The sequence below is a fragment of the Bradyrhizobium semiaridum genome (genome assembly GCF_020329505.1).
Lineage (GTDB): Bacteria > Pseudomonadota > Alphaproteobacteria > Rhizobiales > Xanthobacteraceae > Bradyrhizobium > Bradyrhizobium semiaridum.
The window spans coordinates 57,672-112,899 of the sequence record NZ_JAGKJJ010000010.1 but is presented as its reverse complement, the minus strand read 5'-3'; the positions used below and the strand labels follow the sequence as shown (position 1 = coordinate 112,899).

The following is a 55,228-nucleotide window of genomic DNA, read 5'->3' as shown; positions in this document are numbered from 1 at the left end:
CAGGCGTCGAGATTATTGATGAAGCCTTCGACATCGGTGTTGGTCGAGCGCAGCTCGCCGTCGGCGAACCACAGCGTGTTGGCGGCGCCGACGGCGCGGGCGCGCTCGTCCGGCGTCGACAGCGCCAGCGCCTGCTCCTTGTGCGGGATGGTGACGTTGGCGCCGACAAAGCCGCGCAGCGACAGGCGGAAGATGAAATCCTTGAAATCATCCGGCGGCACCGCCTCGATCACATAGCCGCCCTCGATGCCGAGCATGCGCAGCCAGTAATGATGGATCAGCGGCGAGCGGGAATGCGCCGCCGGCCAGCCGATCAGGCACGCGGCGCGGGTTTTGGTCGTGGATGTCATGGCGGTCACATTGGGCATGGCGCGCGCAGTGTCAATCCGCCCGCTTCGCGGTCGCGGCAACCAGCGCACTGAGGGCGAACGCCGTGGCCGCGGCAAACCAGATCGCGGCCAGATTGATCCAGCGATAGGCGGCGGCCCCGGCGACCGCGCCGGTCACCAGCGCCGCCCACAGCAACAGGTTCGGCAGCCAGGCCCAGGGCGCGCCGCCGGTCAGCGCCGCGGCGATCAGCTGCCCCACCTTGACCAGCGCTCCCGTGACATAGGTCAGACCGAGGCCGCCGCCGCCCTCGATCTGGAATACCGCGTTCTCGAGCCCCATCGCCAGCACGATCGCCGCCACTGCGGTCGCCGGCAGGCCGTAGGCATAGGCCATCGCCGCGCCCGAGAGCAGCAGAGCCTCCGCCAGCAGGATCAGCGGCTGGCGGTAGACGATGCGGCTGAGCACGATCAGGCTGCCGGCCGCGGCGCCGGCGACGAACAGCGCGATCAGGCCGAACGTCTCGACCGCATGCGCCCAATGCGCCTCGGCGAGCGTCACGCCGAGCCGCGTCGAGTTGCCGCTCATGAAGGAGACGAACAGCCCGCCGAGATGCAGATAGCCGACACCGTCGACATAGCCGGCCAGCGCGCTGAGCGCACAGGCCAGCGCAAGGTTACGGCGGGATTCGAGCATGATGTTCAGGACCACTGCGCGTTGAAAGCAGCAGTGTTCATGAATGTAATCGCGTTGGAAAGGGATCGAGCCGAAAACACGACCGTCATTCCGGGACGGCCAAGGGCCGAACCCGGAATGACAGAAGAGGTCACGCCGCGTCGCGGTGCGCCGCGATGATCTGGTCGGCGGCGCGGCCGGTGACTTCGGCCATGCGGTCGAACTGGCGGGTGAAGGTGCCGGCGCCGGCGGTGGCTGAGCGCAGCTCCACGATCAGGTCGCCGATCTCGGCTTCCGGCATCGTGGCGCGGACGCAATCCCATCCGCTCCAGCCCTCGCGGGTGTCGAAGCCAAGGATTTGGCCGCGGCGCGCCGACAGGATCGCGTTGATCTTGGCGGTCGCGTCGGTCGGACAGACGATCTCGACCAGATGGATCGGCTCCAGCAGCACCGGCTGGCATTGCGGCAATGCCTCGCTGATGCCGATCCGCGCAGCGGTGCGGAATGCGAGATCGGAGGAGTCGACGCTGTGATAGGAGCCGTCGGTCAGCGTGACGTCGACGTCGATCACCGGGAAGCCAAGCGGTCCGCGCGCCAGAGCATCGACGACGCCTTCCTCCACCGCCGGAATGTAGTTGCGCGGCACCGCGCCGCCGACCACCTTCTCGTGGAATTCGAAGCCGCTGCCGCGCGGCTTCGGCTTGATGTCGAGCACGACGTCGCCGAACTGGCCGTGGCCGCCGGACTGCTTCTTATGCCGGCCGCGCTGGGTGATCGGCTTGCGAATGGTCTCCTGGTATCCGATCGCCGGCGGATGCGCCTTGACGTTGACGCCGTAGCGGTCTTTCAGCCGCTCCTGCGCGACGCGCAGATGCATCTCGCCCTGGCCCCACAGCACGGTGTCGTGGGTGCGCGGGTTCTGGATCATCGTCAGCGATGGATCCTCCTCGTTCAGCCGCAGCAGCGCCTGGCCGAGCTTGACGTCATCCTTGCGGTCGGTCGCGGCGATCGAGATCGACAGCACCGGCGGGGCCGGCACGACCGCGACCAGCGAAGCCGGCGTGGACTTGCCGCTCGAGACCGTGTCGCCGGTCTTGATGGCGTCGAGCTTGCCGAGCGCGACGGCGTCGCCCGCCTCCGCCGAGGGGCGCTTGCCGTCATGTGCGCCCGAGACCCCGAGGATGCCGGAGATGCGCCCGCTCTCGCCGGACGATGACTGCAGCGTCGCGCCGTCGTCGAGCCGGCCGGCGAGCACGCGCGCGAGCGACAGCTTGCCGCCGTGTTGCAGATGCAACGTCTTGAACACATAGGCCAGCGCGTCCTTCTGGTCCTTGACGCCGAGGCGCTGGGCGGTCTCGGCGACGCCAGGCGCCTCATGGCGCAGCGCCTTCATCAGGCGGAGCACGCCGTTCTCGCGGATCGCCGCACCGAGCAGCACCGGGCAGATCAGCCCTTCGCGCAATTCGCGGGCGAGGTCGTCGAACACCGCATCGCGCGGCGGCTGGATGTCCTCGAGCAGTTGCTCCATCAGCGCATCGTCATGGTCGGCGAGCTTCTCCAGCATGGAGAAGCGGGCCTCCTTCTCGCGGTCGAGATTGCCGCCCTCGAGCGCCATCACCTCCGACGGCTTGTGCTCGCGATAGACGAAGGCGCGCTCCAGCGCGAGATCGACGAAGCCTTCGATCAGATCGCCGTTCCAGATCGGGATCTGGCGCAGCACCAGCGGCACGCGCGAGGCCGGCTGCAGCGTCGCGAGCGTCTCGCGGATGCGCTTGCTGGCGCGATCGATCTTGTTCAGGAACAGGAAACGGGGAATGCCGAGCTCCTCGAGCTCGCGCAGGATGATCTGCAGCTGCGGCAGCTTCTTCTCGTCAGCCTCGCAGACGACGACCGCGGCATCGACGGCCGGCAGCGCGGCACGCATGTCGTGCGCGAATTCGACCGAGCCGGGACAATCGATGAAGGTGTAGCTGTCGCCCATGAAGGAGGTGGTGGCGGCGGTCAGGCCGACGCTCATCTTGTGATGGCGGGCCTCGGGGCTGGCGTCGCCGACGGAGGTCCCGGCATCGACGCTGCCGGCAGTCTTGATGGCGCCCGTGCGCGCCAGGATCGCTTCCAGAAGTGTGGTTTTACCGCTTTGGAAAGGGCCCACCAATGCGATGCACCGTGGACCTCGGGGACTTCTGACGTCTTGTCCCATTGCCGCCTCCTCGTTTTGGAGCTCGGCCCATGATTGGGTCGGCGACCCTTTATGGTCTGCCTGCGTTTGACATTTGGCAAGCGGGAAAACGTCGCTGCGGTGCGGTGTCGCGAAAGTTTGCGATGGCCGGAGCCAAAACCGGACGACTGCGCTGCGTCAGTTCCTTGGTGCAAGTCCCGGAGCCATCTCGCGCCAGCGTGTTGCAAGGTCGAGCAGACGCTGCACGGCGGGCGAGACATCTTCATCGCGCCACGCAATCGTGAGCGGGGCCGTCACCGCCGGGGCGGCCAGCGGGACATAGGCCACGCCGCGACCGGTCTGCGCGCGTGCCGCAGCCTCCGGGATGAGCGATACACCGACGCCGGCAGCGATCAGGCCGATCGCGGTTTGCAGATGCAGCACCTCTTGCGCGAGGCGCGGCGTGAATCCGCTCGCCTCGCACGCAGCGACGATCAGGCCGGTGACCGACGGCTCCGGCCGCGCCGGATAGAGCACGAAGGCATCGTCTGACAATTCGGCGAGTGCAATGCCGTCCCTCTCCGCAAGCGGATGCGCGCGCGGCAACGCCGCGACATAGGGCTCCTCCAGAATCAGGCGCTGGGCAAGACCCGGCTCCGGCAATAGCGCCGGGCGTGCGAAGCCGACATCGATCCGGCGTCGCCGCAACGCGTCGACAATCTCCGCCGCCAGCATCTCGTCGAGCACGAGCTCGACGTCGGGACAGGCGTCGCGGTAGCTGCTGACGATATCGGGAAGGCCGGCAAACATGGCGGAGCCGACGAATCCAATCGCGAGCTTGCCGGCCTGGCCGCGCCCGATGCGCCGCGTGTCGGCGACCGCGGCTTCGACATTCGCGAGCAGAGAGCGGGCGCGCGCAAGCAGCAGTTCGCCCGCCTCGGTGAGCCGAACCGGACGACTATTCCGCTGCAGCAACGTCACGCCGAGTTCGTCCTCGAGCTGGCGAATCTGCTGGCTCAGCGGGGGTTGCGCGATGTGCAACCGCTCGGCTGCGCGGGTGAAGTTCAACCCCTCGCCGAGCGCCACGAAATATCTCAGATGTCGCAATTCCATGCCGCCGGTATAGCACGGCGGCGGGTGTCGTCAGTCATACGCAATAGCTCTGCAACCGTATCGAACGAGTATTGGACCGGATGCGCGAACGCCTACAGCCTGCGGCAAACCACAGGGAGTCCCCATGACGGCGCTGGAAAAAGCCTTCGCGGAAGCAGCCGCGGCAGGCATCACGCAACAGAAGATCGACATCGGCGACCTGCGCGTCAATGTCGCGCGCTTCGGCAAGGGGCCGCCGCTGCTCCTGCTTCACGGCTGGCCGGAATTCTGGCTGGTGTGGCGCCCGCTGATGCTGCGCCTCGGCGACAATTTTGAACTGATCGCGCCCGACTTGCGCGGCTGTGGCGACACCGGCAAGCCGACACCGGCGCCCGATGCGTCCGCAACCGCGGAGCGCCACGCGCTGGATATGTTTGCCGTCATGGACGCGCTCGGTCATGACTGCTTCGGCGCGATCGGCGGCGATCTCGGCGCCTATGTCATGCAGGCGATGTCGCATCGACATCCGCATCGGTTGACCGGCACGCTCTATCTCTGCACGCCCTATCCGGGTCTCGGCCACCGCTACGGCCAGCCCGATCACCTGATCGAGGTCTGGTATCAATACTTCCAGCAGCTGCCATGGGCCGCGCAACTGGTCGGAAGCTCGCGTGAGTCATGCCGCCTCTACTTCCGACATTTCCTCGACCACTGGTCGGGTGATAATCCCGCCGTGTTCGGCGAGTTGCTGGAAGCCTATGTCGACAATTTCATGAAGCCGGGCAACATCCAGGGCGGCTTCGACTGGTATCTTTCGTCCGCGCCCAATCGCCGGCGCTGGCTGGAAGGCAAGCTGCCGGCGCAGCCGCGCATCGACGTCCCTTCGCGCTTTCTATGGGGCCGCCGCGATCCATTGATCGCACCCGAATGGTCGGACAGGCTGGGAGACTATTGGAGCGAACCCTCGATCAGGTTCGTCGAGACCGGGCACTATGTTCACGCTGAGGCGCCCGGGATCGTTGCCGAAGAAGCAAGCGGCTTTTTCGGCAAGCTGATCAACCGCAAGGGCGCGCGTTAGCGGCCCGGGCGCAGCTCCAGGCTCTCCAGCCCGGCGGCGATGTTGACGCCGACCTGGCCTTGCACGCTGAGCGGCTGCAACGCGATCGTGTTGTCGGAGCCGCCGACCAGCACGTTGCCGCCGACGCCGACGCCCAGCGTCGCGCTGCCCTGCGCGCCGGCATAGTTGCCGGACAGCGCGCCCGGCCCGAGCCGCGACACCGGCGCATAGACGCCCCAGGCCAGCGCCGACTCCTGGGTGATGCCGAGGTCGATGCCGACCTTGCGGATGGTCGCGATGTAGCGGTCCTCGGGCAGGCCCTCGGCGCGCAGCACGCAGCCGAGATTGGTAACGGAACCGACGACGAAGCCGATGCTCGCGCCGCCGCGGCACTCCAGCACGCCGACCTGCACGCGCTGCATCGGCTGTTGGGCGCTGGCACCCGTGATCGAAGCGGCCAGCGTGGCGATGGCAGCACCGGCGAGGAGGATGAAACGACGCATGAGAGTCTCCGGCTGAAGGCATGGTTGCGGGCAGAGCACAGCGCGCGCCGAGTCTCCGGGCAGGCGCCGTGCTCCTCTCCTGCTATGCCATAACATCCAACCGTCAGCCAGAATTTGACCGGCGCGACTTCGGATTGCCGCCGGATGTGGCGGCGCTGCAATCATGCAGAAGCTGATCGAGCAACGAACAGCAAAAAAAGAGGCCCGCTTGTACGGGCCTCTCTGATCACGACTGCGATCCGCTTAGTGGTGGCGATGATGCCGGCGGTGATGATGATGCCGGCGCGGGCCCTGATAACGGACCGGCTCGAGGTCGATGCCGGCGATGCCGGCCGCGACGTTGAGGCCGGTCTGGCCCTGCACGCTCACCGGCTGCAGCGCGTAGGAATTGTTCGGGCCGCCGAACAGGAAGTTGCCGCCGGCGCCGAGGCCGACCGATGCGTTGACGCCGACGCCGCCGTAGCTGCCGGCGAGTGCGCCGCGCGGAAGCGTGGCGGTCGGCGCGCTCACCGCCCAGGCGAGCTGGGTCGTCGCGGTGACGCCGAGGTCAACGCCGATCCGCTTCACGGTTGCAAGATACGGCTCGGGCCGGCGGCCGCCGCTCTGGAACACGCACTGCAACTGGGTGACCGAGCCGACGACGAAGCCGACATTCTCGCCGCCCTGGCATTGCAGGACGCCAGCCTGAACCTGCTGCGGCATCGCGTTGGCGGTGGCGATCGGCGCCAGCAGCGCGAGCGTGGCGAGGGTGATTGTCGAAAGTCGCATTATGTCTGTCTCCGCAAGTGAACTGAATTGCGCGCGGACAGAATGCAAGCGTCGTGTCCAAAACAAGGCAGTTCGCAATCGCGCCGCAAAAACTTCCGGCGTGTGGCATCGATGTTCGCGCGCAGAAACGCAGATGTGAGCAGCCGTGATTTGACTCGCCGATTATACCGGCGCGCGCGATCTCGATACACAAACAGAAACGTTCCCGCACGGGGTGCGGGAACGTGATCTGATTCAGAAGTGCTTAACGCAGATTGCCGCAGAAGCGCTGGATGCGCTTGCAAGCATCCTCGAGGTCGGAAGTCTTGGTGGCGTAGGAGATGCGGAACGCGGGTCCGAGGCCGAACGCCGATCCCTGCACCACGGCAACGCCTTCGCTCTCGAGTAGCTCGGTGACGAACGCCTCGTCATTGTCGATCACCTTGCCCGACGGCGCCGTCTTGCCGATCGTACCGGCGCAGGACGGATAGACGTAGAACGCGCCTTCCGGACGCGGGCACTCGATGCCGCTCGCCTGGTTGAGCATCGCAACCACGAGGTCGCGGCGCTCCTTGAACACCTTGTTGTTGGCGGCGATGAAGTCCTGCGGACCGTTGAGCGCCTCGACGGAGGCCCACTGCGCGATCGACGACGGGTTCGAGGTCGACTGCGACTGGATCGTCGCCATCGCCTTGATCAGCTGCGCAGGACCGCCGGCATAGCCGATGCGCCAGCCGGTCATGCAATAGGCCTTCGACACGCCGTTCACGGTGAGCGTGCGGTCATAGAGGCTCGGCTCGATCTGCGCCGCGGTGGTGAAGACGAAGTCGTCATAGACGAGGTGCTCGTACATGTCGTCGGTCATCACCCAGACATGCGGATGCTTGACCAGCACGTCGGTGATCGCCTTCAGCTCGTTCCTGGTGTAGGCCGAGCCGGTCGGGTTCGACGGCGAGCACAGGATCACCCACTTGGTCTTCGGCGTGATCGCCTTCTCGAGATCCTCGGGACGCAGCTTGAAGCCGCTCGACGCCGGGCAGATGACCGGCACCGACTCGCCGCCGGCCAGCGCCACCATCTCTGGATAGCTGACCCAGTACGGCGCGGGGATGATCACCTCATCGCCCGGATTGATGGTCGCCATCAGCGCATTGTAGAGCACCTGCTTGCCGCCGGTGCCGACGATGATCTGGTTCGGCTTGTAGGTGAGGCCGTTCTCCCGCGAGAACTTGTTGATGATGGCTTCCTTGAGCTCCGGAATGCCGCCGACATCGGTGTACTTGGTCTTGCCGGCCTCGATGGCGCGGATTGCCGCCAGCTTGATGTTGGCAGGCGTATCGAAGTCCGGCTCGCCGGCACCGAGGCCGATGACGTTGCGGCCCGCGGCCTTCAGCGCGCGTGCTTTGTCCGTGACCGCGATCGTCGCGGACGGCTTCACACGGTCGAGCGCAGCGGACAGGAAGGCCATTATCATCTCCTGGCAAACGTCGTGAACCCTTGGCCACGACTTGATTTGAATGGGATCGCAGCACCCTAGGCCTGTCGCCGCTGCACCGCAAGAAGCTTGGCGAAAAACCGCGACAACTTTCGCGTCCGGCGCGCAGCGCGAGCAATTTTCCGCAAGTTCCGGGACCAAATGGCTCATATCCGGCAAGCTCTGCGACCGGCCTTTCATGCACGCGGGCAAGGCTTCAAATCGCGTATGCGGCCGCCGATTGCTCCGAGGACAATTCGCCGCGGACGCCCTGCCGTACCACGACCGGACATAGCGCCATCTCGCCGGACACTGGCCGTCGGCGCGTCGACCTTCGCGCCGTCGCGCACCATGCCGGCGGCAACGGCCCGGCGCCATGCAGAGCATCGCGCAAGCGTGATCTGAGTTGTTCGGCCGTGTTGCTGGAATCGTTCTGCGCGCGTGCAGTGCGGTAGACGTTTCGACTTTTTCCACGGTGCAGGGCTTGCGACGCATCCCCATCGGCATCATTGTCTAACCGCGTTGCGGTGTGACAGGCCGCGCAGTTGATGAAGCGTACCGTCTCTGACCGAGTGAACCCCGACGCAATGTACAAGCTCTATTCGATGCAGCGCTCCGGCAACAGCTACAAGGTCCGGCTGGCACTCGCCGTGCTGAACACGCCGTACGAGGCGATCGAGATCGACATCCTGCGCGGCGAGAGCCGCACCCCGGACTTCCTGGCCAAGAACCCCAGCGGCCAGGTGCCGCTGCTCGAGGTTGCAGACGGCCGCTATCTCGCCGAGTCCAACGCCATCCTCTGGTACGTCGCGATCGGCACGCCGCTGGCGCCGGAGTCGCGGATCGAGCGCGCCGAGGCGCTGCAGTGGATGTTCTTCGAACAGCACGCCCTGGAGCCGAACCTCGGCGCCGCCTATTTCTGGCTGTCGCTGGTCCGGGGCGGCCGCGACCTGCAGACCCACGCGCTGGAGGACTGGATGGAGCGCGGCTATGCGGCGCTCCAGGTGATGGAGAATCACCTCAAGGACCACGCCTATTTCGCCGCCGGGCAGTTCACGGTCGCGGACATCGCGCTGTATGGCTACACCCATGTCGCCGACCGCTGCGATTTCGACCTGGCGACCTTTCCGTCGATCCGGGCCTGGCTGAAACGGGTCGAGCAGACCCCGGGCTTCGTCAGCATGGACTGGCGGCCCGGCCCCGAGACCGAGGCCCCCATCCGCCTCGCGGCCAGCCTCTGAACAGCGGGAATAGCGGGAAAACCGCTGAAAGAGCGGGCAAAACCCCGCCCTCCGCCACGTTTCCGCCGTTTTCCGGGGTGCCCGCCGCCGCAATCTTGCCTGCGACGGACGGCAGATTCCTGCGGATGTCGCGAGTGATTCGCCCGCGGCCTGAAGGATTTAGACCATGACACGGTGGTCCGGCACGGCAGGCTTCGAGGGCCGCCCTGCCCCAGTGGCGTCGTCCCGGCTGACCAACGCGATCGCAGTATCGCTCGCGATCGGCGCGCTGACGCTTTGCCTCGTGGTCACGGTCACGGTGCTGTCGAGCAACATCACGATGGCGACGCCGATCCCGACATAACCCCGGCACTTCCGGTTCGCACCTTATCCACGGCAAGGCGCGGCGGAGACAACACGGCTCGAACGATGAAGACCCCCGTCGGACTTGTGACCGTGACGTTGACCGTAGCGATCCTGCTCGCGGCATCGCTGCTGATCGTCACCGGCACGCAGGGCGAAGACCGTGCCAACCCGATGCGCATCATGACGCCTGCCTCGCGATAGCATGATCCGGAAAAGTGCCAAGCGGTTTGAACGCGCGATGCCCGCGCTCAGCCCCATTTGTGGAAGATCAGGAACGCGCCGATCGCGATGAAGGCGAAGCCGAGCGCGTGATTCCAGCCCAGCGGCTCCTTCAGATACAGCACCGAGAAGCCGGCGAATACGACCAGCGTGATCACCTCCTGCATGGTCTTGAGCTGCGCGGCCGAGTACACCGCACTGCCCCAGCGGTTGGCCGGCACCGCGAGCCAGTATTCGAAAAACGCGATGCCCCAGCTGACGAGGATGACGATGGGAAGCGAATGATCCTTGAACTTGAGATGGCCGTACCAGGCAAAGGTCATGAAGACGTTCGAGGCGAACAGCATCAGGATCGGCAGCAGCGACGGCGAAATGGCAGGCATCGATATCCTCTTGCAAGCAGGCACGCGCTAACCCGCGTGGATGGAACCCGGTTCCATGCGCCCGTGCATATCATTTGATTTGAAAGCAGTGAAATCCCGTTCGCTCCGCGCAACGCAGCCTTAACGCTCAAACCTGAAATGCGGGGACCGTTGCGGACCTGTCGTCAAACTGCGGCCCTATTGTTTGTTCGGCAGCAGCGAGAACGGGCATGCGGATCGACTGGCGCGCAATTCTGGGTCCGGCACTGACGGCGGTCACGGCGCTCGCCGCTTTCCTGATCGACCGTCTCGTTGTCGCCGTGCCCAACCCCGCGCCGCTGTTCGTCTGCATCGTGGCGCTGGCGAGCTCGGTCAGCGGCATCACCTCGGGGCTGGTCTCGGCGGTCATCGCGGTGGCGGCCTCGGCGCTGTTCTTCCTCGATCATCGCGCGCTGCCGGGCTACGACGTCTCCGACGTGGCGCGGATGCTGCTGCTGGCGGCGACCGCGGCCGGCACCGCGCTCATCACCGGGCTGCTCCGGCAGAAATGGATCGACGCCTTCGCCGCCGACCAGGAGCACAACGCCACCGCGGCGCGGCTCGCGGCCGCGCTCGACCAGGTCGACATCGGCATCGTGCTGCTCGACGCCGACACCCGTGCCGAGTTCATCAACCGCGCCTTCCGCGACTACTTCGCGCTGTCGGACGCGCAGGCCGAGAGCAAGCCGCCGTTCATCGCACTGATGTATCACGGCCGCGACACCGGCGCCTGGGAGCTGCCCGAGGACGAGCTCGGCGCGTTCATCGCCGAGCGCACCGAGAAGATGCGCGCCGGCGATTCCACGCCGATCAACATCAAGCTGGCCGACGGCGAGGTGCTGCGTTTTGCCTGCACCGCGCTGCCCGACGGCGGCCGGATGCTGAGCTATACGCCGGTGACGGACCTGGTGCGGCACACCGACGATCCCGCGAAGGCCGACGAGTATCGTGCCCAGCGCGCGGGCCGTCAGCGTTTTTCCGCGCGGCTGCTCCGCGCCGCCGAGTGACGCGGCAGCGCCGCCGGCACAATTGATCCTGTGCGAGCACGACGATAGAACCTGCGAGATTCATTCGCGCGCAGGAACGCTCATGTCCGACGACGTCACCATCCGCTTCGTCACGCGGCAGGACTACGCCCAGTGGCTTCCTCTGTGGGACGGCTACAATGCGTTTTACGGACGCTCGGGCCCGACCGCATTGGCACCAGAGATCACGGCGATGACCTGGCAGCGCTTTTTCGACGCCTATGAGCCGGTGCATGCGCTGGTCGCCGACGCCGGCGGCAGACTGCTCGGGCTGACGCATTATCTGTTTCACCGCTCGACAACGGCGATCGAGCCGACTTGCTACCTGCAGGATCTCTTCACCAGCGAGGCCGCGCGCGGCAAGGGTGTCGGCCGCGCTTTGATCAATGGCGTCTATGCACAAGCCCAGCTTGCGGGATCGCCGCGGGTCTACTGGCAGACCCACGAGACCAATCACACCGCGATGCAGCTTTATGACAAGGTCGCGGAGAAGCCCGGCTTCGTCATCTACCGCAAAATCTTCTGAACCGCGCTGCGGCTCCCTGTGGATCGCAAACAGGTGTCACCGCCGCGTTACAAAGCGCGGCTAGGCTTCGCCCTGCGTAAGATCAGGCCCCCCGTCTCGGATCTCGCGCCCCGAGCGGTCCCCGTCAGTCGCCGCGTCTGACCGGGACCGCTTTTTTTGCCGCACTGCGTTGTGACAGTGCTTTTCTGCGACATTGCCATGCGTCACCGGCGGTAGGGCGGCACCTTGCCGGCCTGCGGCACGGACGTCACAATGCACGCCGTCCCTCGCCTATCCCACAGGATTATCTCATGGAAATTCGTAATCTCGGCGGCTCCGGCCTGCGCGTGTCAGCGGTCGGCATCGGCTGCAACAATTTCGGCCAGCGCACCGATCTGGACACCTCGCGCAAGGTGATCCACAAGGCGATCGACCTCGGCATCACCCTGTTCGACACCGCCGACATCTATGCCGGCATGGGCGGCTCGGAGACCGTGCTCGGCACCGTGCTGGGCGACCGCCGCAAGGACATCGTGCTCGCCACCAAATATTCCAAGCCGATGGCCGCCGACGGCACCAAGCAGGGCGCCTCGCGCCGCTACATCATGCAGGCGGTGGAAGCGAGCCTGACCCGGCTGAAGACCGACTACATCGATCTCTTCCAGCAGCACGATTACGATCCGCTGACGCCAATCGACGAGACGCTGCGCGCGCTCGACGACCTCGTCCGCCAGGGCAAGGTGCGCTACATCGGCAATTCCAACTTCCCGGCGTGGCGCATCGCCGAGGCCGAGTACGTCGCGCGTGCGATGAACGTCAGCCGCTTCGTCTCCTGTCAGGACGAATACAGCCTTCTGGTGCGCGACATCGAGAAGGACCTGTTGCCCGCGGCACAGCAATACAATCTCGGCTTGCTGCCGTTCTTCCCGCTCGCCAGCGGTCTCCTGACAGGCAAATACCAGCGCGGCGCCGCAGCGCCCGCCGACACGCGCTTCGCCAAGGCGCCGGCGCTGAAAGATCGCTACGTCACCGCGCGCAACGAGGACATCGTCGAGAAGCTGCAGGCCTTCGCCAAAGAGCGCGGCCACACCATGCTCGAGCTCGCCTTCTCCTGGCTCGCCGCCCGCCCGCAAGTCTCCAGCGTCATCGCCGGCGCGACGCGCGTGGAACAGGTCGAGCAGAACGTCAAGGCAATCAGCTGGAAGCTGAGCGCGGAGGAAATGGCGGAGATCGATCGGATTACGAAGGGTTCATAGCTCTCGTGGTCCCGGCGAAGGCCGGGACCCATAACCACAGATCTTTGTGGCTATGCTGCGCTTTGGCACCAGCGCGTTCCTAACAATGACCAGCGGTGGCTATGGGTCCCGGCCTGCGCCGGGACGACACCGTGGTAGAGGCCCGCGCTTACGTAACCAACCCCTTCATCGGCTTCACTGGGGCGCTGTCCGGAAACACCGCATCCGCGAGCACGCGCTCTCCCAAGCCGAACTGGTCGTGCAGCACGCCCTTGATCACGGCGCGCAGATCCGTCGTCGGAGCGAGGTCGCGGGCCTGGTAGAGGTTGGCGGGCTTCAGCCCCGGCCAGTCGGTGATCATGCGGCCGCCGCGCACCGCGCCGCCGGCGAGCAGCGCGATCGTGCCGGTGCCGTGGTCGGTGCCTTCGGTGCCGTTGATACGCGCGGTGCGGCCGAACTCGGTGGCGACCACGATCACGGTGTCGCGCCAGCGCGCGCCGAGGCCGCTCTCGAAATCCGCCAGCGCGCCGTCGAGGCCGCCGAGCAGTTGCGCAAGCCGGCCGACCGGCCCGCCTTCATTGGCATGCGTGTCCCAGCCGTCGAAAGCGAGCGCGCCGATCCGCGGACCGTCATCGGCCGCCATCAATTTCGCCGCGCCGCGCGCCACCAGCCGCATCGCGGCAGCGCCGCCCGCGCCGGGCTTCGGCTTCATGTCCTCGCCGCGCGCCTGTTTCTCGAGCTGCAAGCCTTGCGTCAGCGCGCTCGCCAGCGCGGGATCGCGGTGCTGATACAGTTCGAACAGGCGCATCGCGGTGTCGTCGCCGGCCTGCGGCAGCGCGGTCGGCGCCCAGCCGACGGTCGGCGCGGCGCCGCGCAAGACCAGCGGCGCGGTCGGGCCGACCGCGAGCGCGCTCACCACGCGCTCGCCCTTCGGCAGCGCCTCCAGCGCACGGTTGAGCCAGCCGGACTGCACGCGGCCGGGACCGGGAAAGCCGCTCTCCAGCACATCCTGCCCGTCGAAATGCGAGCGCTCGCGATAGGAGGTCGCGACCGCATGGACCACCGCGGCCTGCTTCGCACGGTACATCCGCGCGAATTCCGGCATCGCCGGATGCAAGCCGAAGAAGGGATCGAGCATCACGGCCGCGTTCGGCCCGTCGGGCCGCAGCGCGATCGCGCCATGCAGGCCGGCATAATCGGGGTCGCCCACCGGCGCGACGGTGGCGAGGCCATCGAGCGCGCCGCGCAGGATGATGACGACGAAGCGGGGATCGCGGCCGTCGGCGGCGCGCGCGAATTTCGGCAAGTAGGCCCATGCCGCGAAGGAGGCGCCGCCGAGCAGCAGCGCGCGGCGCGACGTCGCCTGCATCATCACGCTCTCACAGCATGCCATCGTCATCTCCTCTGGAACTCAGGCGCCATCAGCAGCAACGCCAGCGCCTGCTGGCGCGATTCCGCGCGCTCGATCGTGCGCCGCGTCTCGGGCGAGGCGGCATCGGCGGCAACGAGCTCCAGCAGGTCGCGCGGATCGAGCCGGTCGCCGATCTGGGAGGCGAGTTGCGCCGAGATATCGAGCCTGAGCTTCATGCCCTCAGGCGCCGCCCAGGCCGCGCTGGTGTCCGGAAAACCGTTCGGCCCGGCGGGCGACCACAGCGGCTGGCCAAGCAGATTGAGGCCGCCGAGATAGCGGCCGGGATCTTCCGGGTTGCGCGCGAGCAGGCGGCCCGATGCGATCAGGAACTCGTAAGGCGAGCGCATTTTTGTGAGTGGCGCCTGCCACGCCTCGTTCGACTCCACGAGCGCGGTCGCGAGCGCCCTGAGATTACCGTCGGTCTTGCTGAAGACGTCCTGCAGCTTCGCCACCAGCGCCGGCGGCGGATCGTCGGCGACGAAATGGCGCGCGAACTTGGCGGCGATGAATTTTGCGGTCGACGGATGCCGCGCGATGTCCGCGAGCACCGCCTCGCCCTGCGCGATGCCGTCCTGCGCATAGGTCTTGCCCAGCACCTGCTGCGGCCCGGGCTGATGCGCATTGGCATTGAACACGAAACTGCCGGGCGCGCCGAGCTGGCCGTTGCGGCCGGCAAAGGTCCACCCCGTGATGACGCGCGCGAACGAGGTCACGTCGTCCTGGGTGTAGCCGCCGCCGACGCCGAGCGTGTGCAGCTCCATGATCTCGCGCGCCAGGTTCTCGTTCAGCCCGCGCTTGCGGTTGAGGCCGGCGCGGGAGTCCGGTCCGAGCGATTGCTGGTTGTCGAGGAAGAACAGCATCGCCGGATGCTGCTCGACCGCCTTCAGCATGTCGGCGAAGCGGCCGAGCACGTGCGGGCGGATCGCCTCGCGCTCGAACGAGCCCGCCCACATCCGTGCCAGCGCACCCTTGTTCGCGGAGATGCAGAAGTGATTGGACCAGAACACCACCAGCCGCTCGACAAAGCCGCAATCGGCGGCGACGCCGCGCTGCAGCCGCGCCAGTGCCTCGGCGCGGAACGTCTTCTGGATGATGTTGGGCGGCTCGACCGGCGGCTTCGGTGGGTTGGCCGATGGCTGCATCGTCGCACCGGGCGCCATCGCTGCCCTGGCATCGTCGGCCGTCTGCGCCTGCATCGACGGGTCGCCGGCGCAGCCTTCGCGGCATTGCGCGCCTGCTGCACCTCGAATTGATAGTCGAACACCTGCTTGCCGAGCTCCGGCGTCGAGAGCAGGCCGGGCACTTCGAGCAGCGCGCCGTTCGGGCGCGACAGATCGGCGATGACGAAGCCGCGCGGGTCGGATGCTGCGTTGGTAAAATCGCCCGACGCGCCGCCGCGGGCGCCGAAGCCAAACCGATTGAGGGCGACCAGCGCTGCCTGCGAATCGCGAGCCATGTTAGTGTTCCAAGTTAGGGTTCTTGCAGTTCCCTCGACCGCGGGCCCTTGTATATGGACTGCGCGCCATCATAGCGCGGTTCGAGATGAACCCGAGATTAATTCCACGATTAAATCGCGGTTAGAAATTCCCGTTCATTCATGACAGAGCGAATCGAACACACTGCGCCCCGACGCCTCGCCTGCGCCAGATGCGGCAGCGAATTTTCCTGCACGCTCGGAGGGCCGTGCTGGTGTTCCGACGAAAGCTTTCGCCTGCCGCTGCCGAGCGATGGCGGGGACTGTCTGTGTCCCGCCTGCTTGCGCCGGCTCGCCGAACAACACGCAAGCGCGAGCGCCACGTGAGCGGGCGCTGGATCGTCGATGCCGTCCTGCTCGACATGGACGGCACGCTGCTCGATACCGAGAAGGTCTATTTCGACAGCCTGGCCGCGGCACTGAACGGCTGCGGCTACACCGACGATGTCGTCGCGCTCTGCCATTCCATGGTCGGCCTGCCCGGACCGGTCTGCGAGGCGATGCTGCTGGAGCACTACGGCACAGCGTTTCCGCTCGCCGACGTCAACCAGGCGTTCCTCGACCATCGTGACGAGATGATGCGCGAAGGCCTGCCGCTCAAACCCGGCACGCTCGCGCTGCTCGACGCCCTCGCCGCCGCCGAGCGACCGATGGCGATCGTGACCTCGTCCTCGCGCTGCTCCGCCGAGCGCAACCTCGCGCTCGCCGGCATCCGCGACCGCTTCGACACGCTGCTTACGCTCGACGATGTCGCACAGGGCAAGCCGGATCCCGAGCTCTATCTGAAGGCAGCCGCGCATCTCGGCGTGATGCCGCAGGCCTGCGTCGCCGTGGAGGATTCCAACCACGGCGTCGCCGCCGCCCACGCCGCCGGCGCCATCACGCTGATGGTGCCTGATATGGCGCAGCCGACCGAAGAGACACGCGGCAAATGCGCGGCGGTGCTGCCGGATCTCAACGCGGTGCTGGCGCTGCTGCAAGAACGCGGCGCGCTGGTACGCTCCAAGTAGCCGTCATGCGAGGAGCGAAGCGACGAAGCAATTCATACCCTCCGCAAGCGGAGAAATGGATTGCTTCGCTTCGCTCGCAATGACGCTAGATGGCCTCTTGCGCCTCTAACACCGCCTCCCTCGCCGCCCCACCAGCGCCATCTCGATCAGCGAGCGCGCGGCCTCGCCGGCCGTTTCCATGTAGCTGGCGTCGCGGTGCAGCAGGACGACGGCGAACGAGCCGTCGAGCAGCAGCAGGATCTGGCGCGCCAGTTGCAGCGGATCGGCGATGCCCTCCGCCGCGAAAGTCGCACGCAGCCAGTCCTCGAACTTCTTCTTGTGCGCGGCACCGATCCTGATCGCGGGATGGCCGGGCATGTTGGCGAGCTCGGCCGAGGTGCGCAGGAAACCGCAGCCCTTCCACTTCGGATGCCGCGCCGAACGCGCGAGGTTGCGGAAGATCGCCTCGATCTTGACCGGCACGCCGCCTTCGGTCTCGTCGAACCATTTCCGGAACACCGCGAGATTGGGCTGGTCGCGCGCGGCGAGATAGGCCGCGACGAGGTCGTCCTTGCTGCGGAAGTGATAGTACAGCGTCCGCTTGGTGAGGCCGGCCTTGGCGGCGACCTCGTCGACGCTGACGCGGCGGATGCCTTCGTTGTAGAACAGCGCGCTTGCCGCCTGGATGATGCGCTCGCGCGTGGGCTCGGACGGTCTTGGCATGCCGCGTATGTATACTAACCAGTGAATATACACAAATCGCGGCTGCCCCTACATTCGCCTCCGACACACGCCAATGCCGGAGACCGCATCATGACCGAACCCATCCTGCTCGCCGTCGACGACGGCATCGCCCTGATCACGCTGAACCGCCCGGAGCGGCTGAATGCGCTCAGCTACGGCCTGATCGACCGTCTGATGGCGGCGCTCGACCGTATCGAGGGCGACGCCGGCGTCCGCGCCGTGGTCCTGACCGGCGCGGGCGAGCGCGCCTTCTCCGCCGGCGCCGACATCCATGAATTCTCTGACAGCGTCGAACAGGGCGCCGCTGTCGCGGTGCGTGACTTCGTCCGCCGCGGACAGACAATGACCGCACGGCTCGAGGCGTTCAAAAAGCCGGTTATTGCCGCGGTCAACGGGATCGCGTTCGGCGGCGGCTGCGAGATCATCGAGGCCGTGCATCTCGCCGTCGCCAGCGACCGCGCGCTGTTCGCAAAGCCCGAGATCAAGCTCGGCATGCCGCCGACCTTCGGCGGCACGCAGCGCCTGCCGCGGCTGGCCGGACGCAAGCGCGGACTGGAGCTGCTGCTGACCGGCGATCCGTTTTCGCCGGAGCACGCCCGCGACATCGGGCTCGTCAACCGCGTGGTGCCGCACGATCAGTTGCTTCAGGCCGCCCGCGAGCTCGCCGGCCGCATCATCAGGCATTCGTCGGGATCGGTCGGCAGCACGATCACCGCGGTGACGCGTGGGCTCAACATGCCGATCGCCGAAGGGCTGCTGGTCGAGAGCGAGCAGTTCGCCGCGCTGGTGGGAAGCCGCGATCTTGCCGAGGGGCTCGCGGCATGGAAGGAGCGGCGGCCAGCGAAGTATGTGGGGGCGTGAGCGCGCTGTATCGGTTCGTCATGCCCGGGCTTGACCCGGGCATCCACGACTTCTCGTGCTCAAAAAACGTGGATGGCCGGGTCAAGCCCGGCCATGACGAGTAGAGAGAAAGACGCGCCCTACCGCACCACCGCCGCGGTCTGGCCGAACAGCAGCTTGCGTTCCTCCTCGGTGCGGATCGCGGGCTGGCCGAAATTCGGGTTGACCTCTTTCGCCTTGGCGTAGGCCCGCTCGGTCGCCGGACGCTTGCCGATGGTCTCCAGCCAGCGCTTCAGATGCGGGAAGTCCTCGATGTCCTGGCCCTGGTTCTTGTAGGGCACGACCCAGGGATAGCTCGCCATGTCGGCGATCGAATAGTCGCCGGCGATGAACTCGCGATCGGCGAGGCGCTTGTTGAGCACGCCGTAGAGGCGGTTGGTCTCGTTGACGTAGCGGTCGATCGCGTAAGGCAGCTTCTCGACCGCGTAGTTGCGGAAGTGGTGGTTCTGGCCGGCCATCGGGCCGAGCCCACCCATCTGCCAGAACGTCCACTGGATCGCGTCATAGCGGCCGTGCAGATCAGCGGGCAGGAACTTGCCCGTCTTCTCGGCGAGATAAAGCAGGATCGCGCCGGACTCGAAGATCGAGACCGGCTTGCCGCCGCCGTTCGGCGCGTGATCGACGATGGCGGGAATCCGGTTGTTCGGCGCGACCGCGAGAAACTCCGGCTTGAACTGATCGCCCTTGCCGATGTTCACCGGGAAAATCCTGTACTCCAGCGCGGTCTCCTCGAGAAACATCGTGATCTTGTGACCGTTCGGCGTGGACCAGTAATGGAGGTCGATCATGGGGCGATCCTGCGTTTGGGGGATTTCAGGCATCACGGGAGAAAGATGCGAATGCATGGGTTTGGGCGCAACCGCGCGGCCAAGTCAATGCGCGGGCATTGCACCGCGCGCGAATGTGATGCGCAAGCTGCGCATCGCCGCGAGCGAGCCTCCGGCGCGATGGCCTCAGCTCATTGCATCCGCCCATGCGCGCGCAGGAACGTCTCGCCGCTTTCCGTCACCGTCACCCGCATGCCCTCGACCGAGGGGCGGCGCGCGACGTAGCCGCGGTCGACGGCGTCTTCCCAGATCGTCAGCCGCGGGCACGAGGTGCGCCAGACCTCGAGCACCTCGGCATAGGGCCGCGGCTCGCGCGCGATCCATTCGACGAGATCGAGCACCAGGGCATCAGGGGTCTCCGCCATGCCGTCCTCCTTGTGCGATCGCAGTTCACTTCGCGACCGCGGCGTCGCCCGCGAACATCAGCCAGCCACCATAGATGATGTAATAGCTCGCCACCGTCGTGATCAGCCGGTTGGCCCAGGTGCGGAACTGCTGGTCGCTCATCGCCTCCAGGATCTTGCGCGCCAGCGAGGTGCCGAGCATCGATGCCGCGACCGCGACCGCCGCCACCACCGGGTCGAGCGAGGCCGCCTGGTCGATGATGCCGCCGAAATAGATCAGCTTTGTGAGATGGCTCGCGACCTGGCAGGTCGCCTTGGTCGCCACCGTCTCGCGCCGGCCGTAATTGCCGCCGAGGAAGAACGTATCCATCAACGGCCCGGAGACGCCGGTCATCAGCATCAGCCCCATGCACACCGAGCCGTAGAATGCGCCCTGCCAGACGCTGTCGGGATTCGGCTTGATGCTCTTCGGCATCAGCCGCGCCATGAACGGCGTGACGCCGAGCAACAGCAGCGCCACCGGCTTGTCCGGCACGTAGCGGGTGATCGACCACAGGCCGAGCGCCAGCGCGCAGCCGATCAGGTAGACTGCGACCGGCCGCCACCTGATATGCGCCCGCCATAGAAAGGCGCGCCAGCCGTTGGAGGCCATCTGGGTGATCGCGTGCAGCACCATCGCCGAGGGCAGCGGCAGGATCGCCAGCAGCACGCCGATCAGGATCAGCCCGCCGGCCATGCCGAACAGCCCCGACAGGAACGCGGTCGCGACCATCAGGGCACCGAGCGCTGCGATCAGTAACGGGCTCATCTGACATCTCCGGCGGCGCCGGCGCGTCCCTCCCTCTCCCCGCTTGCGGGGAGAGGGTCGGGGTGAGGGGGAGCCTCTCCGAGGGAGGTTGCAGATGGACTCGCGGAGGCTCCCCCTCACCCGGAGCGCATCTTGCGATGCGATCCGGCCTCTCCCGCACGCGGGGAGAGGCAAGGAAACCGTGCGCTTGCTACTATGATCATCCTTCTGCGCCGCTTGGCGCATTCCCGCAAACTGAGTTATCTTGCCCTTGCATCAGCTTTCCTGAGGGTCACGATTTGCGGCGGCTGCTCTTTCTCAACGGCATCAAGGCATTCGAGGCGGCGGCGCGGACCGGCAGCTTTGCCGCCGCCGGCAGCGAGCTCAACGTCTCGGCCGCCGCGATCAGCCGGATGGTGCATCTGCTGGAAGAGCGGCTCGGCGTCGCGCTGTTCGAGCGCAAGGCCAACCGGTTGGTCACCACGGCGGCCGGCCGCGCCTATCAGAGCGGGCTGACGCCGATCTTCGACGCGCTGGCCAGCCTCACCGCGCAGGTCACGGCGTCGGCGAGCACGCGCGTGCTCACCGTCGGCGTCGGTCCGACGTTTGCGATGAAATGGATGATCCCGCACCTTGCCGAATTCCGCAAAGCCGAGCCCGACATCGAGGTGCGGATCACCACCGGCGGGATCGCGGCGCCGTTCGGCGACGACTGGAGCTGCGGCATCAAGCTCGGCGACGGCGAATGGCCGGGCTTCGTCGCCGAGCCGCTGTTCGCCGCCGACCTCTTGCCGGTCTGCACTGCGCGGCTCGCCAACACGCTGAAGCGCCCGGCCGACCTCAAGGGCCCGAGCCTGATCCGGGTCGCGCATTCGCCCGACGACTGGCCGTCCTGGCTGAAGGCCGCCGGTGTGCCGCGGCTGAGTGCGCGCGGGCCCGAGTTCCAGTTCTACGGCCAGGCGCTGCAGGCAGCTAGCGACGGGCTCGGCATCGCGATGGGCATCCGGCCCTATATCGATGACGACCTCGCCGCTGGCCGGCTGGTGGCACCGTTCGCGCTGAGCGTACCCAAGGGGATGCGCTGGTACCTCGTCTACCGCCGCTTCCACGCCGACCAGCGCGACTTCGCCGCGTTCCGCCGCTGGATCGTCCGCGCCGCCGCCGAACCCGCAGCCCCGCGCAAGAGCGCTCGCGGCGTCGGTTGACGCAACGCGTTACCGCTCTTCTGTCCGGTTTCCTACTGCGCGCAAAATAAACCTGACAGCTTGTGATCTCGATCACATTTGCCGTCGCGCCCGCATGGTTCGATGGCGCGGGGCGATGCGAGGTCGTGATGATCTACAGCGGTTTTGAAATCAAGTCGTTCGAAGTGGGGAAGGGTCAATGGCACGCCAGGATTCAACGGATCGATCAAGAGCCGGTCGTCATCGATGGCATGCCGTTTCCAACGCTCGACATCGGCTTTGCGTGGTCCGATCGGGATGCAGCGATCAGCGACGCGACGAAGACTATCGACCGGCTCCAGCAGCGGTATGGTATGACAATGCCGTCAGCGTCAACGTGACGGGCAACGCCATGGTCGCCGTCGTCCCGCAATGCGAACCCGATCCGGTCTGGCCGCCCCAAGTGAAAACCGCCTGCCCGGACTGTGCGTCGGAACTGGCTTTGCTGCGCGTCATCCCCGGCCGCGCCGCCGAATACTGGACCATGCGCTGCGTCGGCTGCGGCGGGATCCACATGGATATCGTCGACAAGCCGCGCGCGTAAGGCGCGGCCAAATCCACTGACATCTGCTGACAGCAAAGCGCGGGCTAAGTCCGCGCGCCCTTTGCCCTTTTCTCGCTGCCGGACTCGTCCCATATTCCGGCCATGGCGAAGACTCCGAAGACCCCCAAAAAGCCCGGCAAAACCCCCAAGTCGAAAGCGCACCGGCCCGACGTGCTGCCGATCGGTCCGGCGCTCGCCGAGCTGCTCAACCCCGCGATCAATCGCGGCGATGCCGGCATGGGATCCGGCACCGGCTTGCAGCCGCCGCCGGACAATTCCTGGGACCGCCGCGCCGGCGGCGAAGCCGCCGCGCATCGCGCCCGCGCCTCGACGCGCGAAACCAGCGAGGTTGTCGCCCGTCGCGATACCGCGGGACTCGAGGAAGCGCCGCAGGCCAATTACGGCACTTCGGCCACCGTCCCGACGCTCGATCCGGAACTGGCGCGGCAGCTCGGGCTGCCGACCGCCGAGGATGACGACGAGGCGCTGGCGCGGCCGCCGCGCAACAAGATGGAAGCGCTCGGCGTCAAGGCGACCGCCGACGCGCTGGAAAATCTGATCCGCGACGGCCGCCCCGAGTTCCGCAAGGACGACGGCTCGATGCGGGTGTGGACCCCGCACCGGCCGCCGCGCCCGGAAAAGTCCGAAGGCGGCGTGCGCTTCGAGATCAAGTCCGACTACCAGCCGAAGGGCGACCAGCCGACCGCGATCGCGGAGCTGGTCGAGGGCATCGACCGCAACGATCGCACCCAGGTGCTGCTCGGCGTCACCGGCTCGGGCAAGACCTACACCATGGCGAAAGTGATCGAGGCGACGCAGCGCCCGGCGCTGATCCTGGCGCCGAACAAGACGCTGGCCGCGCAGCTCTACGGCGAGTTCAAGAACTTCTTCCCCGACAACGCCGTCGAGTACTTCGTCAGCTATTACGACTACTACCAGCCCGAAGCCTACGTGCCGCGGACCGACACCTACATCGAGAAGGATTCCTCGATCAACGAGCAGATCGACCGCATGCGCCACTCGGCGACGCGCGCGCTGCTGGAGCGCGACGACGTCATCATCGTCGCCTCGGTGTCCTGCATCTACGGTATCGGCTCGGTCGAGACCTACACCGCGATGACCTTCGCGCTGAAGAAGGGCGAGCGCATCGACCAGCGCCAGCTGATCGCCGACCTCGTCGCGCTGCAATACAAACGCACCCAGGCCGAGTTCACCCGCGGCACCTTCCGCGTCCGCGGCGACGTCATCGACATCTTCCCGGCGCACTATGAGGACCGCGCCTGGCGCGTGAACCTGTTCGGCGACACCGTGGAGAATATCGAGGAGTTCGATCCGCTCACCGGCCACAAGCAGGACGAGCTCGAATTCATCAAGATCTACGCCAACTCGCACTACGTGACGCCGCGCCCGACGCTGGTGCAGGCGATCAAGTCGATCAAGTCGGAGCTGAAGCTGCGGCTCGACCAGCTCAACGACCAGGGCCGCCTGTTGGAAGCGCAGCGGCTGGAGCAGCGCACCACCTTCGACCTCGAGATGATGGAGGCGACGGGGAGCTGCGCCGGCATCGAGAATTATTCGCGCTACCTCACCGGGCGCCGCCCCGGCGAGCCGCCGCCGACGCTGTTCGAATACGTGCCCGACAATGCGCTGATCTTCGCCGACGAGAGCCACGTCACCATCCCGCAGATCGGCGCCATGTTCCGCGGCGACTTCCGCCGCAAGGCGACGCTGGCCGAATACGGCTTCCGCCTGCCCTCCTGCATGGACAACCGCCCGCTCCGCTTCGAGGAATGGGACATGATGCGGCCGCAGACCATCGCGGTATCGGCGACGCCCAGCGGCTGGGAGCTTAACGAAAGTGGCGGCGTGTTCGTCGAGCAGGTGATCCGCCCGACCGGCCTGATCGACCCGCCGGTCGACATCCGCCCGGCCCGCACCCAGGTCGACGACCTCGTCGGCGAGGTGCGCGCGACGGCGGCGGCCGGCTATCGCTCGCTGATCACGGTGCTGACCAAGCGGATGGCCGAGGATCTCACCGAATACCTGCACGAGCAGGGCATCCGCGTGCGCTACATGCACAGCGATATCGACACCATCGAGCGCATCGAGATCATCCGCGATCTTCGCCTCGGCGCATTCGACGCGCTGGTCGGCATCAACCTGTTGCGCGAGGGCCTCGACATTCCCGAATGCGCGCTGGTCGCGATCCTCGACGCCGACAAGGAAGGTTTTTTGCGCAGTGAAACGTCGCTGATCCAGACCATCGGCCGGGCCGCGCGCAATGTCGACGGCAAGGTGATCCTCTATGCCGACAGCATGACCGGCTCGATGGAGCGCGCCATCGCCGAGACCAACCGCCGCCGCGAGAAGCAGGTCGAGTACAACGAGGCCAACGGCATCACGCCGGAGAGCGTCAAGAAGTCGATCGGCGACATCCTCAACTCGGTCTATGAGCGCGACCACGTGCTGGTCGAGATCGGCGACGGCGGCATGGCCGACGACGTGATCTCGATCGGCCACAATTTCGAGGCCGTGCTGAGCGACCTCGAAACCCGCATGCGCGAGGCCGCCGCCGACCTGAACTTCGAGGAAGCCGCCCGCCTCCGCGACGAGGTCAAGCGCCTGCGCGCCACCGAAATGGCCGTGGTCGACGATCCCACCGCAAAACAGCGCCACGTGCAGAAGCAGGCCGGCGCCTATGCCGGCACAAGAAAGTACGGCGACGCCGCCAACCTGCCGGTCAGCGCCCTGAAGAACAAGGCCGCGCAAACCTCGCTCAAGGCCGGCCGCGGCGGCAAGTCCGGCTCCCGCGTCCACAAGCCCGACCTCGACGAAATGCACGGCCCGGAGTCGCTGCCGTTCCGCCCGAGCGGCGCGCTGCCGGCAAAGCCGTTCGGCGGCAACAGCCGCATCATCCAGCCGACGGACTCAAGGCAGTCGGGGCCGGAGTTCGGCCCGTCACCGCGGAGCAGCGGTGGCGCGCCGGGGAAGCGGGGCGGATGGAAGAAGAGGTAGCTACTTCGGTTGACCTCGAATGGTTTGCATATGTTGGCCACGAGGGGACATACGCTTCGTTTGCCTGATTGCCCCACACGATCCAATTTGCGCGTGTCCCTCTTGCAAACAGCTCCAAGAACGGACCACCACTACACTTCTCGATCAGCTCATACTGTTCATCCGGCTTCCGAGAGTGCTCTCTTTTTCTCGTTGCAATGAAATTAACTTGGCTTCTAGCTGGTGGCAAAGTTCTTGCGCTCTTGCCGCGTATCCCAAAAAGCAGCACCTCGGTTACATTCCTAAAATAAAATCCTACGCCTCTTCCGTCAGGACCTCCGTCCTGCCGAATCTTGTGCCAGATGATATTCGACTTGTAGGTAAATCCCCATTGGTTAAGGACCGTCAGGCCATCAGGCAACATCGCGTTGGGCACCCAAAGATAAAGATGAGCAACGTCATCCACGATCTCTTGGACTCCAAGGCTCGCTATATCGTCCACGGATAGCGTTTCATAGCGCCTCAGCCTTGAGTGTTCCGGCGCGACTTTCCCTGTGTTGTTATGGAAGCGCCACGGCGGGTCCGCAAGTATCGTTCCAACGCGCTTTCCGGCAGTCGCCTTGCGCAACCCTTCGACACCCCACATTCGACGCCCTTTCCTTACAGCTCAAATCCAGCAGCAGTAAATCGGTCAAAGAGCTGCGCCTTGATGAAGGACACGAAATCAAGATCCTCTTCGCTGTATTGTCGATAAGGACTCTTGTGGGCGCTCACTCTACGAATCTCATTCAACCTCTCGAGCCAAGTTAGATAGTATTTTTTTCCTTTTTCGCCGGGCATCGGAACATTGAATATCGGTTCGAATGCCGCCCAATTTGACGGCTGCTTTATTATTTTTTCAAAGTCGATTAGATCGAGATAAGCTTCCTTGGGTGCACGCTTGGCTACGTTCGCCTGCTGCTGCTTCTTGTATGCATTCTGCTTTATTTCGACGTTCTCGATGCCCGAGTCCCAGTAGGCTTTTTCGCCGGACGGCAACTCATGGACACCATGAATCTTCTTCAAGGTCTCGATAACAACCTTCGAAATTGAGCCCTGAAGGTCACCGATGTCTTCGTCTGCCCTTTGAACTCGCGCATCAGCTGCGTGAGCCTTGTACTTCTTAAAGTCCTCTCCCCCAAAATCCTTGTGCTTCTTCTGAATTATGTCGCACAGATTGTAGAAATACTCGCGAACGCCACCGTCGCCAAATTTGCGTGCAAAGTTTGCCTCAACCGACTTATCGGAGGCCGTAGCTACGAAAGTTCGAATGGGTTCGATGAAGTTAGTAAGAGCTGAAACAACTCTTTCAGGACTTTCGACGCTCGGATCAAAATCTCCTCCCTTCGCCAAAAACTGCAAAGTCTCTTGCATCAATTGGAAATGCGCACGGATGCCAGGATTGACGCATATGTATGCAGCTTGGCCTCTTTCCCACCTGAGAGGGTTCGCGTCCATTATTGACCGAAAGTATCCATTGGTGATCTTTCTCGCCCGGGCGAGCGTCTCCTCATCCGTCTGCCCCGCAAAGAAACCAGGAATTTTCGACTTTTTTGGCAGGACCCTTCCAAATAAAGTTGAGCGCACCAACCCCTTCACCGCCTCCGCGATCGTTAGATTTTGGGTGCCGGACGGTGGAATGCCAGGAATCTCGAACCTTCTAAAAAACGGACTTGTATTGTCGCTGTTTACCGTTCGCACGAGTGAGGAAGCGAGAGCGGCGATCGCCTCCTTTGGATCACCCGAACCAAGCTTCAAATCTGCCTGCAACGTGACAAGCAACCCCTTCGGGACACTTCGTTGCTCGTGATTTATGGTGATGAACAGATCTGCTTCAGTCTTAGCGTCCATCTTTTCGAAGGCCAAAACGAACAAGCTGGTATCCAGAAATCGATCTGGAATGTTGGAAAAGCCGTAAAGCCTGTGCTGCCCATCAATCACCCACGCAGACTTGAATTTGCTTGGTAAATACAGCAAGCCGAACTTGATGTTTGGGTCGGCGTTGTCCCTGTTTGACAACAAGTCAAATCGACATGATTCCGTGAAGTTGACCAAGATGTTCGTTGGGAAATATCCGCCGCGTTGAATGAACGCTCCGATATCGCTTATCCGCTTCTTGTTGATCATTCGCTGATAGGCGGGTCTTCCATCTGGGTGATTGAGTGCCTGATGATTAACGAAGGCAATCTTCAGGAGATGCCGCGCGCTGATAACAAAGCTGTAGTATGTGTGAGCTCCAAACCGACCGCGCACTGCAGGAATACGTACATTTTCCAAATGGGGAATTTCTTGTCCCTCAAGAAACTCCGCGAGAAATTGATATCGTCCAGCCGTTCCAATATGTGAAACGAATGCTTCAAAGTACTGCAGTTCATTCTCTGTGATAATGCGCAGGTTTGCTTGCTCTGCACGCTCGACGTCTTTTTCAGCCCAAATGATGTTGTCCGTTGCGATGATCCAGATAATCTTCGGGTTATAGCCACCCCCAAAATAAGACCGCACAGCTTGACCAACTCTACGTTGCGTCTGTTCGATCTCGTCGATATCCTTCTGTAAAGCTTTTCTGCCTCTCGCCTCGCGAGCCCGGCATTCAGCGATTACAACTGTCTCATCATCTTTCGCGAAGACATCAATACGCTTTGAGGCGCTGGAGCCGTCCGCTTTCTTGTATTGAATTGCGAACTTGTCGCCGCTCAAAAACTGATAACCCATCAGAAAAAATAAGCACCAGATACGATCTTCCAATCTCGCATCCGCCGACTTCGGCTTCTTCATCCAAGTGTACGATCGGATGGGCTTATGCACGACCCAAGCGTCATCAAGATGCGCCCGTTCTTCATCGGGCAGGACCTTCTTGTAGATAAATGGGTCCCTGCGCCGCCGGAGCGTCGACCGTAGTGACACATGATCAACTAAAGGGCCTAAAACTCCCTCTGAAACCGTCCTTGTAGGCATACGCTCCCTCAACCCTTAATTGATTATACATTTCTTGAGGGCTGGTTCGTCAAGACCGCCCTTTGGCCAATGAGCGGTCATCTCGAATTAATCTGGAGAACCAGGGCACTGGCGCGGTTGAGCCCGACTTCGACGGTCGAGCTCGTGATCGCCCGGAGAAAACCAAGACCTACGGGATAACACTTCCCCAATTACGAGGCGTCGAATGCTCGATGGTAGCTGACCTCCCCACGCGGCGAACCACCCTTCAGCACCAGCCTCTGAAAGTACCGGCTCGGCTGCCACCATCCGTCAACCCTGGATCGCTGACGAAACCGAACCGGCCATAATAGGCGGGATCGCCGAGTACGACGGAGCCGTCGGCGTCGAGGGTCGCAAGTCGGGCAAGACCTTCGCGGATCAACGCGCTGCCGACTCCGTGCCGCTGCACATCGGGCGCCACCGAGACCGGGCCGAGGCCGTACCAGCGGCCGGGCTTGCCATAGATCCGCACCGGCGAGAAGACGACGTGGCCGACGATGCTGCCGTCGTCCGATGTCGCCACCAGCGAGAGGGCCAGTGCGCCGGCCTGGCGCAGTGCCTCGACGATGTGGGCTTCGGTGCCGCTGCTGTGGGGTGCTCGCTCGAATGCGGCCGCGGTAATGCGGCTGATTGCGGCGGCGTATTCATCGCGTTCGTCTCTGATCGGCATGGGCGGAGATAAGGCGCATCGGCCGAGGCAGGCAAGGGTGGCCACATTTATCGCTCCGCGGCGGCAGGACCGTAGGATGGGCGGAGCGCAGCGATACACATCGCCATGCCCCCGGGGATGCGGGTGATGGGTTTCGCGGAGGCTATCATCGAGCCGCGCGAAGCGTGGACTCGTTGCCTCTACCATCCAACGCCCCGGCGAACTGAATTGCCCCCAACGGATAGGTCAAGTCCCGCGCGCAAAAATATTTCTGTTTATCTTATTTCGGATTTTTCGTATAGACATCCTGTCTCACCCGATCGAGGGGCGCTGCGCATCGTCATTAGCGTCGTGGAGAGATGCGGTGGACGCTTGGCGTGCGACTGACGAGAGCACGCGAAGCGGACGGCGAAGTCGTGCAGACCGGACGCCCTAGCGGCAGGTGTCCTCTTGCAGGGTGCAATTGCATCTTGCGGGGGCGGTGACAAGAAAGCCCAGTCTCACCGGGGCGAGCACGTATAAGCCGTAACCCGTCGTGCAGGGAAAGCCGGGTTGTTTCCGGTTACACCTGTGGTCCTACCCCCGTGCTTTCTACCCATCGCACGGGGCCCATGGGTGCAATCGGCACCCGGCTTTCCCTGCGCCCTCTGTTCAGGAGAGGGGGCAAACGAAAAGCAAAGCTCGGACAAATCATGTCGCGAGAATGCGAAGCTACATCCATGACACAGAGCTGTTTGACAGGTGAATCGGATTTGCCCTGCCTCCGTCATTGCCAGCGGAGCGAAGTTGCCGCCGCATCTGCAGAGCGATGGATTGCTTCGTCGCTTCCCTCCTCGCAATCACGGTGGGGCGACTATCTCGTGCCCGAATGACCGCCTGTGGTTATGGGTCCTGGCATTCGCCAGGACGACAGCGGGGCATCTGGCGCGGGCCTCAGCCCTACCCCGACCGCCGGTTGCTGGTGTTCTGCGTCAGGTTGCCGTGCGCGGCCTGTTCGCGGATGTTGTGCTTTTCGTCGTCGCGATGGCCCTTGGTGGTGTCGAGCGGAACGGCGGGGGCGCTGCCGGGGCCCTTGTGGCTCTGATTGTCGTCGGGAACTGGCTGGATGGTTGTTGTCTTTGGTTTCGTCATCAGTGTCTCCGTTACGCAAGGAGACAACGCCGCCCGTGCAGGCGGCGTTCCGGAAACCTCACTTCACAACTAGCCCGGCCATCAAAGCCTTTCCGGCCGCGCAGGCTGCCCCTGCTGCTGACGCGGCTGTTCCTTGGCGCGATGGCGGCCGTAGAGGCAGCCCGCGGCGGCGCCGAGCATGCCGTGATGGCCGGCATAATGACCGGCGACGCCGCCGACGATGGCGCCCTTGATGCAGCCCTTGGCGTCGGCTGGCGACGCAGCGGCTAAAGCAACGACGGCAATGGCGGAAGCGAGCAGGATCGATTTCATGATGTGTCTCCGGGAAGATATTGCTGCATCAACGGGGAGACCGGCACGCTGGTTCCGGTCTCGCCCTTTTTCGACGCGCCGCGCAACGCTGGCGGGCCCCGCTCGTACAAGTGCATCCAGGCAAACCTTTTCGGTCATGCCCGCATCACACGCGCTGGTTGCTGAACCTATTGCTGCCTGACGCGTCGAACATTGGGTTGATTGTGCAGCGGTTCGGTCCACAATGGGAATGGGCGGGTCGCAGTGAACGCGACGGAGCTGACATGGACGAGGACCTGAACCGGCAACGCGTGCTGAACTTTCTCGATGTCTACTATGCCGGCGGCATCGAGGGCGCGCTCGACCGCTGCAGCGACGACGTCGCCTTCCTCGCCAATGCGCCGATCGACATCCTGCCGCATATCGGCCAGCACCGCGGCAAGCCGGCGCTGCGCCAGATGTGGAACACGATCCACGACCGCTACTCCGACATGCGCTACGAGGCGCCGATCGTGGTCGCGCAGGGCGACCGCGTGGCGGCCCAGTTGCGGGTCTACTTCCGCAAGCGCGGCAATGCGCGCGTGGTGCAGTTCGACGTTGCGGTGTTCTACACGTTGCGCGACGGCAAGATCACCGAGATCCGCGAGATCATCGACACCTTCGACCTGGTCCAGCAGGTGCTCGAACGCGATGTCGCGGCGGTGCTCACCGCCGGCGGCCGGCTGTAGCGCCGGGTCGTCGCATCTCGCGAATTCTGCACGCCGACGTTGAACCTCCGCGGTCCCGCACCGACCCATCACTGGGCTTGTTGCGGATATCGGGGCTGACCATCATGAGAATTGCGTTGCTGGCCTTGCTCGGCCTTGCCTTGGGCGCGCTGGGCGGCGCCGCGCTCGGCATCGGCGCCGGGCTCGGCTGGATTGAGATCTTCAGGACCACGCATATCGACAGCGGCATGCTGGTGTTCTTCACCTTCATGCCCCTCGGCGCCGCGATCGGCGGCCTCGGCGGCGCGCTGCTGTTCGCCGTGATCGCCCTGCGCGACGGCGAAATCGCGATCGAGCACCAGCCGGTGCACCGCGATCGGTAAGGCACGACGAGCGCGTCGCACCCTTCGTGTAAGGTGAGCATGCCGGCCGGGCTCCCTCCCCCCTTGCGGGGGAGGGTTGGGGAGAGGGGTGGCCCCGGACGACATTCATCAATGTGACGACGCTCACAACTGATCAGCGCGGTCGTTGAAGCGCGCGCCTTCGAGGGACTTCCCGTATGGTACCCCTCTCCCCAGCCCTCCCCCGCAAGGGGGGAGGGAGCCCTACCGCTCGTGCCCGCCTTACACGTACCCGCGCGATCGCGTCCGCCTTGCGCCAATGTGCCGGGCAATACGCAGTCACATCCCGACTAAGACCCGCGCAATTGTGCATTGCAAGATTATCACTGGTGTTTTGGCCCGCCCGGACTATCTCGGGCAGCAATGTGCAGCCCTCTGCCCGGCGTCGATGCTGACGCCCAGGCGGCGGTTGGCTTTTGAAAATCCAGTTTCAGGACCGGTAGCGAATGACAGAGCATAGCCTCTGGCGTTTCTCGCGCGCATTGCATCGCGCGATCAACGAACGCCAGCTTTCAGACATCGAGCCGCTGCTCGATGACGAGGTCGAATGGGCCATCTTCGGGCCGATCGACCTGTTCTCCTTCTTCGGCGCGCGCCGCGGCAAGGCCGCCGTGCTCGAGGTGATCAGGCAGATCGGCGAGAACGTACGGGTGCACCGCTTCGACCGCGAGCAGATCATGCTGGGGGCGGATTCGGCGGCCTCGATGCTGCGCTTCACGCTGACCGCGCTCGACTCCAGCAAGCCGATCTCGCTGCGCCTCGCGCATTTCGCCCAATTCAGGGACGGCCGGCTGACCAGCTTGCGCGTGCTGGTCGACAGCTTCGACCTGGTCGAGCAGACCGTCGGCTATCCGATCCATCTGCCGCGCATCGCGGTCTGAAGCGCGTTCAATCGCTTCCGAGTTCGTCATGTCCGGGCTCTTTGCCCGCCATCCGCGGCGTGTTTTGCCAGCCCCGAGCGGGCCGCGGATCGCCGGACGCATCTGGCGCGATTTGTACGTCGCGACTGGCCCGGACATGACGGCGTTCCTGGCGGCGTCGCGCCGTCACGACGCCGTTGCCACAATTTTGTACCAGCGGAACCGCATCATGCGGCTCTGGAAGTGCGGGCTGGGAATGACCTCGACATCACGATTTGGCTGGGCAACGCTGCTTGGCTGGACACGGCTGCCGGTGCTGGCGGCCGGCTTCAGTATGGCTCTGGCCCTGTCGGCTGCGGCGCAGACGCCGCCCGCCGATGATGATGCCGACCAGGCCAGTGAACCAGCGACCGAGCAGATCGCCGACGCGCCGCCGGCGGCCAATGCCAACGACGCCGACATCCTGAAGGACATCGACGAGAGCAAGCTCGACTGGAGCCAGCTCGACACCGATTCCACCAGCCTGCCGACGCTGGCGCCGCGGAATTCGGCCAGGCCGAGCAGCACCGCCAGCAACGATCCGTCCTGGTCGACCAACCGCAACGCGGACGGCTCATCCGCGGTGTCGGTCAAGCAGCAGGTCTCGCCGTTCCTCGACACCCGCATCGGCGCCGACATGACGGTGGCAAAGCAGGGCACGCTGACGACCTCCGAGCAACTGTCGGAGCGGCTCGCCAATGGCGGCAGCCTGCCGCAGTCCGGCGGCTCGGCCTGGGCCGCGATCTCGGCGCCCGGCATGGCCTCGATCTGGGACAAGACCTCGGTCGAGGCCCGGGTCGATCCGGGCAGCGACCAGAGCAAGATCGGCACCTCCTTGAGCAAGCAGATGCCGCTCTCGGACGACTATTCGCTGACTTTGCGTAGCGGCTACAATCTCACCCAGCAGGGCGTGGTGCCGGTGCCCGGCATCGCCGGCCATGCCTCGCGCAGCTCCGATACCGAGCAGTCGGCGACCCTGTCGGTCAACGACAGCGGCACCAGCATCACCGCCGGGCAGACGTTGTCGACCGCCGACGACAAATGGCTGCGCCGGGTCGGCGCCGAGCAGAAGCTGTTCGACGGCGTCACCGTCTCGGGCTCGGTCGGCGAGACCGCTCAGGGCACGACCAACAAAAGCATCAGCGCCGGCTACAAGCGCAGTTGGTGAACGGACTGTTAGTGCTGTCGCGGTAATGCTCAGGCATTGCCGCAACTTGGCCCAGATGCGGCCAGATTCAGGCAGGACTGATAGGGCTGGAATTCAGGTCATCAATTCGTCGTGCGGGGGACAGCCGCGCTTCGCCATGCGAACAAGGGGAAAGCCGATGAACGCTACCAATCGCTCCGAAGAGGTCGAGCAGGAGACTCCCGAAGTCGATGCCAACCTCGCCGCCGTCTCGGAGGTCGAGGCCGGAATCCGCGACTTCGTGCGCAACGACATCGCCTATCTGCGCCGGCCCGTGGTCACCGCCACGGCCGAGACCGCCGCCGCGCCTGTGGTCGACACCACCAACACGGACGCCACCGTCAACAACGTCAACTCGCTGATCCAGCGCGTCGCCGGCACTTCGCTGGCCGAGATCGAGAAGCTGATCGGCGAGCTTGAGAGCCTGCGCGACCTGCTGCACGCCGAAGGCCAGCGCGTCCAGCGCGAGATCTCCGGCTACGCCCAGCTCAGCCAGGCCGCGATGAAGTCGACGCGGATGATCGCCGACAACGTCTCGCAGTGGAAGCGCGCCGCCGACGGTCTGCGCAACAGCTGATCTCAAGAGCTGCTCTGAAACGACAGCCGCCGCCTCTCCCGACCGGGAGGCGGCGGCTTCGTTTTCGGTCTACGGCACGACGAGATTAGATCGTGTCGGCGCTGAACCGAGCTGCTCGACCCCGACTCACTGCACCATGCGTCCGGTGAAAAGGTTGCGCAGCCCGCCCTGCGGACCCGATTTGAACTTCGGGCGCCCGGTCCGCGACCAATTCGGGACCGCTCGGTCAGGCGGGTGGGGCCTTCTGGGGATCAATTGATGCAAAGCGTCCGGCCGGATAACACCGATCCCATTCCACTGCGCAAATCGCAGCAGGGCGTCGGTACGATCCTGATCCGGTTTATCGGCCTGCTGGCAGCGGCGACGGTGGTGCTGGTGCTGATCTGGAATCAGTAGCCGCGGAAGTCGGACGCGCGGCCGGCGCGTCGATGATGAGCGGACGCTGAGCTAGCGATCGACGCTCGCGGTGGTCTCGAACGAATAATTGCCGTCGGCAAAGCCCTTCACGACCATTCCGGTCGCCAGCATCACGACAAGCGTCACCGTTGCGAAGATAATGCCGACCAGTTTCAGCGCGCTGCGATCTGCCATGGTCTTCCCCTGAAGCACGTGCCCTCGGACCATAAGTCGGGGACAAAGGTTCAAAATGCGTTAGCAAAAAAACAGTTTCGTGCAACGCACAACTGCGCGGGCCGGCGGAAGTAATCCGCTAACCATGGCGATCCTGCAACAGATCACATGATGCGCGTGCGCAACATCAGGAACCAGCGCGCGATTGGAATCGCTCGTATCACGCGCCGGGATTCCGCCGCGGTACGAACGCGGTGGCGAGGAACGAGAACGCCACCTCGCCGCGCTGATTGGTGGCGGTATTGCGCGCCTGTACGATGCCCCATTCGGGACGGCTCGATGAGGTGCGCTTGGTCTCGACCTGGCTGGTGAAGCTGAGCGTATCGCCGGCCAACACCGGACGGATCCAGCGCAGCTCGCGGAAGCCCGGCGACGGCCCCCAGACTGCGACCACTTCGCCGCGCGCGGCCTCTTCCGCCGCGCGGCGCTGGCCGTCAGCGACCAGGAGCTTCATGCAGACCGCGGCGACGTGCCAGCCCGATGCGGCGAGCCCGCCGAACAGCGAGTTGCGTCCCTCCTCTTCGGAGAGATGAAAGCGCTGCGGATCGAACTGCGCGGCAAAGCGCTTGATGTCATCAGGCGTGAAGGTGAACGAGCCGATGGCGCGGCGGTCGCCGATCTGGATATCTTCGAAGAAGGCCATGCTAGGCGCCTCCGCCGTCGCGGCGGCCGACGATGATCGGCGACTCCATCTCGCACAGCACCTCGCCGCGCGCGTTGCGGATCGTGCCCTTGAAGGTGACGATGCCGGTCTCCGGCCGGCTCTTCGAGACGCGCGCCTCGACGACGTCGACATCCAGCGTCAAATCGTCACCCGGGCGCAGCGGCACCATCCAGCGCATTTCGTTGACCCCGGGCGAGCCGAGCGAGGCGGTGCGGCCGATGAAGCCGTCGAACAGCATCCGCATCATCAGCGAGCCGAGGTGCCAGCCCGAGCCCGACAGGCCCCTGAGCATGGATTTCTGCGCCGCCTCCTCGTCGAGGTGCATCGGCTGCGGGTCGAATTCGGCGGCAAAGGCCAGGATCTCCTCGCGCGTGACATGGCGCGGGCCGAACGTGCCGAAGCGGCCGGGCTTGAAGTCTTCGAAGGTCAGCGTGGTCATGAGGGTGAGGATATGCCGGAAGGGAGCCCGATTGTGGCCGTTATTTGCGGCAATCACAACCTCATCCGCTCGCATGGCTCGGCCCTCTGCCTTGCCCGGCGCCCGGTTCGGGGCTAGCCGTTGTCCGTGGGACAGGGTTAGAGGCGAATCATCGGCCTGCCGGGGAGACCATCGATGTTCGATTTCAAGGATCTGTTTCAGTGGGACCGCTTCATCACGCCCACGATCATCAAGACGTTCTACTGGCTGGTGATCGGCGTCATCGTGCTGTTCGGGATTTCAGGCATCCTGTCTGCGCTCTCGGCGATGGCGATCAGTCCGTTCATCGGCTTCATCCTGCTGCTGGCCTCGATCGCCAGCGTCATCGTCGGCATCGTGTTCTCGCGCATCGTCGCCGAGTTCATCCTGATCGTCTTCCGCATCAACGAGCATCTCGGTGCGATCCGCGACCAGAACGGCATGCGCTGAGGCGCGCTGCCGCGCCGCGCTCTCCGGCCTTGCCGGGTGACCGGACGCGCCGTGGTTAATCCGTAGTAGTTCCCGCAAGCAAATGCGACGGAAATCCCGGGCGGGATCTTAAAGCCGACCGCGTATCAGCATCCCCGCTGAGGTTGAGGATCAAAGCATGATCCGGAAAAGTGCGAAGCGGTTTTCCGAATGATCATGCGCGCTTTAACGCGGGGGCGTTGTGATTTCGAGGAATCGTTTGATTGCCGTGAAGCCGGGATTTGCAGAATCGGGCTTCACGACCGAGGATATTTTGTGGGCTGTCGGCATCTGGTCGGTGATCCTGACCCTGGCGCCGGTGATTATCTTCTACTTGCTGATGGTGGCGTAGCGCCGCCTCCTCCGTCATTACGAGCCCGTCGCAATGACGAGCACACAAAAACGCGCGGGCCCCGCGCGTTCTTCACGTTCGGACCGAAACGGCGTGGTTACGCCGCCTGCTTGTGCATCGCGCCGGATGCCGAAGCCGTGCCGCGGATCGCCTTGATCGAGCGCTCGATCGCAGCCCACAACCGCTGGATTTCGGCGGCGGCGCGGCCTTCCGCGTAATATTCACGGGCGCCTTCGCCCTGGCCGAGCGCCATCAGGAGATCGGCGCGGTTGGTGATCTGGCCGCTCCACACCGGCGCGCGGAACTTGGCCAGCGCCTCGCGCGCGATCGCGACGATGCGGCTTTCGGCGTTGTCGCGCTGCGCCGGCGCGCCGTTGATCACGACGGCGTAGGGCTTGCGCATCGAGCGGCAGGTCTGGATCGTTTCCTGCACGGCGTTGACGTCGAACACGCCGGGCCGCGCCGGAATAATCACCATGGTGGCGTTCCTGATCGCGTCGTCGACCACCGCCGACAGGTTCGGCGGCGTGTCGATGAACACCCACTCGATGCCGTCACGCTTGGCTTGAGCGATGATGCCGCTGACCGAGTTCACCGCGGTCTTGATCTGCGGCTCGTTGGTGCCGCGCAATTTGTGCCAGAGGGTCAGCGAGCCCTGCGGATCCGCATCGATCAGCAGACAGGGCTTCGTTGCCTTGTGCACTTGCGCGGCAAGGTGGGCAGCCAGGGTACTTTTTCCCGAGCCCCCCTTACGCGAAGCAAAAACAATGACGTTCATACCTTGGCCTCCAGATGACCCCAGAAGCCAAAAATGAATCAGCGCGCTGATTCGTAAAAGAAAAATTTCTTGCAATTCGCAAAGAAGCCAAGATTACCAGCGCGGGCTGGCTTTTGAGTCACACATTGCATATGACACAACCGCAAATCGAACCGGCTAAGCGCTTGATTTGACTTTACGGTGCGCGGTTCGCGTCGCGCTTGCGGGCTTCGCGCTCGGCCCATTTGCGCTCGATCCAGCCGAGCAGTTGCGCGGTGGGCTTCTGCAGGAAAGGGACATCCTGAGCGAACAAAAGGAGTCCGAGCGGCAGCATCCAGAGCCCGAGCACCGGCAGGAAGCTGAAGATGCCGCCGAGGATCAGCAGGATCGCTAGCGGAATCCGCACATAGATCGACGACGGCTTGCGCAGCCATCCGACGAAGCGCGCCGGGCCCGGCGGAAGTTTGGCCTCGAACCAGGCGAAGTGCCGATCGATTTCCAGTCTGTAGTATTCGCTCACGCGCCTCTCTCCATCCGCCCCGCCCCACCGCGGAACAGAGTTCGTAAAACCCACAAGCGCCAAAGATGTTGCTGCGTGACAGCGTCACAACGCGTCAGTCTGTCGCGCTGCGCGGCCTTGAAATCGCCGCCACGTCGACCAACGCGTCCGGCAGCGCCGACCAGCGCCGACCAGCGCCGTCAGCGGGCCGCCGATTTCGGCTTCTTCGCCTTGTGCGGCCGCACCGTCTTGCGCTTGGCCGCGACCGGCCGCGTTGCACGCCGCTCGGCTGCCTCGCGCGGTTCGGGCTCGGGCCGGAAGAACGCCTTGCACGCCGGCGACAGCAGCGCCTTGTTCCTGATCATGCAGGCGGTGACCCGATCGACATCCGGGATCTCGGAGTTGCACAGCCGGAACGCATCCGGCGTGCACGCCTGCTGCTGCTCGGGCGTGTAGGCCTCGCCCCGCGTCGGCAGCAGCGCGATGGCGAGCCCCATCGCCGACATCAACGCGAACGACACTGTCCTTGAACCGGCGATCCCCATGCGCGTCCCCCAAGACGTGGTTTCAAGACGTGGTCTTCATCGCTTGAGACGATTGTGGGTGACGAGGCCGTCGAGCGCAAGCAGACGAGATGACACGCCACACGAGCAGCCTTCGAGGTCGCGATGTCCGATCGGCTGATATCACGGATGGTACAGTTGGGTGGGCTCGAACCACCGACCTCCTGTTCCACAGACAGGCGCTCTAACCAACTGAGCTACAACTGCATCCTGATGCGCGGCCCCGGCTGAAGCGGGGCGGCGATTTCGGGCGGAAACTAGGTGCAACGCCGGTTTTTGGCAAGGCCGTAACGCAGGCTATTTGCATCTTGCGGGCACGCAAGGGGCGCCCGATCCCAAGCAAAAGGCCCGGACCAGCAGCCCGGGCCTTTTCAATTCACACGTGTCAGTTCACCTGGCTCACTTGGCGACCGCGATCAGGCGGCCGGCTTGTAGAACTTCGAGGCGCTGGCCTTGATCGGCTCGGCGGCTTCGCTGACGACCTTCTGGCCGAGCTCGGCCAGTTCCTTGGCCTGCGCGGTGTAGGTCTCGAACTGCTTGCGGGTGTGCGAGGTCCACAGCTCCGCGGCCTCGGCCGGCGACTTCACGCCGAACAGCTCCTGGGCGAAGTCGAGCGAGGCGGTGGTGTTGGCCTTGAAGAACTCGAGCAGCTTGGCCGAGTAGGCGCTCGAGCCCTTGCTCAGCGAGGTGAACACGGCCTCGACGGTCGAGTTGTGGGTCTCGGCAGCGTCCTTGAACTTGGCGTAGCTGTCGCGGGCCTGCGAAACGCCCTTTTCGGCGAACGCACGCATCTGCTCGGGAACTTCAAACGGAATGATCGAAGCGGAAAACGGATCGGACGGGTTGGTCATGACGTGCATCCTTCGCAACGGGTGATAGATGTGACCCTTCGCGACGCCCGGCACCTGAAAGACCGGGACGCTAACGTGGATCACGCTGCCTTGGCTCACGGGAATGCCCTTCGTCGGGCATTGACTAGTAAACACCCATATCATGTCAATTTTGTGCAACGCAACGAAGGATTGCGTGCGATGCCGCATTTTTTGGCGGCCTGGGCGGTGCAGACAGGGAACCTGCACCGGCGGCAGCGGGCTGCGCCACGCGGCCGTTCCCGGTCGGTTCATGGTGGGTTCGCATCGCGGGCCGGCCGGACCTCAGTTCCTGTTAGTTCCCGTCAGTTTTTCGGCTTCACCGCATCCATTGCCGCACGGCTGACGATCTGGCCCATTTCGCTGGCCTGCTCGGCGAGCGCGCGCATCTGGCCCTGCACATATTCGCCGTGCAGCCGCATCATCTCGCTCAGGTCCTTGGCGTTGAGCAGCGACTGGGCATAGTCCAGCGAGGACTGCACGTTCTTCTCGGCATAGGCGAGCGCCTTGGCCGAAATATCCCGGGCGCCGGCCTGCACCGAGGCATTGCGCTCCTCGATCCGGCCTGCCGTCGCCTGCGCGTTGCTGACGAACTGTTCGAACGCCTTGCGCGCCTGCTCGAAATTCGCCTCCGCCATCGACCGCATCTCCTTGGGGATTTCGAAATGGTCACGCCCGTTGTCGCTCATGGTTGCGCTCCCTGGCTGTATCGGCTCGCCGGCTGCGGCGGCCGTCCCGGACAACGCCGCACCACGGCGGTCGTTCAGCCAAGTTAACGTTATCCCGCCTTAGGCGTGGGCAGGCCGGCCCTGGCCCGTGGACCTGCCGCGGCCCGCTTGCGATACTAACGATCCGTTAAGGCTCATCCGGCCGCCGAACCCGGCGCGGAAGACCCAACCAAGAGGCGGTCAAATCCTTCGCGATGAATAACGCGGAATTCCAGATCCAGGCGCTCGGCGATCCCAGGTTGGCGGAGCATGCGACGAGCGCCCTGCCGGCATGGCTGTGGTCGGCCGACGGCGCGCGGATTCTCTGGGCCAATCCGGTCGGCGCGCAGGTGTTCGGTGCCGCGAACGGCTCGGAGCTGGCAAAGCGCGGCTTCGGTCCGGCCGATCCGCACCGCCGGCAGGTCGCCCGCCTCGGTCGCGTGCTTGCCGCCAACGGCGCGATCCGGCTGGAGCGGCTGCGCGGCTTCGGCGCTGCCGCCGGCATGCTCGCGACCTGCGGCTGCGCGCGGCTCGATCTGCCCGACGGCAGCCACGGCATCCTGATCAGCGCCGCCAATGCGAGCGGCCGCACCATGCCGCTCACCGAACGGCTGCGGCGGCTGGTGCAGGGTCTCGACCGTCCGGCCGCGAGCTTCAGCGGCGACGGGCTGCTGATCGGCGCCAATGACGCCGCACGCCCGCTGCCGGGCCTGCACGATCTCACCGAAGCCGGCCTCGATGCGGCGCGCGCCGAGGCGCTGGCGCAGGGCCGTGCGGCGGCCAGCGTCGCACTCGGCCGCGTCGTGCTGCGGCGGCTCGGCCGCGGCGCGGATCTCGCGCTGGTCGCGCTGATCAAGCCGGCTGTGCGGCCGAAGCCGGTCGCCCCCATCGTGCCCGATGCCGCGGGACAAGCGGCGGCAACGGAAAGCCAGACGGTGGGGACGCCGCAAGCGGCGGCGGAGCCGGAGCTATCACCGTCGGCTGTGGCCGATGCACCACCGATCGCGCCTGACGAAGCGCCTCGCCCTGGCGAGGGGCCAGTCGCTTTCACGCTGTTCGACGCGCTCGACCCGCCGCCGGAAGGCCCGGCCGCGTCTCCATCGGAGCATGTCGAAGCGACGCCTGCACCCGCGGCAAGCGAACCGGCGCATCCGGACGCTGCGCCCGCCGAGGTCGCGGCCGCGCCTCCCGCGTCCGAGCCTGACAAGGTTCCGCTGGTCGACGAATCGCTGACCGAAGCCCTGATCGAAACAGCGGAGAACGAGGAAACCGAAGCAGCGCCGCTTCCGGCCTGGCCTGGTCTCGACGACGGTGCGAGCGCAGCGATCGAGCCAGGTACGGCGCTGGCGGACGCTGCACCCGCGAAGACTGTGGCGGCACATCCCGATACTGCGCCTGAAGCAGCTCCGGTTGTCGACGAGTCGCTGACCGAGGCCCTGATGGAAACAGCCGACGAGGCGGAGGAGGAAGAAGCTCCGCTGCCGGCCTGGCCCGATCTCGACGAGAGCACGCGTGCGCCGGTCGAGCCGGCACCGGCACCGCCGCCCGCTCCCGATCCCGTCCCCTCGCCTTATGCGGTCGCCGACGCGCCGCTCTCCCCCATCGAGCCGCCCGTGACACCAGCTCCCGCGAAAACCCCGTCCTGGCTCGACGAGCCGCCGCCGCTGCGGCGGCATCCGCTGCGCTTCATGTGGCAGATGGATCATGAGGGCCGCTTCTCGCTCGGCTCGGATGAATTCACCCGCCTGATCGGCATGCACACCGCGGCCGGCCTCGGCCGGCTGTGGAGCGACATCGCCGCGGCGTTCGGGCTCGATCCCGAGGGCCGCGTCATGCAGGCATTCGCCACCCACAACACCTGGAGCGGTATCACGCTGGACTGGCCGGTCGACGGCGGCGGCCGGTTGCCGGTCGAACTGTCCGGCCTGCCGGTGTTCGACCGTTCCAGGAATTTCGCCGGCTATCGCGGTTTTGGTGTGTGTCGCGATCTCGACGGGCTTGCGCGACTCGCGGCGTTGCGCCGCTATGAGTTCTTCAGCGGGCCGCCGATGCCGCAGCCGCTGTCGGCCGACGCGGCGCCGGTGACGCCCGCCGCCGCCCCGCATGCTCCGCCGGCCGCGGAGCCGCCCGATCCGAACGCAACACCATCGCCCGAGGACCCGACCGAGCCGATAGCGCCAGAGACTTCACACCAAGCCGAGCTGGATCACGCCGTGGAAACGCCTCTCAATACGCACGAAGTGCGTGACGACACGCCGCAGAATGTGGTGCCGTTCCGCCCCGCCGGCGACGCGCGGCCGCCATCGCTGACACCGGTCGAGAACAACGCCTTCAACGAGCTCGCCCGGCAATTGTCGGCGCGGCTCGAGAGCGAAGCCGGCCTCGCGACGGCGCCGGCCGACAGTCCTGCCATCGAGACGGCTGCCGAGCCGGCCGCGCCGAGCGAGCAGGACCACGAACAAGAACCGGAGCAGAAGCCGGAGGCGCCCGCGAGCAGCCCGCAGGCGGCGTGGCTGAGGCAAGCGGAGCCGGCGCCGCGCGGCGACTCCCGGCGCGATCGCGCGCTGCTCGATCTGTTGCCGGTCGGCATCCTGATCTACCGGCTCGACCGCCTGCTCTATGCCAACCACGCGTTCCTCGCGCGGATGGGCTACGACAGCCTGCACGCACTGGAAGCCGCCGGCGGGCTCGATGCGCTCTATGTCGAGCCGGGCGTGTCGCAGGCGAGCAGCACCTCCGGCACCGGCACGCCGGTGACGATTTCGGCGAACCAGACGCCGGACCACGACGGCGAGGCCCCCTCCGCGGAAGCGCGGCTGCACACCATCAGCTGGGACGATGATTCCGCGCTAGCGCTGATCTTCTCGCGCAGCCATGACGAGGACGCGGCGATCGCCGCCGCGCTGTCCGCCCCCGCGCCGGCCGCAGCCGCGGAGCCGGTGCTCGCAGCGCCGCCGCCGCAGGCCGGCCACGCCGATGCCGAGGAGCTCGGTGCTATCCTCGACACCGCGGCCGAAGGCATCATCATGTTCGATGCCGAGGGCAAGATCCATTCCTGCAACCGCAGCGCCGAAGCGCTGTTCGGCTATGACGGCGAGGAGCTGACGAAGCACAATCTCGCCGACCTGTTCGCGCCGGAAAGCCAGCGCGAGGTACTCGACTATCTCGCCGGCCTGAAATCGGCCGGCGTCGCCAGCCTGCTCGATCACGGCCGCGAGGCGCTCGGCCGCGTGCGCCAGGGCGGCATCATCCCGCTGTCGGTGACGATGGGACGCACCCGCGCCGACGGGCCGAACTTCTTCGCCGTGTTCCGAGACCTCTCGCAGACCAAGCGCAGCGAGAGCGATCTGCGCGAGGCGCGGCGACTCGCCGAGCGCGCCGCCAACGCCAAGACCGACATGCTGGCGCGGATCAGTCACGAGCTGCGCACGCCGCTCAACGCCATCATCGGCTTTGCCGAGGTGATGATCTCGGAACGCTTCGGCGCGCTCGGCAACGAGCGCTACGTCGAATACATGAAGGACATCCGCGCCTCCGGCGAGCGCGTGATCGCCATCGTCAACGATCTGCTCGACCTGTCGCGGATCGAGACCGGCAAGCTCGACCTCGCCTTCGCTCATCAGAACCTCAACGAGATGGTGGAGAGCTGCGTCGCGGTGATGCAGCCGCAGGCCAACCGCGAGCGCATCATCATCCGCACCTCGCTCGCGCACACGCTGCCGCCGGTCGTCGCCGACGCCCGCGCGCTGCGCCAGATCACGCTGAACCTGATCGGCAACTCGATTCATCTCGCCAATGCCGGCGGCCAGGTGATCGTCTCGACCGCGCTGTCGGATTTCGGCGAAGTGATGCTGCGGGTGCGTGACACCGGCCAGAGCCTCAACGACAACGAGGTCGCCGCCGCGCTCGAGCCGTTCCGGGCGCCTGCGCCGACCGACCAGGCCGGCTCAGGCGGCGTCAGCCTGTCGCTGACCAAAGCGCTGGTCGAAGCCAACCGCGCCAAATTCCAGATCCGAAACGCCGGCCGCTCCGGCACGCTGATCGAAGTGGTGTTCTCGCACGCCGCGGCACGGGCGTGAGGCGAGCAGGCCCGGCGCATCGCTCTTTACGTGTGAGGAACGCGAAGGCGGCGGGCTCCCTGCTCCTTGCGGGGGAGGCCGGATCGCATCGCAGATGCGATCCGGGTGGGGGCTATTTCCACGGTATGATTCGTGGAGAGACCCCCACCCCAACCCTCCCCCGCAAGCGGGAGAGGGAGCCGTCCGCCGATTGCTGGCGCCACCAGAGTTTTCATATGCGATTGCCCTGCCTTGCGGGGGAGGGCTGGGGAGAGGGGTGCCACACGGCGAACTCTCTCCGCGACATCGACACACCCAATTGCGAAAGCGAGATTCACCTTAGTTATCCCGCTCGGGGCCACCCCTCTCCCCACCCTCTCCGGCAAGGGGAGAGGGAGCCTGACCAGCGTGCTCACCTCACTGCGCAGCGCGCGAGAGGTTGAGCGTGGCACCGTGCGGGACTGTGTCTCGCCCAATCCACGTCACCCGGCACGGATCTTGCTGCAATCCAATTTATTTGCATGCGTTGCCGTAGGAGCCGCCCGGGTTTCGGGCATTTGGATTGTGGCGGATGCGCTGTCTCGTCGTCGCCGATTTGCATTATTCGTTGCCGCAGTTCGACTGGCTGCTGGCGGCGGCGCCGCAGTTCGATCTGGTGATCTTTGCGGGCGACGCGCTCAACCTCGGCTCCGCCGTCGATTTCCGCGCTCAGATCGTCGTCGTCACCAAATATCTGGCGCGGCTTGCCGGCCTGACGCGCGTGATCTTCTGCTCGGGCAATCATGATCTCGACGAGCGCAGCCCGGAGGGCGAGAAGATCGCGCGCTGGATCGGCAGCGTCAGGGAATTCGGCGTCGCCTGCGACGGCGACAGCCTGACCATCGGCGATACGCTATTCACGGTGTGCCCATGGTGGGATGGCCCGCTGGTCAAAGCGAGCATCGACGATCAACTGCGCGAGGCCGCCGCGCTGCCGCACAAGCGCTGGGTCTGGGTCCATCACGCACCGCCGGTGGATTCGCCGATCAGTTGGGACGGCAAGCGCTCGTTCGGCGATGTCGAACTGTCGCGCTGGATCGAGCGTCATCATCCGGGAATAGTGATCTCGGGCCATGTGCATCAATCGCCGTTCATCCAGAGCGGTTCGTGGTTCGACCGGATAGGGACGACCTGGGTATTCAACACCGGCCTGCAGCCCGGCCGGCCGCCGGTCTACATCGCGCTCGATCTCAGCGAGAGCAAGGCGTTCTGGCTGGCCGCCGGCGACGCGCAAGTGATCGATCTCGACAGACCCTTGCTGCGGCCGGCTGCGCCGCTGCGCGAGGCGCCGGACTGGCTCATATCCTTGGATCGGATTGCCGATCCGAGCCTGGCGCGACCTGCATCGGCGGCAGGTTGATCATGCTCTGCAACACCTCGCCGACCATCGCCAGATGCGTGCCGTGGTCGGCATATTGGTGCATCAGGTCGGCCAGATAGGTCGTCGCGACATGAAGCCGTTGCGCCAGCAACTGCGCGATCAATAGCGCCACCGCGGGCCGCTCGCGCAGGAACGAAGCCGCATCGTCGAACTCATACAGCACGCAATCGGACGCCGCGCGCACCTTCGCGCTGTGCGGCTTGTCGAGCAGAACCGACATCTCGCCGAACACCGCGCCGGGCTCCTCGATCATGGCCACCAGGCTGTCGCCCTTCACGACCTCGACCTTGCCCTCGACCAGCACGAACAGATGACCTGTCTTGCCGCCCTCATGGATGAAATCCGTGCCGGCCGGCCAGCTCCGCCGTGCCGCTCCGGCGCAATGATCAAGGATCGCACGCATGCTGTTTCATCTCCGCCTGCATCAGACTAGGCAGAGATGCTGCCGAGGTGAAACGGATTAGCTGAGCGTTCTGCCCAAATAGTCGGCAGTTGGGCCGGCGCAGCCGTGACGCGCTCAGCGTAAGGGACCATCGGCGGACGCCCTCCCCCGCAAGCGGGAGAGGGAGCCCACCGCCAATGCCTACATCACTCCAATTCCCAAATGCGATTGCCCTGCGCTTGCGGGCTAAGGTATGCACACATCTCATTTAGCCGATCTTGCTTAAGGCTGCACGGGAGGTGGGAGCGCTCTCTCCTCCCTTGCGGGGGAGAGTTGGAGAGAGAGGTAAGCCACAAACACCGTCCGCGCGCGCTTACCCCTCTCCCTAACGCTCCCCCCCTAGGGCCTTCGGCGGGGCGCGATGGCGAGCCGCGCCATGAAGGCGAGGCACTCCGGCTCGGAGCGATCGAGCGCGATGTCGCACCAGCCGCGCGGCAGCGGGCCGCGCTGCGATGTCAGCACGATACGGGCGATGAAGGCCGCGTCGTCGGATCGGGCGGGACGGATCGAGGATCGTCCCGCCGCCATCATCTCAGGTGTTCTTCAGCGCGACGCGGAATTCGGCCTCGGTCTTGGCCTTGACCTCGTCGAGCGTGACGCCGTCGGCGAGCTCGATCAGCGCCATGCCGTCATTGCCGTGCTTGTCGATGGTGAACACGGCGAGATCGGTGACCACCATGTCGACCACGCGCTCGCCGGTCAGCGGCAGGTTGCACTGCTTGAGCAGCTTGGGGCCGTCCTTGGCGGAATGCTCCATCACCACGACGACGCGCTTGACGCCGGCGACGAGGTCCATGGCGCCGCCCATGCCCTTCACCATCTTGCCGGGGATCATCCAGTTGGCGAGGTCGCCGTTCTGCGCCACCTGCATGGCGCCGAGGATCGACAGGTCGATATGGCCGCCGCGCACCATGCCGAAGGAATCGGCCGAAGAGAAATAGCTGGTCGAGGGCAGCTCGCTAACGGTCTGCTTGCCGGCGTTGATGAGGTCGGCGTCGACCTCGTCCTCATAGGGGAACGGGCCCATGCCGAGCATGCCGTTCTCGCTCTGCAGGCTGACGTCGATACCGTCGGGGATGAAGTTCGAGACCAGCGTCGGAATGCCGATGCCGAGATTGACGTAGTAGCCGTCGCGCAACTCCTTGGCGGCGCGAGCGGCCATCTGTTCACGGGTCCAGGCCATGAGGCTCTCCTGAAAAAATTAGTTGCGCATGATCTAATCGGAAAATCGGTTCCCGCTTTTCCGGATCATGCGTTACGCTGCGGGCCGCGGACGGGTGTTGCGGAATTCGATCCGCTTCTTGGCCGTGCCGACCTCGATGATGCGTTTGACGAAAATGCCGGGGGTGTGGATGTGGTCCGGATCGATCTCGCCGGCCGGCACCAGATGCTCGACCTCGGCGACGGTGACTTTCGCGGCGGTCGCCATCATCGGGTTAAAGTTGCGCGCAGTCTTGCGGTAGACGAGGTTGCCGGCGGTATCGCCCTTCCAGGCGTGGACGATGGCGAGGTCGGCGAACAGGCCGCGCTCCATGATGTATTTCTGGCCATCGAATTCCTTCACTTCCTTGCCTTCGGCGATCAGCGTGCCGACGCCGGTCTTGGTGTAGAAGGCCGGGATGCCGGCGCCGCCGGCGCGGATGCGCTCGGCCAGCGTGCCCTGCGGGTTGAACTCGAGCTCGAGCTCGCCGGCGAGATATTGCTGGGCGAACAGCTTGTTCTCGCCGACATAGGACGAGATCATCTTCTTGATCTGGCGGGTTTCCAACAGGCGGCTCAGGCCGATGCCGTCGACGCCGGCATTGTTGGAGACGACCGTGAGGCCCTTCACGCCGGAGTCGCGGATAGCGTCCGACAGCGTCTCGGCGATGCCGCACAGGCCGAAGCCGCCCGACATGATCATGATGCCGTCCTTGAGGAGACCATCGAGGGCCGATTTGGCGTCGGGATAGACCTTGTTCATACAGCAAATACCTGATGGAGGGCGCGGAACGGCGATGACAAAGCGGATTATTAGGCGAAATCTTCGCAATGCGTCAATCACGGCCCGGCGCGACCATGGGCGATGCCCCGCGGCACCAGCTCGGCCTTGAAAGCGTCAAGAAAAGCCTTCAAGTTGCGTGGGTTGGCACGGGCCTCCAGAGGCAGGCCCGCAATGTTCGACGACGACCCGACAACCCACTCAACCCGACCCGGACATGTCATTGACGATGGCCCAAGGAATTAAGCGCCTGGGGATGCCGATCGCGGCGTTTTTTGGCCTTGCAGTGATCGGCCTGGTCGGAACGTCGTGGTTCCTCAACCGCGACGCGCTGCAGCGCGCGGTGGAAGCGCAGATCCGCGCGGTCACCGGGCTCGAGCTCGTGGTCAACGGCAAGATCGATGTCTCGGTGTTTCCGGGCAGCTATGTCTCCTTCCACAATGTCGGCCTGAAGGGTGCCGATACCATCGACCCCGCCTTGCAGGTCGATGTACTGACCGCGAACCTGCGGCTGCTGCCGCTGCTGCTGCGGCGGTTCGAGATCGCCGATGTCATGATGCTGCGGCCGCACATCCATGTGGTCCGCGACGCCGCCGGCGACAGCAACTGGACGCCGTTCGTCGAGACCATTGCGAAAGCGATGACGCCCGGCGCCGAGAACCAGGTGTCGTTCTCCGAGATCCGCATCCAGGACGGCGAGCTGAATTACGAGGACGGCACCAACCATATCTCCGAGCAGCTCGGCGACATCGACCTGTCGCTGGCCTGGCCGTCGATCTCGCGCTCCTTCGCCGCGACCGGCCAGTTCGACTGGCGCGGCGAGCGTGTCGACGGCTCGATCAGCGCCGCCGATTTCGCCGCGCTGTTGTCGGGTGAGCGTTCCGGTCTCAAGGCGCGGCTCGCCAGCGCGCCGCTGAAGGTTGCATTCGACGGAACCGTCGCCAACCGCACCAGCGTGATGATGGAAGGTGTCGCCACGATGGATTCGCCGTCGCTGCGCAACGCGCTGCGCTGGATGGGTCAGGCACCGCCCGGCGGCGGGGGCGGCTTCGGCCGCTTCGCGCTGAAGGCGCGCGCCAACGTGGTCGGCGGCTCGGTCGCCCTCACCAATGTCAATGTCGAACTCGACGGCAATGTCGCCGAGGGCGTCATGACCTACGCCAATAACGGCCGGCAGACGCTGCAGGCGACGCTCGCCGCCGGCAATCTCGACTTCACACCGTATATCTCGACGTTCCGCCTGCTCGCTTCGGGCCAGCGCGACTGGAACAGGCAGCTGTTCGACCTGTCGTCGCTGTCGACCACCGATCTCGACATGCGGCTGTCGGCGGCCAAGGTGACGGTCGGTCCGTCAAAGCTCGGCCGCACCGCGCTCGGCGCCAATCTGCGCGGCGGCGCGCTGGCGCTCAGCGTTGGCGAGGCGCAGATGTTCGGCGGCATCGCCAAGGGCTCGTTCGCGATCGCGCGATCGGATGCGGTTGCCGACGTGCGGGCGCAATTCCAGTTCACCGATGTCGATCTGCAGGCCTGCGCCAGCGAATTGTTCGGCATCACGAAGCTGTCCGGCCGCGGCAATCTCGGCGTCTCGCTGATGGCCTCCGGCTCCAGCCCGTTCGGGCTCGCGCAATCGCTCGACGGCAGCGCGACGCTGAACGGCCATGACGGCGCGATCGCCGGCTTCAATGTCGAGCAGTTGCTGCGCCGGCTGGAGAAGCGGCCGCTGTCCGGCGGCGGCAATTTCCGTTCCGGCTCGACGCCCTACGACAACCTCAACATCTCGGTGAGATTCTCCGACGGCATTGCGACCGCCGAGGATATCCGCGTCGAGGGACCGGCGGCGCGGATCACGCTGACCGGCACCGCCTCGGTGCCGTCGCGCGAATACGACCTCAAGGGCGTCGCCAGCCTGACCGCGGCCTCCAGCGGCGGCAAGGCCTACGACCTGCCGTTCGTGGTGCAGGGCCCGTGGGACGATCCGCTGATCTTTCCCGATCCGGATATCCTGATCCGGCGTTCCCCTGGCGCCGCGCAATTGCTGGACTCGCTCAAGGACGGCAAGACCCGCGACGCGGTGCGCGGGGTGCTCGACCGCCTCACCGGCGGCAGCGCCCGGCAGGCGCCAGCGGACGCGGCGACGCCCGCCAACGGGCCGGCCGCGGCCGCCGAGAATGCGAAGTCGAACTGACCCCCGCGCGCATCGCCCGCATAGCGCCTTCACGCGCGCGTCACGACGGCCCCCTACGCAAGTCGGCGGCATCGCCATCTGGATCAGGTCACGGGCATGCGCTAGAGTTTTATCCAACCGGTTAATAAGCCGGCCTCATGAGGGAGAATAACGTGAGATCCAAGGTTATTGGTGCTCTTTCACTCGCGGTCGCTGCGGTCGGCCTGTTCGCCGCAACCGCGCCCGCTTTGGCCCAGAGCAAGACGATCACCGTCTGGTGGGGCAAGGGATTTTACAAGTCCGAAGACGACGCGCTGATCGAGACGATCAAGAAGTTCGAGGCCAAGACCGGCATCAAGGTCGAATTGTCGCAATACGCGATCCAGGACATGATTCCGAAGACGGTCGCGGCGCTGGATTCCGGCACCGTGCCCGACGTCGCCTATTCCGACAGCTACGACGTGCAGGCGCAGGGCAAATGGGCCTATGAGGGCAAGCTCGAGGACCTCTCCGACATCCTGCTGCCGATGAAGGACGCGTTCGCGCCGAACACGCTGGAGACGGCGCTGCTTTACAACGACGTCGCCAAGAAGAAGGCCTATTACGGCTTCCCGCTGAAGCAGCAGAGCATGCACGTCCAGATTTGGGGCGACCTGCTGGAGAAGGCCGGCTTCAAGGCATCGGACATCCCGACCAAATGGGAGGACTACTGGACGTTCTGGTGCGACAAGGTGCAGCCGGCGATCCGCAAGGCGACCGGCCAGCGCATCTACGGCGTCGGCCAGCCGATGGGCGTGGAATCCACCGACAGCTTCCAGTCGTTCTACACCTTCATGGACGCCTACCACGTCAAGCTGGTCGACGACGACGGCAAGCTCCTGGTCGACGATCCCAAGGTGCGCGACGGGCTGATCCACGCGCTGAAGGACTACACCGACACCTATCTCAAGCAGTGCTCGCCGCCCTCCTCCACGACCTGGAAGGATCCCGACAACAACGTCGCCTTCCACAACAAGACCATCGTGATGACCCACAACTTCACGATCTCGATCGCGGCGAAGTGGTTCGAGGATTCCACCAACCCGGCGCTCACCGACGCGCAGCGCGCCGCCGGCAAGCAGGCCTATGAGCACGACATCATCACCGCGTCGTTCCCGAAGGCGCCGGATGGTTCGACCATCCGCTACCGCTCCGACGTCAAGACCGGCCTGATCTTCGCCAATGCCAAGAACAAGGCCGAGGGCAAGCAGTTCATTGCATTCCTGATGCAGGAAGATAATTTGCGGCCCTATGTCGAGGGTGCGCTCGGCCGCTGGTTCCCGGTGACCAAGGCCAGCCAGGCCAGCCCGTTCTGGCAGGCTGACCGGCATCGCAAGGCGGTCTACGATCAGTTCACCGGCGGCACCGCGCCGTTCGACTTTACCAAGAACTGGAAGTTCACCATCCTGAACAACGAGAACGTCTGGGCCAAGGCCATGAACCGCGTCGTCAGCGAGAAGGTGCCGGTGGACAAGGCCGTCGACGAGCTGATCGCCCGCATCAAGCAAGTCGCAGGCTGATGATGAATCCCCCTCTCCCCGCTCTTCGCGGGGAGAGGGTCGGGGTGAGGGGCTCTCCGCGAGTGATGCGCGTGGACAGTCCGTACCCCCTCACCCGAAGCCTTCGGCTTCGACCTCTCCCCGCAAGCGGGGCGAGGTATAAGAGAGAGACGAGGACGAGTTAGCGAACCATGGCGATCACGCTTTCCGGCGATCAAGCATTGCCAGGCCCGCCGCTGTCGGCGCGGCTGTCGCCGCCGCAGGTCTGGGGCATCGTGCTGCTTGCGCCCTATCTGCTCGTGTTCCTCGCCTTCGTGGTCTATCCGGTCGGCTACGGCCTATGGCTGGCGCGCCACCCGGCGAGCTATGTCGCGCTCTATCACGACCCGATCTTCGCGCGCGCCGCGGTCAACACGCTGATCTTCCTGGTCATCGGCATCAACATCAAGATGCTGATCGCGCTGTTCCTGTCCGGCTTCTTTGCCCAGCAGCGGCCCTGGATCAAATGGCTGTCGGTGATCTTCATCCTGCCCTGGGCGGTGCCGTCGATCCCGACCATCCTGTCGGTGCGGTTCATGCTCAATCCCGAATGGGGGGTAGTCAACCAGCTGATCTTCAAATTCACCGGCGACGACGGCCCGAACTGGCTGAACGATCCGTCGGTCGCTCTCGCGATGGCGATCGGCGTGCACATCTGGAAATCGCTGCCGTTCTGGACCCTCATTCTGCTGACCGGCCGGCTCGCCATCTCGCACGATCTGTACGAGGCGTCCGACGTCGACGGCGCCAACTGGTGGCAGAAGTTCAAATACATCACCTGGCCGTCGATGCAGACGCTGTACGTCACCTGCACGCTGCTCTCGATGATCTGGACCCTCGGGGACTTCAACAGCGTCTACCTGCTCACCGGCGGCGGCCCCGCCGATCTCACCCACGTGCTGTCGACGCTCGGCATCCGCTATCTCAGGCTGGATCAGCTCTCGCTCGCGATGGCCTCGATCGTCTGCGCCATGCCGTTCGTGCTGCCGCTGGTCTATTTCATGATGAAACGGTTGTCGCGATGAAGCTGCCCACCCTCCGCGAAGTCGGCACCGAAGCCAAGCTGCTGCTGATCGGCATCCCTGTCTTCATCTGGACCATGATCCCGATCTACCACATGTTCCTGTTCGCGATCTCGCCGAAGGAGGACGCGTTCTCCGGCAAGCTGTGGCCGGCGCATCCGACGCTGCACAATTTCTCGATCGTGTTCCACCAGCAGCATTACTTCCTGCGCGACTTCTGGATCCAGTTCTGGAATTCGACCGTGATCGCGCTCGCCGCCGGCGCGCTGACGCTGTTCGTCGCCACCGCCGCCGCGTTCTCGATCTCGCGGCTGCGGGTGCCCGGCGGCCGCGCCGTGATGAACCTCGCACTGTTCACCTATTTCATCCCGGCGGCATTCCTCGCCGTGCCGATGTACCGCACCATGGGCAATTACGGCCTGCTCAACAATCATTGGTCGCTGATCCTGGCGATGGTGACGATCGCTTCGCCCTACGCGATCTGGGTGCTGAAGCAGGCCTCCGACAAGCTGCCGGTCGAGCTGGATGAAGCCGCGACGATGGACGGCGCCACCACGCTGCAGCTGTTCCGCCTGGTCTATGTACCGTTGATGATGCCCTCGCTGGTCGCGGTCGGCACCTACGCGATCCTGCTCGCCTGGAACGAGTATCTCTACGCATTCCTGCTGCTGTCGAAGGACACCGACATCACGCTCCCGGTCGCGCTCGGCAACTTCCTCGCCGCCGACGATTCACCGTGGGAGCTGTTGATGACCACCGGCTTCATCTACGCGCTGCCGCCGGCCGCGGTCTATTACGCCTTCAAGCGCTACATGGTCGGCGGCCTGACCGCCGGCGCGGTGAAGTCGTAAGGAGCGCATCGTCCGGTTGAACCAACCGCGTCGGTCGAAAGACCCATAGGGAGACTTCGCGGCAGGGAAACCATTCGGCAATGCGGACCAACGACGCAATCCATCTCGGCTTGCTGCTGCTTGCGTTCGCTGTCGCCTATCTCGTTCCGTTCGAGCTGTTGCTGCTGGTCTATGTGGTGCTGGGCCCCGCCCATTATTTCACCGAGATATCCTGGCTTCACGACCGCAGCTATTTTCTGCCCCACCGCGGCATCGCGATCGTGCTCGTTGTGCTCGCCATCGTCGCCGCGCTGATCGAGAACGCGTCCTGGTTCGGCTTTGCGATGTGGATTGCGTTGGTCGGCTGCGCGATGCTGGCGGCGACCAAATCGGCGGTCGAGAGCATGGTGCTGCTCATGGTCGCGATTGGGCTTGCGGCGATCATGTATGCGAACGGCGCCTCGTTCGCAGTGGCCGGCATCCTGATTCCGACGCTGGTGCACGTCTCGCTGTTCACGCTGGTGTTCATGACGCTCGGCGCCTGGCGCTCCAGCAGCCTGACCCAGGCGATGCTGGTGGTCGCCTATCTCGTCGCGATCACGGTGATCCTGCTGGCGCCGCCGACCGCCGAGATCCGGATCCCGAGCTTCGCCCAGGCGGCAAGAGAGTATTTCGGCAATGTCGGCCCGGCGCTGAGCCGGCTGTTCGGCATTCCGGGCCTCGCCCTCGACACGCGGCTGACCAGCCTGCTCGCCTTTGTCTACAGCTATCACTACCTCAACTGGTTCATCAAAGCCGACGTGATCCGCTGGGCGGACATCCCGCGTTCGCGGCTGGCGCTGGTCGCCGCGGCAAGCGCGGGATCGACCGCGCTGTATTTCTATGACTACGCGTTCGGCTTCACCGTGCTGCTGGCGCTGAGCCTGACCCACATCCTGCTCGAATTTCCGCTCAACAGCCTGGCGCTGCGCCAGCTCGGCGGCGCCATCCAGATCGGCGTCGTGGGCCTGGTCCGGCATGGCGTTGCGGGCACGGCGCCGGCCCGTTCCACCGCGGCAAAAACAGCCAAGCGGCGCAAGCAGGCCTGATCGCCTGCCTCACAGCGGCGCAGCGTTCTCGCCCCGGGCGTTCGACAGTTTCGAGGCGAACGAGGCCACCACGATGATCACCGCGATCAGCGCGATCACCAGCGTGCAGATCGCATTGATCTCGGGCTTCACGCCGAGCCGGACCTCGGAATAGATCCGGATCGGCAGCGTCGCCGAGCCGGGCCCGGTGGTGAAGCTCGCGATCACGACGTCGTCGAGCGACAACACGAACGCCAGCATCCAGCCCGCGACGATCGCGGGTGCGATCTGCGGCAGCGTGACCAGCAGGAAGGCGCGCACCGGATCGCAGCCGAGATCCATCGCGGCCTCCTCCAGGCTGCGGTCGAGTGTGACGAGGCGCGACTGCACCACGACGGTGACGAAGCACATCGTCAGCGTGGTGTGGGCGATCGTCACCGTCCAGAAGCCGCGCTCGATGCTGAACGCCACGAACATCAGCAGCAGCGACAGGCCGGAGATCACCTCCGGCATGACAAGCGGCGAATACAGCATCCCCGAGAACAGCGCCCGGCCGTGGAACCGTTCGCCGCGCGCCAGCCCGATTGCCGCCAGCGTCCCCAAC

61 protein-coding genes and 1 tRNA gene (2 of these 62 only partly in view) are annotated in these 55,228 nt (G+C 65.1%); 29 read left to right on the top strand and 33 right to left on the bottom strand.

The window, feature by feature from the left end:
* From J6500_RS14540 to J6500_RS14525, 4 genes are all read right to left on the bottom strand, one after another.
* A protein-coding gene (locus tag J6500_RS14540; RefSeq protein ID WP_225713387.1) for a shikimate dehydrogenase crosses the window boundary here: on the bottom strand, positions 1-350 show its 5' portion. 493 nt of this gene lie to the left of the window's left edge; 350 of the gene's 843 nt are visible here — the first part of the coding sequence; it begins with the start codon at positions 348-350; its stop codon lies off the left edge, out of view.
* Between the two features lie 31 nt (positions 351-381).
* A complete protein-coding gene (locus J6500_RS14535; RefSeq protein ID WP_225713386.1) occupies positions 382-1,023 on the bottom strand; it encodes a YoaK family protein in 642 nt (213 codons plus the stop codon).
* 130 nt (positions 1,024-1,153) lie between these two features.
* Positions 1,154-3,202, bottom strand: a complete 2,049-nt coding sequence (locus tag J6500_RS14530) for an elongation factor G (protein ID WP_225713385.1) — start codon at positions 3,200-3,202, stop codon at positions 1,154-1,156.
* 156 nt (positions 3,203-3,358) lie between these two features.
* Entirely contained in the window at positions 3,359-4,273 is a 915-nt protein-coding gene (locus tag J6500_RS14525) for a LysR substrate-binding domain-containing protein (RefSeq protein ID WP_225713384.1), read from the bottom strand.
* Positions 4,274-4,397: 124 nt separating this feature from the next.
* Between J6500_RS14525 and J6500_RS14520 the strand changes: the two genes are divergently transcribed.
* Positions 4,398-5,330 (top strand): alpha/beta fold hydrolase, encoded by a 933-nt coding sequence (locus tag J6500_RS14520; RefSeq protein WP_225713383.1) that lies wholly within the window; start codon positions 4,398-4,400, stop codon positions 5,328-5,330.
* On the opposite strand, the gene J6500_RS14515 is transcribed toward J6500_RS14520, so the two are convergent.
* From J6500_RS14515 to J6500_RS14505, 3 genes are all read right to left on the bottom strand, one after another.
* Positions 5,327-5,812, bottom strand: a complete 486-nt coding sequence (locus tag J6500_RS14515) for a DUF992 domain-containing protein (RefSeq protein ID WP_225713382.1) — start codon at positions 5,810-5,812, stop codon at positions 5,327-5,329. The genes J6500_RS14520 and J6500_RS14515 overlap by 4 nt on opposite strands.
* A 243-nt stretch (positions 5,813-6,055) precedes the next feature.
* Entirely contained in the window at positions 6,056-6,580 is a 525-nt protein-coding gene (locus J6500_RS14510) for a DUF992 domain-containing protein (RefSeq protein ID WP_225713381.1), read from the bottom strand.
* Positions 6,581-6,824: 244 nt separating this feature from the next.
* Complete coding sequence (locus tag J6500_RS14505; protein WP_225713380.1) at positions 6,825-8,027, bottom strand: pyridoxal phosphate-dependent aminotransferase; 1,203 nt, start codon at positions 8,025-8,027, stop codon at positions 6,825-6,827.
* A gap of 593 nt (positions 8,028-8,620) precedes the next feature.
* On the opposite strand from J6500_RS14505, the gene J6500_RS14500 reads away from it, so the two are divergent.
* The 3 genes from J6500_RS14500 (at position 8,621) to J6500_RS14490 (ending at position 9,820) form a co-directional block, all read left to right on the top strand.
* Positions 8,621-9,274: a glutathione S-transferase family protein gene (locus J6500_RS14500; protein WP_225713379.1), complete on the top strand. Its 654-nt coding sequence runs from the start codon at positions 8,621-8,623 to the stop codon at positions 9,272-9,274.
* A gap of 166 nt (positions 9,275-9,440) precedes the next feature.
* Positions 9,441-9,617, top strand: a complete 177-nt coding sequence (locus J6500_RS14495; protein ID WP_225713378.1) for a hypothetical protein — start codon at positions 9,441-9,443, stop codon at positions 9,615-9,617.
* A gap of 65 nt (positions 9,618-9,682) precedes the next feature.
* Positions 9,683-9,820 carry a hypothetical protein gene (locus J6500_RS14490; protein ID WP_225713377.1) on the top strand — a complete coding sequence of 46 codons (138 nt, stop codon included), beginning with the start codon at positions 9,683-9,685 and terminating at the stop codon, positions 9,818-9,820.
* Positions 9,821-9,867: 47 nt separating this feature from the next.
* On the opposite strand, the gene J6500_RS14485 is transcribed toward J6500_RS14490, so the two are convergent.
* Positions 9,868-10,221, bottom strand: coding sequence for a DMT family protein (locus J6500_RS14485; protein WP_225713376.1), 354 nt, complete (start codon positions 10,219-10,221; stop codon positions 9,868-9,870).
* A 209-nt stretch (positions 10,222-10,430) separates the two neighbouring features.
* Here J6500_RS14485 and J6500_RS14480 point away from each other — a divergent pair, with 209 nt between their 5' ends.
* From J6500_RS14480 to J6500_RS14470, 3 genes are all read left to right on the top strand, one after another.
* On the top strand, positions 10,431-11,246 hold the full coding sequence (locus J6500_RS14480) for a PAS-domain containing protein (protein ID WP_225713375.1): 816 nt from the start codon (positions 10,431-10,433) through the stop codon (positions 11,244-11,246).
* Positions 11,247-11,328: 82 nt separating this feature from the next.
* Entirely contained in the window at positions 11,329-11,790 is a 462-nt protein-coding gene (locus tag J6500_RS14475; RefSeq protein ID WP_225713374.1) for a GNAT family N-acetyltransferase, read from the top strand.
* Positions 11,791-12,080: 290 nt separating this feature from the next.
* Complete coding sequence (locus J6500_RS14470) at positions 12,081-13,025, top strand: aldo/keto reductase (protein WP_225713373.1); 945 nt, start codon at positions 12,081-12,083, stop codon at positions 13,023-13,025.
* Between the two features lie 148 nt (positions 13,026-13,173).
* On the opposite strand, the gene J6500_RS14465 is transcribed toward J6500_RS14470, so the two are convergent.
* A complete protein-coding gene (locus J6500_RS14465) occupies positions 13,174-14,403 on the bottom strand; it encodes a DUF1501 domain-containing protein (RefSeq protein WP_225713372.1) in 1,230 nt (409 codons plus the stop codon).
* The gene (locus J6500_RS14460) at positions 14,400-15,665 is read right to left on the bottom strand and encodes a DUF1800 domain-containing protein (RefSeq protein ID WP_512699710.1); all 1,266 of its coding nucleotides are present in this window, start codon (positions 15,663-15,665) and stop codon (positions 14,400-14,402) included. Before J6500_RS14460 ends, J6500_RS14465 begins: the two co-directional genes overlap by 4 nt.
* 347 nt (positions 15,666-16,012) lie before the next feature.
* Between J6500_RS14460 and J6500_RS14455 the strand changes: the two genes are divergently transcribed.
* Both J6500_RS14455 and J6500_RS14450 read left to right on the top strand, forming a co-directional pair.
* Positions 16,013-16,216 (top strand): cysteine-rich CWC family protein, encoded by a 204-nt coding sequence (locus J6500_RS14455; RefSeq protein ID WP_225713371.1) that lies wholly within the window; start codon positions 16,013-16,015, stop codon positions 16,214-16,216.
* Positions 16,213-16,899 (top strand): HAD family hydrolase, encoded by a 687-nt coding sequence (locus tag J6500_RS14450; protein ID WP_225713370.1) that lies wholly within the window; start codon positions 16,213-16,215, stop codon positions 16,897-16,899. The genes J6500_RS14455 and J6500_RS14450 overlap by 4 nt, the downstream gene beginning before the upstream one ends.
* 105 nt (positions 16,900-17,004) lie before the next feature.
* Here the strand turns inward: J6500_RS14450 and J6500_RS14445 are convergent, their stop codons facing one another.
* Complete coding sequence (locus J6500_RS14445; protein WP_225713369.1) at positions 17,005-17,601, bottom strand: TetR/AcrR family transcriptional regulator; 597 nt, start codon at positions 17,599-17,601, stop codon at positions 17,005-17,007.
* A gap of 90 nt (positions 17,602-17,691) precedes the next feature.
* Here J6500_RS14445 and J6500_RS14440 point away from each other — a divergent pair, with 90 nt between their 5' ends.
* The gene (locus J6500_RS14440; RefSeq protein WP_225713368.1) at positions 17,692-18,483 is read left to right on the top strand and encodes a crotonase/enoyl-CoA hydratase family protein; all 792 of its coding nucleotides are present in this window, start codon (positions 17,692-17,694) and stop codon (positions 18,481-18,483) included.
* A gap of 119 nt (positions 18,484-18,602) precedes the next feature.
* Here the strand turns inward: J6500_RS14440 and J6500_RS14435 are convergent, their stop codons facing one another.
* From J6500_RS14435 to J6500_RS14425, 3 genes are all read right to left on the bottom strand, one after another.
* Positions 18,603-19,310 (bottom strand): glutathione binding-like protein, encoded by a 708-nt coding sequence (locus tag J6500_RS14435; RefSeq protein WP_225713367.1) that lies wholly within the window; start codon positions 19,308-19,310, stop codon positions 18,603-18,605.
* Between the two features lie 170 nt (positions 19,311-19,480).
* On the bottom strand, positions 19,481-19,714 hold the full coding sequence (locus J6500_RS14430) for a hypothetical protein (RefSeq protein ID WP_225713366.1): 234 nt from the start codon (positions 19,712-19,714) through the stop codon (positions 19,481-19,483).
* A gap of 25 nt (positions 19,715-19,739) precedes the next feature.
* Complete coding sequence (locus tag J6500_RS14425) at positions 19,740-20,501, bottom strand: sulfite exporter TauE/SafE family protein (protein WP_225713365.1); 762 nt, start codon at positions 20,499-20,501, stop codon at positions 19,740-19,742.
* Positions 20,502-20,779: 278 nt separating this feature from the next.
* Here J6500_RS14425 and J6500_RS14420 point away from each other — a divergent pair, with 278 nt between their 5' ends.
* The 4 genes from J6500_RS14420 (at position 20,780) to uvrB (ending at position 25,262) form a co-directional block, all read left to right on the top strand.
* Positions 20,780-21,685: a LysR substrate-binding domain-containing protein gene (locus J6500_RS14420; RefSeq protein ID WP_225713364.1), complete on the top strand. Its 906-nt coding sequence runs from the start codon at positions 20,780-20,782 to the stop codon at positions 21,683-21,685.
* 128 nt (positions 21,686-21,813) lie between these two features.
* The gene (locus J6500_RS14415) at positions 21,814-22,044 is read left to right on the top strand and encodes a hypothetical protein (RefSeq protein ID WP_225713363.1); all 231 of its coding nucleotides are present in this window, start codon (positions 21,814-21,816) and stop codon (positions 22,042-22,044) included.
* An 11-nt stretch (positions 22,045-22,055) separates the two neighbouring features.
* Positions 22,056-22,247 (top strand): hypothetical protein, encoded by a 192-nt coding sequence (locus J6500_RS14410; protein WP_225713362.1) that lies wholly within the window; start codon positions 22,056-22,058, stop codon positions 22,245-22,247.
* 102 nt (positions 22,248-22,349) lie between these two features.
* Complete coding sequence (gene uvrB / locus J6500_RS14405) at positions 22,350-25,262, top strand: excinuclease ABC subunit UvrB (RefSeq protein ID WP_225713361.1); 2,913 nt, start codon at positions 22,350-22,352, stop codon at positions 25,260-25,262.
* Here the strand turns inward: uvrB and J6500_RS14400 are convergent.
* From J6500_RS14400 to J6500_RS14380, 5 genes are all read right to left on the bottom strand, one after another.
* Positions 25,159-25,887 (bottom strand): MT-A70 family methyltransferase, encoded by a 729-nt coding sequence (locus J6500_RS14400; RefSeq protein WP_225713360.1) that lies wholly within the window; start codon positions 25,885-25,887, stop codon positions 25,159-25,161. The genes uvrB and J6500_RS14400 overlap by 104 nt on opposite strands.
* A gap of 14 nt (positions 25,888-25,901) precedes the next feature.
* Positions 25,902-28,055, bottom strand: a complete 2,154-nt coding sequence (locus tag J6500_RS14395; RefSeq protein WP_225713359.1) for a DGQHR domain-containing protein — start codon at positions 28,053-28,055, stop codon at positions 25,902-25,904.
* A gap of 427 nt (positions 28,056-28,482) precedes the next feature.
* Positions 28,483-28,971, bottom strand: coding sequence for a GNAT family N-acetyltransferase (locus J6500_RS14390; protein WP_312018215.1), 489 nt, complete (start codon positions 28,969-28,971; stop codon positions 28,483-28,485).
* A gap of 873 nt (positions 28,972-29,844) precedes the next feature.
* On the bottom strand, positions 29,845-30,036 hold the full coding sequence (locus J6500_RS14385; protein WP_225713358.1) for a hypothetical protein: 192 nt from the start codon (positions 30,034-30,036) through the stop codon (positions 29,845-29,847).
* 81 nt (positions 30,037-30,117) lie between these two features.
* Positions 30,118-30,348 carry a hypothetical protein gene (locus J6500_RS14380; RefSeq protein WP_225713357.1) on the bottom strand — a complete coding sequence of 77 codons (231 nt, stop codon included), beginning with the start codon at positions 30,346-30,348 and terminating at the stop codon, positions 30,118-30,120.
* 263 nt (positions 30,349-30,611) lie between these two features.
* Here J6500_RS14380 and J6500_RS14375 point away from each other — a divergent pair, with 263 nt between their 5' ends.
* The 6 genes from J6500_RS14375 to J6500_RS14350 all read left to right on the top strand — a co-directional run bounded on the left by J6500_RS14375 (position 30,612) and on the right by J6500_RS14350 (position 34,493).
* Positions 30,612-31,055 (top strand): nuclear transport factor 2 family protein, encoded by a 444-nt coding sequence (locus J6500_RS14375; RefSeq protein ID WP_225713356.1) that lies wholly within the window; start codon positions 30,612-30,614, stop codon positions 31,053-31,055.
* A gap of 104 nt (positions 31,056-31,159) precedes the next feature.
* Positions 31,160-31,417 carry a hypothetical protein gene (locus J6500_RS14370; RefSeq protein ID WP_225713355.1) on the top strand — a complete coding sequence of 86 codons (258 nt, stop codon included), beginning with the start codon at positions 31,160-31,162 and terminating at the stop codon, positions 31,415-31,417.
* Between the two features lie 464 nt (positions 31,418-31,881).
* The gene (locus tag J6500_RS14365) at positions 31,882-32,316 is read left to right on the top strand and encodes a nuclear transport factor 2 family protein (protein WP_225713354.1); all 435 of its coding nucleotides are present in this window, start codon (positions 31,882-31,884) and stop codon (positions 32,314-32,316) included.
* A 292-nt stretch (positions 32,317-32,608) separates the two neighbouring features.
* Positions 32,609-33,502 (top strand): hypothetical protein, encoded by an 894-nt coding sequence (locus tag J6500_RS14360; protein ID WP_225713486.1) that lies wholly within the window; start codon positions 32,609-32,611, stop codon positions 33,500-33,502.
* 157 nt (positions 33,503-33,659) lie between these two features.
* Entirely contained in the window at positions 33,660-34,097 is a 438-nt protein-coding gene (locus J6500_RS14355) for a hypothetical protein (RefSeq protein WP_225713353.1), read from the top strand.
* A gap of 258 nt (positions 34,098-34,355) precedes the next feature.
* On the top strand, positions 34,356-34,493 hold the full coding sequence (locus J6500_RS14350; protein WP_211988515.1) for a hypothetical protein: 138 nt from the start codon (positions 34,356-34,358) through the stop codon (positions 34,491-34,493).
* 51 nt (positions 34,494-34,544) lie between these two features.
* Here the strand turns inward: J6500_RS14350 and J6500_RS14345 are convergent, their stop codons facing one another.
* The 3 genes from J6500_RS14345 to J6500_RS14335 form a co-directional block, all read right to left on the bottom strand.
* The gene (locus tag J6500_RS14345) at positions 34,545-34,688 is read right to left on the bottom strand and encodes a hypothetical protein (protein ID WP_211988513.1); all 144 of its coding nucleotides are present in this window, start codon (positions 34,686-34,688) and stop codon (positions 34,545-34,547) included.
* 199 nt (positions 34,689-34,887) lie between these two features.
* Positions 34,888-35,370 carry a MaoC family dehydratase gene (locus tag J6500_RS14340; protein WP_225713352.1) on the bottom strand — a complete coding sequence of 161 codons (483 nt, stop codon included), beginning with the start codon at positions 35,368-35,370 and terminating at the stop codon, positions 34,888-34,890.
* 1 nt (position 35,371) lies between these two features.
* Entirely contained in the window at positions 35,372-35,830 is a 459-nt protein-coding gene (locus J6500_RS14335) for a MaoC family dehydratase (protein WP_225713351.1), read from the bottom strand.
* Positions 35,831-36,004: 174 nt separating this feature from the next.
* Here J6500_RS14335 and J6500_RS14330 point away from each other — a divergent pair, with 174 nt between their 5' ends.
* Together J6500_RS14330 and J6500_RS31985 are read left to right on the top strand one after the other, a co-directional pair.
* A complete protein-coding gene (locus J6500_RS14330; RefSeq protein WP_225713350.1) occupies positions 36,005-36,298 on the top strand; it encodes a DUF4282 domain-containing protein in 294 nt (97 codons plus the stop codon).
* Between the two features lie 238 nt (positions 36,299-36,536).
* Entirely contained in the window at positions 36,537-36,668 is a 132-nt protein-coding gene (locus tag J6500_RS31985; protein ID WP_283842918.1) for a hypothetical protein, read from the top strand.
* 97 nt (positions 36,669-36,765) lie between these two features.
* On the opposite strand, the gene J6500_RS14325 is transcribed toward J6500_RS31985, so the two are convergent.
* From J6500_RS14325 to J6500_RS14300, 6 genes are all read right to left on the bottom strand, one after another.
* On the bottom strand, positions 36,766-37,446 hold the full coding sequence (locus J6500_RS14325; protein ID WP_225713349.1) for an AAA family ATPase: 681 nt from the start codon (positions 37,444-37,446) through the stop codon (positions 36,766-36,768).
* Positions 37,447-37,621: 175 nt separating this feature from the next.
* Positions 37,622-37,945, bottom strand: a complete 324-nt coding sequence (locus J6500_RS14320; RefSeq protein WP_225713348.1) for a hypothetical protein — start codon at positions 37,943-37,945, stop codon at positions 37,622-37,624.
* Between the two features lie 179 nt (positions 37,946-38,124).
* Positions 38,125-38,469, bottom strand: a complete 345-nt coding sequence (locus tag J6500_RS14315; protein ID WP_225713347.1) for a hypothetical protein — start codon at positions 38,467-38,469, stop codon at positions 38,125-38,127.
* A 148-nt stretch (positions 38,470-38,617) separates the two neighbouring features.
* Positions 38,618-38,694: transfer RNA gene (locus tag J6500_RS14310), tRNA-His, on the bottom strand.
* A 209-nt stretch (positions 38,695-38,903) separates the two neighbouring features.
* Positions 38,904-39,338, bottom strand: a complete 435-nt coding sequence (locus tag J6500_RS14305) for a phasin (RefSeq protein WP_225713346.1) — start codon at positions 39,336-39,338, stop codon at positions 38,904-38,906.
* A 323-nt stretch (positions 39,339-39,661) separates the two neighbouring features.
* Positions 39,662-40,045 (bottom strand): phasin family protein, encoded by a 384-nt coding sequence (locus tag J6500_RS14300; RefSeq protein WP_225713345.1) that lies wholly within the window; start codon positions 40,043-40,045, stop codon positions 39,662-39,664.
* Positions 40,046-40,278: 233 nt separating this feature from the next.
* Here J6500_RS14300 and J6500_RS14295 point away from each other — a divergent pair, with 233 nt between their 5' ends.
* Complete coding sequence (locus tag J6500_RS14295; RefSeq protein ID WP_225713344.1) at positions 40,279-44,142, top strand: PAS domain S-box protein; 3,864 nt, start codon at positions 40,279-40,281, stop codon at positions 44,140-44,142.
* A gap of 550 nt (positions 44,143-44,692) precedes the next feature.
* Complete coding sequence (locus J6500_RS14290; protein ID WP_225713343.1) at positions 44,693-45,520, top strand: metallophosphoesterase family protein; 828 nt, start codon at positions 44,693-44,695, stop codon at positions 45,518-45,520.
* Here the strand turns inward: J6500_RS14290 and J6500_RS14285 are convergent.
* The 4 genes from J6500_RS14285 to J6500_RS14270 form a co-directional block, all read right to left on the bottom strand.
* Positions 45,459-45,944, bottom strand: a complete 486-nt coding sequence (locus J6500_RS14285) for a Crp/Fnr family transcriptional regulator (protein ID WP_225713342.1) — start codon at positions 45,942-45,944, stop codon at positions 45,459-45,461. The genes J6500_RS14290 and J6500_RS14285 overlap by 62 nt on opposite strands.
* A gap of 378 nt (positions 45,945-46,322) precedes the next feature.
* On the bottom strand, positions 46,323-46,514 hold the full coding sequence (locus J6500_RS14280) for a hypothetical protein (RefSeq protein ID WP_225713341.1): 192 nt from the start codon (positions 46,512-46,514) through the stop codon (positions 46,323-46,325).
* 1 nt (position 46,515) lies between these two features.
* Positions 46,516-47,166, bottom strand: a complete 651-nt coding sequence (locus tag J6500_RS14275; RefSeq protein WP_225713340.1) for a 3-oxoacid CoA-transferase subunit B — start codon at positions 47,164-47,166, stop codon at positions 46,516-46,518.
* 72 nt (positions 47,167-47,238) lie between these two features.
* Positions 47,239-47,946, bottom strand: a complete 708-nt coding sequence (locus J6500_RS14270) for a CoA transferase subunit A (protein WP_211988467.1) — start codon at positions 47,944-47,946, stop codon at positions 47,239-47,241.
* A 247-nt stretch (positions 47,947-48,193) separates the two neighbouring features.
* Between J6500_RS14270 and J6500_RS14265 the strand changes: the two genes are divergently transcribed.
* The 5 genes from J6500_RS14265 (at position 48,194) to J6500_RS14245 (ending at position 54,645) form a co-directional block, all read left to right on the top strand.
* Positions 48,194-50,149: an AsmA family protein gene (locus tag J6500_RS14265; protein ID WP_225713339.1), complete on the top strand. Its 1,956-nt coding sequence runs from the start codon at positions 48,194-48,196 to the stop codon at positions 50,147-50,149.
* 152 nt (positions 50,150-50,301) lie between these two features.
* On the top strand, positions 50,302-51,687 hold the full coding sequence (locus J6500_RS14260) for an ABC transporter substrate-binding protein (RefSeq protein WP_225713338.1): 1,386 nt from the start codon (positions 50,302-50,304) through the stop codon (positions 51,685-51,687).
* A gap of 170 nt (positions 51,688-51,857) precedes the next feature.
* Positions 51,858-52,730 carry a carbohydrate ABC transporter permease gene (locus J6500_RS14255; protein ID WP_225713337.1) on the top strand — a complete coding sequence of 291 codons (873 nt, stop codon included), beginning with the start codon at positions 51,858-51,860 and terminating at the stop codon, positions 52,728-52,730.
* Entirely contained in the window at positions 52,727-53,578 is an 852-nt protein-coding gene (locus J6500_RS14250) for a carbohydrate ABC transporter permease (RefSeq protein ID WP_225713336.1), read from the top strand. The genes J6500_RS14255 and J6500_RS14250 overlap by 4 nt, the downstream gene beginning before the upstream one ends.
* An 80-nt stretch (positions 53,579-53,658) precedes the next feature.
* On the top strand, positions 53,659-54,645 hold the full coding sequence (locus J6500_RS14245) for a hypothetical protein (RefSeq protein ID WP_225713335.1): 987 nt from the start codon (positions 53,659-53,661) through the stop codon (positions 54,643-54,645).
* Positions 54,646-54,654: 9 nt separating this feature from the next.
* Here J6500_RS14245 and J6500_RS14240 read toward each other — a convergent pair whose 3' ends face one another.
* Positions 54,655-55,228, bottom strand: partial view of an ABC transporter permease gene (locus tag J6500_RS14240; protein ID WP_225713334.1) — the 3' portion only. Its footprint extends 242 nt past the window's final position; 574 of the gene's 816 nt are visible here — the last part of the coding sequence; its start codon lies off the right edge, out of view; it ends in the stop codon at positions 54,655-54,657.

Coding starts and splice junctions, on each gene's coding strand:
- J6500_RS14245 (WP_225713335.1), top strand. CDS start 53,659: ATGCGGACCAACGACGCAATCCATCTCGGCTTGCTGCTGCTTGCGTTC.
- J6500_RS14255 (WP_225713337.1), top strand. CDS start 51,858: ATGGCGATCACGCTTTCCGGCGATCAAGCATTGCCAGGCCCGCCGCTG.
- J6500_RS14395 (WP_225713359.1), bottom strand. CDS start 28,055: ATGAAGAAGCCGAAGTCGGCGGATGCGAGATTGGAAGATCGTATCTGG.
- J6500_RS14525 (WP_225713384.1), bottom strand. CDS start 4,273: ATGGAATTGCGACATCTGAGATATTTCGTGGCGCTCGGCGAGGGGTTG.
- J6500_RS14445 (WP_225713369.1), bottom strand. CDS start 17,601: ATGCCAAGACCGTCCGAGCCCACGCGCGAGCGCATCATCCAGGCGGCA.
- J6500_RS14515 (WP_225713382.1), bottom strand. CDS start 5,812: ATGCGTCGTTTCATCCTCCTCGCCGGTGCTGCCATCGCCACGCTGGCC.
- J6500_RS14265 (WP_225713339.1), top strand. CDS start 48,194: ATGGCCCAAGGAATTAAGCGCCTGGGGATGCCGATCGCGGCGTTTTTT.
- J6500_RS14375 (WP_225713356.1), top strand. CDS start 30,612: ATGGACGAGGACCTGAACCGGCAACGCGTGCTGAACTTTCTCGATGTC.
- J6500_RS14300 (WP_225713345.1), bottom strand. CDS start 40,045: ATGAGCGACAACGGGCGTGACCATTTCGAAATCCCCAAGGAGATGCGG.
- J6500_RS14285 (WP_225713342.1), bottom strand. CDS start 45,944: ATGCGTGCGATCCTTGATCATTGCGCCGGAGCGGCACGGCGGAGCTGG.
- J6500_RS14350 (WP_211988515.1), top strand. CDS start 34,356: ATGCAAAGCGTCCGGCCGGATAACACCGATCCCATTCCACTGCGCAAA.
- J6500_RS14305 (WP_225713346.1), bottom strand. CDS start 39,338: ATGACCAACCCGTCCGATCCGTTTTCCGCTTCGATCATTCCGTTTGAA.
- J6500_RS14530 (WP_225713385.1), bottom strand. CDS start 3,202: ATGGGACAAGACGTCAGAAGTCCCCGAGGTCCACGGTGCATCGCATTG.
- J6500_RS14410 (WP_225713362.1), top strand. CDS start 22,056: ATGGTCGCCGTCGTCCCGCAATGCGAACCCGATCCGGTCTGGCCGCCC.
- J6500_RS14475 (WP_225713374.1), top strand. CDS start 11,329: ATGTCCGACGACGTCACCATCCGCTTCGTCACGCGGCAGGACTACGCC.
- J6500_RS14535 (WP_225713386.1), bottom strand. CDS start 1,023: ATGCTCGAATCCCGCCGTAACCTTGCGCTGGCCTGTGCGCTCAGCGCG.
- J6500_RS14355 (WP_225713353.1), top strand. CDS start 33,660: ATGAACGCTACCAATCGCTCCGAAGAGGTCGAGCAGGAGACTCCCGAA.
- J6500_RS14520 (WP_225713383.1), top strand. CDS start 4,398: ATGACGGCGCTGGAAAAAGCCTTCGCGGAAGCAGCCGCGGCAGGCATC.
- uvrB (WP_225713361.1), top strand. CDS start 22,350: ATGGCGAAGACTCCGAAGACCCCCAAAAAGCCCGGCAAAACCCCCAAG.
- J6500_RS14250 (WP_225713336.1), top strand. CDS start 52,727: ATGAAGCTGCCCACCCTCCGCGAAGTCGGCACCGAAGCCAAGCTGCTG.
- J6500_RS14465 (WP_225713372.1), bottom strand. CDS start 14,403: ATGACGATGGCATGCTGTGAGAGCGTGATGATGCAGGCGACGTCGCGC.
- J6500_RS14365 (WP_225713354.1), top strand. CDS start 31,882: ATGACAGAGCATAGCCTCTGGCGTTTCTCGCGCGCATTGCATCGCGCG.
- J6500_RS14270 (WP_211988467.1), bottom strand. CDS start 47,946: ATGAACAAGGTCTATCCCGACGCCAAATCGGCCCTCGATGGTCTCCTC.
- J6500_RS14295 (WP_225713344.1), top strand. CDS start 40,279: ATGAATAACGCGGAATTCCAGATCCAGGCGCTCGGCGATCCCAGGTTG.
- J6500_RS14275 (WP_225713340.1), bottom strand. CDS start 47,166: ATGGCCTGGACCCGTGAACAGATGGCCGCTCGCGCCGCCAAGGAGTTG.
- J6500_RS14415 (WP_225713363.1), top strand. CDS start 21,814: ATGATCTACAGCGGTTTTGAAATCAAGTCGTTCGAAGTGGGGAAGGGT.
- J6500_RS14485 (WP_225713376.1), bottom strand. CDS start 10,221: ATGCCTGCCATTTCGCCGTCGCTGCTGCCGATCCTGATGCTGTTCGCC.
- J6500_RS14340 (WP_225713352.1), bottom strand. CDS start 35,370: ATGGCCTTCTTCGAAGATATCCAGATCGGCGACCGCCGCGCCATCGGC.
- J6500_RS14470 (WP_225713373.1), top strand. CDS start 12,081: ATGGAAATTCGTAATCTCGGCGGCTCCGGCCTGCGCGTGTCAGCGGTC.
- J6500_RS14400 (WP_225713360.1), bottom strand. CDS start 25,887: ATGTGGGGTGTCGAAGGGTTGCGCAAGGCGACTGCCGGAAAGCGCGTT.
- J6500_RS14345 (WP_211988513.1), bottom strand. CDS start 34,688: ATGGCAGATCGCAGCGCGCTGAAACTGGTCGGCATTATCTTCGCAACG.
- J6500_RS14455 (WP_225713371.1), top strand. CDS start 16,013: ATGACAGAGCGAATCGAACACACTGCGCCCCGACGCCTCGCCTGCGCC.
- J6500_RS14495 (WP_225713378.1), top strand. CDS start 9,441: ATGACACGGTGGTCCGGCACGGCAGGCTTCGAGGGCCGCCCTGCCCCA.
- J6500_RS14505 (WP_225713380.1), bottom strand. CDS start 8,027: ATGGCCTTCCTGTCCGCTGCGCTCGACCGTGTGAAGCCGTCCGCGACG.
- J6500_RS14290 (WP_225713343.1), top strand. CDS start 44,693: ATGCGCTGTCTCGTCGTCGCCGATTTGCATTATTCGTTGCCGCAGTTC.
- J6500_RS14430 (WP_225713366.1), bottom strand. CDS start 19,714: ATGGCGGAGACCCCTGATGCCCTGGTGCTCGATCTCGTCGAATGGATC.
- J6500_RS14370 (WP_225713355.1), top strand. CDS start 31,160: ATGAGAATTGCGTTGCTGGCCTTGCTCGGCCTTGCCTTGGGCGCGCTG.
- J6500_RS14510 (WP_225713381.1), bottom strand. CDS start 6,580: ATGCGACTTTCGACAATCACCCTCGCCACGCTCGCGCTGCTGGCGCCG.
- J6500_RS14500 (WP_225713379.1), top strand. CDS start 8,621: ATGTACAAGCTCTATTCGATGCAGCGCTCCGGCAACAGCTACAAGGTC.
- J6500_RS14280 (WP_225713341.1), bottom strand. CDS start 46,514: ATGATGGCGGCGGGACGATCCTCGATCCGTCCCGCCCGATCCGACGAC.
- J6500_RS14490 (WP_225713377.1), top strand. CDS start 9,683: ATGAAGACCCCCGTCGGACTTGTGACCGTGACGTTGACCGTAGCGATC.
- J6500_RS14435 (WP_225713367.1), bottom strand. CDS start 19,310: ATGATCGACCTCCATTACTGGTCCACGCCGAACGGTCACAAGATCACG.
- J6500_RS14330 (WP_225713350.1), top strand. CDS start 36,005: ATGTTCGATTTCAAGGATCTGTTTCAGTGGGACCGCTTCATCACGCCC.
- J6500_RS14315 (WP_225713347.1), bottom strand. CDS start 38,469: ATGGGGATCGCCGGTTCAAGGACAGTGTCGTTCGCGTTGATGTCGGCG.
- J6500_RS14480 (WP_225713375.1), top strand. CDS start 10,431: ATGCGGATCGACTGGCGCGCAATTCTGGGTCCGGCACTGACGGCGGTC.
- J6500_RS14335 (WP_225713351.1), bottom strand. CDS start 35,830: ATGACCACGCTGACCTTCGAAGACTTCAAGCCCGGCCGCTTCGGCACG.
- J6500_RS14325 (WP_225713349.1), bottom strand. CDS start 37,446: ATGAACGTCATTGTTTTTGCTTCGCGTAAGGGGGGCTCGGGAAAAAGT.
- J6500_RS14425 (WP_225713365.1), bottom strand. CDS start 20,501: ATGAGCCCGTTACTGATCGCAGCGCTCGGTGCCCTGATGGTCGCGACC.
- J6500_RS14440 (WP_225713368.1), top strand. CDS start 17,692: ATGACCGAACCCATCCTGCTCGCCGTCGACGACGGCATCGCCCTGATC.
- J6500_RS14385 (WP_225713358.1), bottom strand. CDS start 30,036: ATGACGAAACCAAAGACAACAACCATCCAGCCAGTTCCCGACGACAAT.
- J6500_RS14380 (WP_225713357.1), bottom strand. CDS start 30,348: ATGAAATCGATCCTGCTCGCTTCCGCCATTGCCGTCGTTGCTTTAGCC.